This is a genomic window from Polyangium sp. 15x6, from assembly GCF_029960785.1.
Classification (GTDB): Bacteria; Myxococcota_A; Polyangia; order Polyangiales; family Polyangiaceae; genus Polyangium.
Window position 1 is genome coordinate 1 of sequence record NZ_JASBQE010000087.1, and the last position, 52,927, is coordinate 52,927.

At 69.1% G+C, this 52,927-nt stretch carries 52 protein-coding genes and 1 other RNA gene; 23 read left to right on the forward strand and 30 right to left on the reverse strand.

Annotated features, from left to right (window positions below; all coding sequences use genetic code 11):
* The first annotated feature begins 177 nt into the window (after positions 1-177).
* Positions 178-1,281, forward strand: coding sequence for a site-specific integrase (locus tag QHF83_RS40310; protein ID WP_282423406.1), 1,104 nt, complete (start codon positions 178-180; stop codon positions 1,279-1,281).
* A 12-nt stretch (positions 1,282-1,293) separates the two neighbouring features.
* On the opposite strand, the gene ssrA is transcribed toward QHF83_RS40310, so the two are convergent.
* Positions 1,294-1,641: a transfer-messenger RNA gene (gene ssrA, locus QHF83_RS40315) on the reverse strand.
* 302 nt (positions 1,642-1,943) lie between these two features.
* Between ssrA and QHF83_RS40320 the strand changes: the two genes are divergently transcribed.
* A complete protein-coding gene (locus QHF83_RS40320; protein WP_282423407.1) occupies positions 1,944-2,219 on the forward strand; it encodes an oxidative damage protection protein in 276 nt (91 codons plus the stop codon).
* Between the two features lie 22 nt (positions 2,220-2,241).
* On the opposite strand, the gene QHF83_RS40325 is transcribed toward QHF83_RS40320, so the two are convergent.
* From QHF83_RS40325 to QHF83_RS40335, 3 genes are all read right to left on the reverse strand, one after another.
* Positions 2,242-5,466, reverse strand: coding sequence for a DUF4215 domain-containing protein (locus QHF83_RS40325; RefSeq protein WP_282423408.1), 3,225 nt, complete (start codon positions 5,464-5,466; stop codon positions 2,242-2,244).
* Positions 5,467-5,561: 95 nt separating this feature from the next.
* Entirely contained in the window at positions 5,562-6,029 is a 468-nt protein-coding gene (locus tag QHF83_RS40330) for a hypothetical protein (RefSeq protein ID WP_282423409.1), read from the reverse strand.
* A 19-nt stretch (positions 6,030-6,048) separates the two neighbouring features.
* Positions 6,049-6,828, reverse strand: coding sequence for a hypothetical protein (locus QHF83_RS40335; RefSeq protein ID WP_282423410.1), 780 nt, complete (start codon positions 6,826-6,828; stop codon positions 6,049-6,051).
* Between the two features lie 163 nt (positions 6,829-6,991).
* Here QHF83_RS40335 and QHF83_RS40340 point away from each other — a divergent pair, with 163 nt between their 5' ends.
* From QHF83_RS40340 to QHF83_RS40365, 6 genes are all read left to right on the forward strand, one after another.
* Positions 6,992-8,113: an alpha/beta fold hydrolase gene (locus QHF83_RS40340; protein WP_282423411.1), complete on the forward strand. Its 1,122-nt coding sequence runs from the start codon at positions 6,992-6,994 to the stop codon at positions 8,111-8,113.
* 316 nt (positions 8,114-8,429) lie between these two features.
* Positions 8,430-9,437 carry an STAS domain-containing protein gene (locus tag QHF83_RS40345; RefSeq protein ID WP_282423412.1) on the forward strand — a complete coding sequence of 336 codons (1,008 nt, stop codon included), beginning with the start codon at positions 8,430-8,432 and terminating at the stop codon, positions 9,435-9,437.
* Positions 9,434-9,856 carry an STAS domain-containing protein gene (locus QHF83_RS40350; protein WP_282423413.1) on the forward strand — a complete coding sequence of 141 codons (423 nt, stop codon included), beginning with the start codon at positions 9,434-9,436 and terminating at the stop codon, positions 9,854-9,856. Before QHF83_RS40345 ends, QHF83_RS40350 begins: the two co-directional genes overlap by 4 nt.
* 43 nt (positions 9,857-9,899) lie before the next feature.
* Positions 9,900-10,580 carry an anti-sigma regulatory factor gene (locus QHF83_RS40355; RefSeq protein ID WP_272420717.1) on the forward strand — a complete coding sequence of 227 codons (681 nt, stop codon included), beginning with the start codon at positions 9,900-9,902 and terminating at the stop codon, positions 10,578-10,580.
* Between the two features lie 3 nt (positions 10,581-10,583).
* Positions 10,584-11,153 carry a SpoIIE family protein phosphatase gene (locus tag QHF83_RS40360; RefSeq protein ID WP_272420719.1) on the forward strand — a complete coding sequence of 190 codons (570 nt, stop codon included), beginning with the start codon at positions 10,584-10,586 and terminating at the stop codon, positions 11,151-11,153.
* The gene (locus QHF83_RS40365) at positions 11,153-11,662 is read left to right on the forward strand and encodes an ATP-binding protein (RefSeq protein WP_282423414.1); all 510 of its coding nucleotides are present in this window, start codon (positions 11,153-11,155) and stop codon (positions 11,660-11,662) included. Before QHF83_RS40360 ends, QHF83_RS40365 begins: the two co-directional genes overlap by 1 nt.
* A gap of 5 nt (positions 11,663-11,667) precedes the next feature.
* On the opposite strand, the gene QHF83_RS40370 is transcribed toward QHF83_RS40365, so the two are convergent.
* A complete protein-coding gene (locus QHF83_RS40370; protein WP_282423415.1) occupies positions 11,668-13,365 on the reverse strand; it encodes a hypothetical protein in 1,698 nt (565 codons plus the stop codon).
* Positions 13,366-13,375: 10 nt separating this feature from the next.
* The gene (locus QHF83_RS40375; protein WP_282423416.1) at positions 13,376-14,887 is read right to left on the reverse strand and encodes an FHA domain-containing protein; all 1,512 of its coding nucleotides are present in this window, start codon (positions 14,885-14,887) and stop codon (positions 13,376-13,378) included.
* 48 nt (positions 14,888-14,935) lie between these two features.
* On the opposite strand from QHF83_RS40375, the gene QHF83_RS40380 reads away from it, so the two are divergent.
* The gene (locus QHF83_RS40380; RefSeq protein ID WP_282423417.1) at positions 14,936-15,064 is read left to right on the forward strand and encodes a hypothetical protein; all 129 of its coding nucleotides are present in this window, start codon (positions 14,936-14,938) and stop codon (positions 15,062-15,064) included.
* Here the strand turns inward: QHF83_RS40380 and QHF83_RS40385 are convergent.
* From QHF83_RS40385 to QHF83_RS40395, 3 genes are read right to left on the reverse strand one after another with little or no spacing between them, the layout of a single operon-like run.
* The gene (locus QHF83_RS40385; RefSeq protein ID WP_271926507.1) at positions 15,042-15,734 is read right to left on the reverse strand and encodes a TIGR00266 family protein; all 693 of its coding nucleotides are present in this window, start codon (positions 15,732-15,734) and stop codon (positions 15,042-15,044) included. The genes QHF83_RS40380 and QHF83_RS40385 overlap by 23 nt on opposite strands.
* A 13-nt stretch (positions 15,735-15,747) precedes the next feature.
* The gene (locus QHF83_RS40390; RefSeq protein WP_282423418.1) at positions 15,748-16,416 is read right to left on the reverse strand and encodes a TIGR00266 family protein; all 669 of its coding nucleotides are present in this window, start codon (positions 16,414-16,416) and stop codon (positions 15,748-15,750) included.
* Between the two features lie 34 nt (positions 16,417-16,450).
* Positions 16,451-17,146 (reverse strand): TIGR00266 family protein, encoded by a 696-nt coding sequence (locus QHF83_RS40395; RefSeq protein WP_282423419.1) that lies wholly within the window; start codon positions 17,144-17,146, stop codon positions 16,451-16,453.
* A gap of 177 nt (positions 17,147-17,323) precedes the next feature.
* Between QHF83_RS40395 and QHF83_RS40400 the strand changes: the two genes are divergently transcribed.
* Complete coding sequence (locus QHF83_RS40400) at positions 17,324-18,064, forward strand: M48 family metallopeptidase (RefSeq protein ID WP_282423420.1); 741 nt, start codon at positions 17,324-17,326, stop codon at positions 18,062-18,064.
* A gap of 3 nt (positions 18,065-18,067) precedes the next feature.
* Here the strand turns inward: QHF83_RS40400 and QHF83_RS40405 are convergent, their stop codons facing one another.
* From QHF83_RS40405 to QHF83_RS40415, 3 genes are read right to left on the reverse strand one after another with little or no spacing between them, the layout of a single operon-like run.
* A complete protein-coding gene (locus QHF83_RS40405; RefSeq protein WP_282423421.1) occupies positions 18,068-18,592 on the reverse strand; it encodes a hypothetical protein in 525 nt (174 codons plus the stop codon).
* A gap of 57 nt (positions 18,593-18,649) precedes the next feature.
* Entirely contained in the window at positions 18,650-20,416 is a 1,767-nt protein-coding gene (locus tag QHF83_RS40410; RefSeq protein ID WP_282423422.1) for an AarF/UbiB family protein, read from the reverse strand.
* Between the two features lie 9 nt (positions 20,417-20,425).
* The gene (locus QHF83_RS40415) at positions 20,426-21,568 is read right to left on the reverse strand and encodes a serine hydrolase domain-containing protein (RefSeq protein ID WP_282423423.1); all 1,143 of its coding nucleotides are present in this window, start codon (positions 21,566-21,568) and stop codon (positions 20,426-20,428) included.
* A gap of 147 nt (positions 21,569-21,715) precedes the next feature.
* Between QHF83_RS40415 and QHF83_RS40420 the strand changes: the two genes are divergently transcribed.
* Both QHF83_RS40420 and QHF83_RS40425 read left to right on the forward strand, forming a co-directional pair.
* A complete protein-coding gene (locus tag QHF83_RS40420) occupies positions 21,716-22,936 on the forward strand; it encodes a type II secretion system F family protein (RefSeq protein WP_282423424.1) in 1,221 nt (406 codons plus the stop codon).
* Entirely contained in the window at positions 22,936-24,243 is a 1,308-nt protein-coding gene (locus tag QHF83_RS40425) for an ATP-binding protein (protein ID WP_282423425.1), read from the forward strand. The genes QHF83_RS40420 and QHF83_RS40425 overlap by 1 nt, the downstream gene beginning before the upstream one ends.
* Positions 24,244-24,247: 4 nt before the next feature.
* On the opposite strand, the gene QHF83_RS40430 is transcribed toward QHF83_RS40425, so the two are convergent.
* Positions 24,248-24,499, reverse strand: coding sequence for a hypothetical protein (locus QHF83_RS40430; protein ID WP_282423426.1), 252 nt, complete (start codon positions 24,497-24,499; stop codon positions 24,248-24,250).
* 197 nt (positions 24,500-24,696) lie between these two features.
* On the opposite strand from QHF83_RS40430, the gene QHF83_RS40435 reads away from it, so the two are divergent.
* The 3 genes from QHF83_RS40435 to QHF83_RS40445 all read left to right on the forward strand — a co-directional run bounded on the left by QHF83_RS40435 (position 24,697) and on the right by QHF83_RS40445 (position 29,083).
* A complete protein-coding gene (locus tag QHF83_RS40435) occupies positions 24,697-25,293 on the forward strand; it encodes an ABC transporter substrate-binding protein (protein WP_282423427.1) in 597 nt (198 codons plus the stop codon).
* 123 nt (positions 25,294-25,416) lie between these two features.
* Positions 25,417-27,759 (forward strand): hypothetical protein, encoded by a 2,343-nt coding sequence (locus tag QHF83_RS40440; protein WP_282423428.1) that lies wholly within the window; start codon positions 25,417-25,419, stop codon positions 27,757-27,759.
* 88 nt (positions 27,760-27,847) lie between these two features.
* On the forward strand, positions 27,848-29,083 hold the full coding sequence (locus QHF83_RS40445) for an aspartate kinase (RefSeq protein WP_282423429.1): 1,236 nt from the start codon (positions 27,848-27,850) through the stop codon (positions 29,081-29,083).
* 10 nt (positions 29,084-29,093) lie between these two features.
* Here QHF83_RS40445 and QHF83_RS40450 read toward each other — a convergent pair whose 3' ends face one another.
* Positions 29,094-30,635 (reverse strand): hypothetical protein, encoded by a 1,542-nt coding sequence (locus QHF83_RS40450; RefSeq protein ID WP_282423430.1) that lies wholly within the window; start codon positions 30,633-30,635, stop codon positions 29,094-29,096.
* Positions 30,636-30,925: 290 nt separating this feature from the next.
* Here QHF83_RS40450 and QHF83_RS40455 point away from each other — a divergent pair, with 290 nt between their 5' ends.
* The 3 genes from QHF83_RS40455 to QHF83_RS40465 are packed head-to-tail and all read left to right on the forward strand — an operon-like array spanning position 30,926 to position 32,326.
* On the forward strand, positions 30,926-31,150 hold the full coding sequence (locus tag QHF83_RS40455; RefSeq protein WP_282423431.1) for a DUF4911 domain-containing protein: 225 nt from the start codon (positions 30,926-30,928) through the stop codon (positions 31,148-31,150).
* A complete protein-coding gene (locus tag QHF83_RS40460) occupies positions 31,147-31,791 on the forward strand; it encodes a hypothetical protein (protein ID WP_282423432.1) in 645 nt (214 codons plus the stop codon). Before QHF83_RS40455 ends, QHF83_RS40460 begins: the two co-directional genes overlap by 4 nt.
* A complete protein-coding gene (locus QHF83_RS40465) occupies positions 31,778-32,326 on the forward strand; it encodes a TlpA family protein disulfide reductase (protein WP_282423433.1) in 549 nt (182 codons plus the stop codon). The genes QHF83_RS40460 and QHF83_RS40465 overlap by 14 nt, the downstream gene beginning before the upstream one ends.
* Here QHF83_RS40465 and QHF83_RS40470 read toward each other — a convergent pair.
* From QHF83_RS40470 to QHF83_RS40480, 3 genes are read right to left on the reverse strand one after another with little or no spacing between them, the layout of a single operon-like run.
* Positions 32,323-33,147 (reverse strand): PhnD/SsuA/transferrin family substrate-binding protein, encoded by an 825-nt coding sequence (locus QHF83_RS40470; RefSeq protein WP_282423434.1) that lies wholly within the window; start codon positions 33,145-33,147, stop codon positions 32,323-32,325. The genes QHF83_RS40465 and QHF83_RS40470 overlap by 4 nt on opposite strands.
* A 57-nt stretch (positions 33,148-33,204) precedes the next feature.
* Positions 33,205-35,127 carry a 2-hydroxyglutaryl-CoA dehydratase gene (locus QHF83_RS40475; RefSeq protein ID WP_282423435.1) on the reverse strand — a complete coding sequence of 641 codons (1,923 nt, stop codon included), beginning with the start codon at positions 35,125-35,127 and terminating at the stop codon, positions 33,205-33,207.
* A gap of 25 nt (positions 35,128-35,152) precedes the next feature.
* On the reverse strand, positions 35,153-38,749 hold the full coding sequence (locus tag QHF83_RS40480) for a BadF/BadG/BcrA/BcrD ATPase family protein (protein ID WP_282423436.1): 3,597 nt from the start codon (positions 38,747-38,749) through the stop codon (positions 35,153-35,155).
* Between the two features lie 152 nt (positions 38,750-38,901).
* Between QHF83_RS40480 and QHF83_RS40485 the strand changes: the two genes are divergently transcribed.
* Positions 38,902-39,543 (forward strand): TetR/AcrR family transcriptional regulator, encoded by a 642-nt coding sequence (locus QHF83_RS40485; RefSeq protein ID WP_282423437.1) that lies wholly within the window; start codon positions 38,902-38,904, stop codon positions 39,541-39,543.
* A 112-nt stretch (positions 39,544-39,655) separates the two neighbouring features.
* Here the strand turns inward: QHF83_RS40485 and QHF83_RS40490 are convergent, their stop codons facing one another.
* Positions 39,656-40,399 (reverse strand): glutamine amidotransferase, encoded by a 744-nt coding sequence (locus tag QHF83_RS40490; protein ID WP_282423438.1) that lies wholly within the window; start codon positions 40,397-40,399, stop codon positions 39,656-39,658.
* A 67-nt stretch (positions 40,400-40,466) separates the two neighbouring features.
* Here QHF83_RS40490 and QHF83_RS40495 point away from each other — a divergent pair, with 67 nt between their 5' ends.
* Positions 40,467-41,156 carry a YkgJ family cysteine cluster protein gene (locus tag QHF83_RS40495; RefSeq protein ID WP_282423439.1) on the forward strand — a complete coding sequence of 230 codons (690 nt, stop codon included), beginning with the start codon at positions 40,467-40,469 and terminating at the stop codon, positions 41,154-41,156.
* A gap of 1 nt (position 41,157) precedes the next feature.
* Here the strand turns inward: QHF83_RS40495 and QHF83_RS40500 are convergent, their stop codons facing one another.
* From QHF83_RS40500 to QHF83_RS40535, 8 genes are all read right to left on the reverse strand, one after another.
* Positions 41,158-41,454: a hypothetical protein gene (locus tag QHF83_RS40500; RefSeq protein WP_282423440.1), complete on the reverse strand. Its 297-nt coding sequence runs from the start codon at positions 41,452-41,454 to the stop codon at positions 41,158-41,160.
* Between the two features lie 14 nt (positions 41,455-41,468).
* Positions 41,469-41,738: a hypothetical protein gene (locus tag QHF83_RS40505; protein ID WP_282423441.1), complete on the reverse strand. Its 270-nt coding sequence runs from the start codon at positions 41,736-41,738 to the stop codon at positions 41,469-41,471.
* Between the two features lie 15 nt (positions 41,739-41,753).
* Complete coding sequence (locus tag QHF83_RS40510) at positions 41,754-42,044, reverse strand: hypothetical protein (protein ID WP_282423442.1); 291 nt, start codon at positions 42,042-42,044, stop codon at positions 41,754-41,756.
* A gap of 11 nt (positions 42,045-42,055) precedes the next feature.
* Positions 42,056-42,277, reverse strand: coding sequence for a hypothetical protein (locus QHF83_RS40515; RefSeq protein WP_282423443.1), 222 nt, complete (start codon positions 42,275-42,277; stop codon positions 42,056-42,058).
* 183 nt (positions 42,278-42,460) lie between these two features.
* Positions 42,461-44,848 carry an SUMF1/EgtB/PvdO family nonheme iron enzyme gene (locus QHF83_RS40520; RefSeq protein WP_282423444.1) on the reverse strand — a complete coding sequence of 796 codons (2,388 nt, stop codon included), beginning with the start codon at positions 44,846-44,848 and terminating at the stop codon, positions 42,461-42,463.
* 35 nt (positions 44,849-44,883) lie between these two features.
* Entirely contained in the window at positions 44,884-45,564 is a 681-nt protein-coding gene (locus QHF83_RS40525) for a TlpA family protein disulfide reductase (protein ID WP_282423445.1), read from the reverse strand.
* Positions 45,543-46,241, reverse strand: a complete 699-nt coding sequence (locus QHF83_RS40530) for a hypothetical protein (RefSeq protein ID WP_272420772.1) — start codon at positions 46,239-46,241, stop codon at positions 45,543-45,545. The genes QHF83_RS40525 and QHF83_RS40530 overlap by 22 nt, the downstream gene beginning before the upstream one ends.
* On the reverse strand, positions 46,238-47,500 hold the full coding sequence (locus tag QHF83_RS40535) for a vitamin K epoxide reductase family protein (protein ID WP_282423446.1): 1,263 nt from the start codon (positions 47,498-47,500) through the stop codon (positions 46,238-46,240). The genes QHF83_RS40530 and QHF83_RS40535 overlap by 4 nt, the downstream gene beginning before the upstream one ends.
* Before the next feature lie 265 nt (positions 47,501-47,765).
* On the opposite strand from QHF83_RS40535, the gene QHF83_RS40540 reads away from it, so the two are divergent.
* On the forward strand, positions 47,766-48,140 hold the full coding sequence (locus QHF83_RS40540) for a hypothetical protein (RefSeq protein WP_282423447.1): 375 nt from the start codon (positions 47,766-47,768) through the stop codon (positions 48,138-48,140).
* Between the two features lie 149 nt (positions 48,141-48,289).
* On the opposite strand, the gene QHF83_RS40545 is transcribed toward QHF83_RS40540, so the two are convergent.
* Entirely contained in the window at positions 48,290-48,469 is a 180-nt protein-coding gene (locus QHF83_RS40545) for a hypothetical protein (RefSeq protein WP_282423448.1), read from the reverse strand.
* Positions 48,470-48,631: 162 nt separating this feature from the next.
* On the opposite strand from QHF83_RS40545, the gene QHF83_RS40550 reads away from it, so the two are divergent.
* Both QHF83_RS40550 and QHF83_RS40555 read left to right on the forward strand, forming a co-directional pair.
* The gene (locus QHF83_RS40550; protein ID WP_282423449.1) at positions 48,632-49,423 is read left to right on the forward strand and encodes an EF-hand domain-containing protein; all 792 of its coding nucleotides are present in this window, start codon (positions 48,632-48,634) and stop codon (positions 49,421-49,423) included.
* A gap of 34 nt (positions 49,424-49,457) precedes the next feature.
* A complete protein-coding gene (locus QHF83_RS40555) occupies positions 49,458-49,976 on the forward strand; it encodes a hotdog fold domain-containing protein (protein WP_282423450.1) in 519 nt (172 codons plus the stop codon).
* Between the two features lie 458 nt (positions 49,977-50,434).
* Here the strand turns inward: QHF83_RS40555 and QHF83_RS40560 are convergent, their stop codons facing one another.
* The 3 genes from QHF83_RS40560 to QHF83_RS40570 are packed head-to-tail and all read right to left on the reverse strand — an operon-like array spanning position 50,435 to position 52,791.
* Entirely contained in the window at positions 50,435-51,364 is a 930-nt protein-coding gene (locus QHF83_RS40560; RefSeq protein ID WP_282423451.1) for an RNA polymerase sigma factor, read from the reverse strand.
* A 44-nt stretch (positions 51,365-51,408) separates the two neighbouring features.
* Complete coding sequence (locus tag QHF83_RS40565; protein ID WP_282423452.1) at positions 51,409-52,536, reverse strand: hypothetical protein; 1,128 nt, start codon at positions 52,534-52,536, stop codon at positions 51,409-51,411.
* 6 nt (positions 52,537-52,542) lie between these two features.
* A complete protein-coding gene (locus QHF83_RS40570; RefSeq protein WP_282423453.1) occupies positions 52,543-52,791 on the reverse strand; it encodes a hypothetical protein in 249 nt (82 codons plus the stop codon).
* Positions 52,792-52,927: the final 136 nt, after the last annotated feature.

Consider the following 52,927-nt stretch of genomic DNA (forward strand, 5'->3'; position numbering starts at 1 on the left):
GGCTCTGGTACGGGGTATGCCGAGCCGGCTGGCACGGTTTTCCCGGACCACGTGGCGCGGGATGTATCCGTATGAAATGCACGGTGTTGGGGTCGCGATCGGGGGCTCGTAGATCCACGGGCTGCTAACTTGGCTCGCAGGTCAGCACCAGCAGGCGCGCCCATCGAGGAGAACACGATGAGCGTGCGAAAACGGAAAGACGGACGATGGCAGGTAAGTTTCTATTACATGCGCGGCGGCGAGCGCATGCGACACCGCGAGGCCGCAACGGGCGCGAAGAATCGCTCCGAGGCCCTCGCCTACGAACGCCGCAGGCGAGCGGAACTCGAGGCGGGAGCAGCGCTCCAGGCTCAGGCGAGCGCGCCTCTCTTCAGTGACTTCGCGCAGGAGTTTCTGGACGTGTACGCCGCAGCGAACAACAAGCCTAGCGAGATCGAATCGAAACGGATGATCCTCGACCGGCATCTCAAGCCGTTCTTTGGTCACCTCCGTCTCGATCGCGTCGATACGCAGCACATCGATGCATTCAAGGCAAAGCAGCGCAAGGCCGAGCTCGCTCACAAGACGATCAACAATCAGCTCACGGTGCTGGGCAAGCTGTTCAATGTGGCGAAGGAATGGCGCAGAGTCGCGTCCGTTCCACGCATTGGCTTTCTCCCCACGGCGGAGCCGGAATTCGATTTCCTCGATTTCGAGGAGGCCACGCGCCTCGCCGAAGCCGCGGAGCCGAATATCCACCCGATGATTCTGCTCGGCCTCCGGACCGGGCTGCGTCAGGGAGAGCTGCTCGAGCTCCGGTGGACCGACGTGGATCTCGTGAAGGGCCTGCTCCGGGTTCGGCGATCGATCTGGAAAGCAAAGATCTCGACCCCGAAGGGCGGCAAGGGCCGCGACGTGCCGCTCTCCGACGAGGCGCGCACGGCGCTCCGGTCGCTTCCTTCACGTTTCGCCGGAGGGCTCGTCTTTCCCGGGAAGGGCGGGCGCCACCTGACCAAGGGAGAGTGCAAGCACCCCCTCTGGCGGGCCTGCAAGCGCGCAGGGCTCCGGCTGATCGGCTGGCACGTGCTCAGGCACACGTTCGCCAGCCACCTCGTCATGCGGGGCGTGCCGCTCAAGGCCATCCAGGAGCTGCTCGGTCACACGACGATGGACATGACCATGCGCTACGCCCACCTCTCGCCGGAGGTCGGACGGGGCGCCGTGCTCCTGCTCGACGGCCCGGTCCGAGATGATCGGTCTGGGCACGATTTGGGCACGATCGGGGTAAGAACAGCGAAGTAACGCGGCAAATTTGAGTGGAGGCGCCGGGAATCGAACCCGGGTCCGCAAGGCCTACAGTTCACCTTCGTTCACGTGCGTAGTCGCCGTATCCCCTGCGACTGGGTCCGCGGATTCGGCCGCGACCTATCCCTCGCTAATCTCGACCGCGCTATCGAGGGCGTCCTCGCTTGGTCCAGCCCTTGTAGTTGACACCCTTCGGATACCAGGACGATCTCTCCGTCGGACGGCTATCGTCGGTTCTTAGGCCGCGAGAGCGTATGCGTTGTCGTTCGCACGTATGACGTCCCGCTTGGTAGGCGGTGCAGGAGCCGCCAGCACGCAGATGAACCTTCGGTCCCCACGTCGAAGCCGATCGCCCCCTCGTGGTGACCTCGGACCTTCGAGAGGTCCGAGCCACGAAAGCATAGGACACCCTACTTTGACGTCAACCCCTCCGTCGGGCGCCCCGGGCGTTTGCGCTCGGGCGAGCTCGGCTCGCGCCCCGGCCCCTTCTGCGAGGCTTCCGTCGTGACTGGGGCTCGCGACGGGGGCCGTCAACGTCTTCGTCGGTTCGGCGCGCCCCTCGACGACCTTTCGGGGCTCGACTAGACGGAGAGGGGCCCCCAGGGCGGCGCCGGATGGGCGCACCTGTCCGGGTCTGGGCTCTTCCTAGCGAGGTCGACATGTCGAGGATGGTGCAGTGCGTGAAGCTCGGTCAGGAGGCGGAAGGGATGGAGAAGCCGCCCTTCAAGGGGCCCCTCGGCCAGCGCGTGTTCGAGAACGTCTCCAAGCAGGCGTGGCGGATGTGGCTCGAGCACTCGAAGATGCTCATCAACGAGTTTCGTCTCGACCTCATGAGCGAGCACGGTCAGCGCATCTGGATGACCGAGTGCGAGAAGTACTTCTTCGGCGAGGGCGCCGCGCTCCCGCCCGACTTCAAGCCCGAAGAGAACAAGTAGCCGGGCGGGAGCGAGGCGCGGATCACTGGAGCTTCCAGACCGCGCCGTTCGTGACCGTCACCGTCTCCACGAAGTAGAGCGTCTTCGTCGCTCGGTCGAACGTCATCGCGAAGTCCGTCGTGTCGCCGAGCGTCGAGATGCTCGGGATGTGCGTGAACGAAGGGCCCGCCGGATCCACGACCGCGTGGATGAACCCGCCGTTCGAACGCACGTAGAGGTGCTGCGGCGAGACGAGGTCGTCGATCTCCACGTTCGTGCAAAGCGTGCTCGTGTCGATCGTCGCGAGCCTCGTCGCCGCGCTCGTGATGGATGCGCGCGGGATGCGGTAGACGCCTTCGCTCGACGTGCCCACGGTTCTCCCGGCGACGTAGACGAACTGCGTGTCGGCCGCGAGGCCCACCACGTAGTCGACGCTCGTGTTCGTCCCGAGGTGCACGGGCGCGCTCGGCGCCGTCGGCGAGAGCGAGTAGAAGTCGGTTTTCCCCGACGTGTTGCGCGTCGCGAGCAGCAGGTTCGTCCCGTCGAAGGTGACCGCGTAGGAGCCCGAGCTCGCGGGGTACGAGGGCGTGAGATCCCAGGTCGTGGGACCCCACGTCGTGCCGTTCAGGATGCGGAAGAGGCGGCTCGCGCTGGCCGTCGTCGTGCTGTCGACGCTGAAGAGCTGGCCGTTCGCGAACGTGAGATCGTAGCCGAGGTGCGTCGTCGTGAGGCCGTCGGCCGTGCCTCGCTCGACGGCTTGCGCGCCGCCTGCGATGGGGAACTGGAAGACCTTGCTCAGGCCGCCGACGAAGAGCTCCGTGCCGCTCACCGCCATGCCGTACGCCGACGACGCCGACGACGGGAACGTGACGCCGAGCGGAACCGGCGTCTTCACGCCGCTGTAGACGATGTCCGTGATCGCGAGCGACGTGACGGTGCCGCCGACGGGCACCGCGACGTAGAACTTCGTGCCCGGCGGGTAGACGCCGCCGAGGCTCGCGAGGGGGCTCGACGGGCCGCAGAAGATCTGCTGGTTGCTCGCGTCGAAGAGCGCGATCGTGCCCACGGGATCCCCTTGCAGGGCCAGGCCGCCGTTCTGCACCGTGTAGACGTACCAGTGCACGTTCACGCCGGCGGGGAAGCAGCTCGGCGGGTCGAGCCGCATCGTCGAGGTCGGGTTGATGGGGACCGTGCCTGCCGTGAGGGGCTCCGCCGTCCCCCAGCTCTCGCCGGGGCCGGGGTTGATCTCGCGGATCTTCACGGTCGCGCCGTTGAAGTCCTGGCTCGTCGCCTCGGTACTCACCCAGACGTAGAGCGGGCCCTGGGGCGCGGGCATCGTGATGTTGTGCGTGTCGGCGTTCGCGCGGCAGTTGTACGAGACCTTCGTCGGTGACTCGGGATCACACTCGTTCAAGACCTCGACGTTGAGCGCGCTCTGCGTGAGGACCGGGTCGAGGTTCTCGACCTCGACCTGCAGGATGCTCGTGGGCGAGGATTTGTCGTACTCGATGACTGCGTCGACGCCGTGGATGTCGCCGTAGGTGGTGTGGTTGTCGCACGAGATCGAGCCAGGCTCGCCCCAGGTCGCGGCCATGTCGAAGGCGTTCACGCTGTCCGGGAGCGCCCAGACGTGCGGGTCTTCGGGCTGCGCGGGGGGCGTGTAGTTCGCGCTCGCCGTCGTGTACGGCGCGAAGCAGCCCTCGCCTTCCGCGGCCGCGGGATCGATCTCCTCGATCGTCACCGTGACGGGCGGGAAGGGGGTGCCGGGGGCATTCTTTGCGATCCAAACGAAATACGTGCCGGGCGGGCCGTCGACGTTGGCGCCCCACATCTGCTTGTTCCAGAGGCATTTTTCCGACACGGCGAGCGTGGGGTCGCACGTGCCGCTCATGATCTCGACGTCGAGCAGCGCGGCCGCGGCGGTCTGCGGGGTGCGCGCCTCGACGTGCAGGAGCTTGCCGCCGTTCGCGAGGTCCGGGGACGTCTTCACGTACTTGATGACCGCGTCCGGACCGATGTCGGTCGGGTCGCAGGCGAACGCGCCGTCGGCCGTCGTGACGCTGGCCTCGGCGAGGGTCCATCGGTGCAGGTTGCCGATGACGAGCGCGTTGGTTTGCGTGAGGGGCTCGGCGCAGGAGTCACCCGAGGGCGCCTGGCAGGAGGGCAGGCAGCCGTCGTCGGTCACGGTGTTGCCGTCGTCGCAGGCCTCGTTCCCCGCGGGGATGCCGTCGCCGCACGTCGTCGCGCACGCGCTCGGCGTGCCCGTGCAGGTCCAGCCGGGCTCGAGGACGCAGGTGTCGCTGCAGCCGTCGTTCGCCGCGGTATTGCCGTCGTCGCAGCTCTCCGCGCCGACCTTCTGCCCGTCGCCGCAGACGCCGGCGCATGCGCTCGGCGCGCTGCCCGTGCAGGTCCATCCGGCCTCGACGACGCAGGCGTCGCTGCAGCCGTCGTTCGCCGCGGTGTTGCCGTCGTCGCAGGCCTCGCTCCCCGCGGAGATGCCGTCGCCGCAGCTCGTCGCGCACGCGCTCGGCGCGTCCGTGCAGGTCCAGCCGGGGACCACGGCGCATGCGTCGCAGCCGTCGTTCGGCGCGGCATTGCCGTCGTCGCAGGCCTCAGCGCCGGCGGGGATGCCGTCGCCGCAGCTCGTCGCGCAGGCGCTCGGCATACCGTTGCAGGTCCAACCAACTTCGACGGCGCACGTGCTGTCGCAACCGTCGTTCGGGGCCATGTTGCCGTCGTCGCAGGCTTCGAGACCCGCGGGGACGCCGTCGCCGCAGAGTGTGTTGCACGTGCTCGGCGCGCCGGCGCAGATGAAGCCGGGCTCGACGATGCACTGCTCGTCGCACCCGTCGGACGCCGTCGTGTTTCCGTCGTCGCAGCCCTCCGCCCCCTCGACGGCGCCATCTCCGCAGACCGCGCTCGCGCCGCCCGAACCGCCTCCGCCGCCGGCTCCCCCAGCGCCGCCTGCGCCACCCGACCCACCACTGCCGCCGACGCCCCCTGTGCCGCCCGCGCCGCCGCTTCCCCCAGCGCCGCCTTCGCCGCCCGAACCTCCGATCCCGCCCGATCCACCGGCCCCGCCGACGCCGCCGGCTCCGCCCGATCCGCCTGATCCACCCGCGCCGCCGATGCCGCCGGCTCCGCCCGATCCTGCGCCGCTGCTGCTCGAGCTCGTCGTGCCCGATCCTTCGGGCCCCTCGTCTCCGCACGCGACGAGCAAGGCCGCCGTCGCGAGCGTCACCATCGACATCCAGCGTGTTCGTTTCATGGGACAAACCCCGAACCTATGGCCGGTCCGTCCGGCGTCCCACTATCGGACAAACCGCTACGTGTTCGGAACAAATTCGTGCGGCGCGCCGCGGGTCACGGCGGGAAGTCGAACGCGCGCACCATGTCCGCGCCGACGGCGTGGCAATCGGTGCAGATCGACGGCGCGCCCGAGTAGAGCGACTCCCCCTCGGGGCTCCACTCCACGAAGAACCACGCGCCCCCGCGCTTCTCCATTGCGGCCACGATGTGCGGGCTGCCGTCGTCGTCGAAGCCGTCCTTCACGAGGAGCGAACCGTCTGGCCAGGCCGTGATCTGCGGTCCTTCGAGCACCTCCGCGACCACGTCGTTCATGAATATTTCGACCGACGTCCCGTGCCGCGCGCTCGAACTTTTCCGCGTCGCGTAGCCCGGCGCGCGCTCCCACGTGCGGTACTTCGCGTCCTGGATCCGCGCCCAGAGCTCGCTGGCGCCGTCCGGATCGTCGTCCTGTCGGCAGCCGATCGACAGAGCGGCGAGGAGCGTCATCGCCGCGATCCCGAACTCTTTCACGAGCCTCGACATGCAAGCCCCCCATCTCCATTCACGGCAACTTCGGCGGCGGAGGAAGCGCGCCCCCGCGACGCACGAACGCCACGATCGCCTTCCCCAGCGCCTTCTGCGCCTTGTCGCACTTCGGGTTCGTCTGGCCCGCCGACACGCCTTTGCACTCCTTCTTGTGCTCGGCGGCGCGGGTCGCGATCTTCTCGTCCTCGAGCAACGCCTTCTGCACGTCGTCATCGAGCTTGCGCCACGGGATCTCGGCGTGCAGCGGCTCGGGCGGCACGCGCATCCGGATCTCCTCGGCCTGGAGCGAGGCGCAGTTCCCGTTCCAGCGCAGCACGTCGTAGCTGCCGCCGCTCGCGCCGCTGACGACCATGCCGCCGGTGTTCGGCGCTCGCTTCACGAGGATGATCACCTCCTCCTCGAACTCGAGCTTGTTGCTCGAAGACGGCCCGCCGGAGGCGTCCCACGCCTCGGTCGCGCGGGCCAGATAGCCGCGCACCCACGGCGTCCCCTTCGCGAACAGGGCGAGCGCCATCTCCGGCATCCCCGCGGCGCAGAGGCGTTGCACGAACGCGCTCGGAGGCACGCAGAGGTCCGAGCCCTCGTTCGCGCACGCCGTGGGGAACGCGACGGACTCCTCCTTCGGCGCATCGAGGCCATCGCTCGGTTCGACCTTGGGCGCGGGCTTCTCTTGCGACGCGTCTTTCGCGGGCTCGGTCGATCCGCCGCAGCCGGAGAGGGCGATCGCGAGCGCGGCGGCGCCGAGGACGGAACACCACGCGCTGCGGCGCGAGGGGTCGAGGATGGCCACGTACATGCGCTCCAAGCTATCCGAACGTCCGGCGCGTCGGGGCGCAAAGTCGGCGCGTCGCCGGGGTGGAAGCGCGTCTTCCCAGGGGCGCGCATCCTTGACGCGACCCGAGCGTCGTTCGACGCTCGTCGTGGCGCCTTCTCACGCCTTCGGAGGGATGGATATGCGCTTGCTCGATCGGAAGCTCGCCGCGCGCGCGTGGCCAGCGCTCGCGCTCGTTTTGATGGGCCTCGCCGCCGCGTGTGGTTCGAGCGGAGAAACCACGTCGAGCGGGCTTCTGTCCGGCGGCCACGGGGGCGGCGGCGGCGTGCTCACGGGCGTGGGCGTGGGCGGCTCGGGCGGCGCGTCGTCCGTGTCGTCGTCGAGCTCCAGCGGGGAAGGCGGCTCGGGCGGGAGCGAGGTGAAGCTCGGGCCGCCGTATCCGATCGTGCTCTCGCACGGATTCTTTGGGTTCGAAGATTTCGCCGGGGCCGGGTTCGCGACCTATTTTTACGAGATCAAAGACCACCTCGCGTCGCAGGGCGAGGTCCTCGTGTTCACGCCGGCGGTCGATCCGTTCAACACCTCGGACTTTCGCGGCGCGCAGCTCGTCGAGCACATCGAGCAGATCCTCGCGATCACGGGGCACGAGAAGGTCAACGTCATCGGCCACTCGCAGGGCGGGCTCGACGCGCGCGTCGCGGCGAATCTCCGGCCCGACCTCGTGGCCAGCGTGGTCACGGTGGCCACGCCGCACGGCGGATCGCGCATCGCGGACATCGCGCTCGATCTCGTGAGTGATCCGGCCGCGCAGGACGTCGTGAGTGAGCTGCTCGAGCTCATCGGCGCGCCGCTTTACGACGAGTTCGGCGAGCAGACGAACGTGTGGAAGCCCCTCGAGCTCTTCAGCCAGCCCGGGATCACCGCCTTCAACAAGGCGCACCCGGACGAGCCCGGCGTGTTTTACGCCTCGATCGCGGGCCGCACGGACCTGCACCTCGGCGGCGACATCTGCGACGCCGACGTCTCGCTGCCGTTCATCGCCGAGTGGCAAGGCAAGCTCGACACGGTGGATCCGCTGCTCTCGCTCTTCGAGACGATCCTCGACGGAGGCTTCGGCGATCCGTATCCGAACGACGGGCTCGTGCGCGTCGTCGATTCGAAGCGCGGCGAGTTTTGGGGCTGCTTGCCCGTCGATCACCTCGACGAGGTCGGCCAGCTCTTCGGCGACGCGGCTGGCATCGGCAACGGCTGGAAGCACAAAGTCTTCTACGCCGACGTGGTGGCCGAGCTGCGCAAGCGCGGGTTTTAGCCGCAACGCGCAGAGCACGATCGGAACAGCGTAGCAGTTTTCCGGCGGCCCGAGCGCGTCCGCGCGCGCTATCGAAGAGGACGATGTGGACGAAAGCGGCGAGCGGTTGACGCTTCTTCGTCTTCTTCCGCAGCTCGTTTCCCGAATTCGTTCCCTCGTTTGGGGCGAACTTGTGTTCGGGTGCGGTTTCCCACAGCTCGCCGCTGCGGCGAAGATCCTTTTCGCGCGCCCGTGCCGGCAGCAGTCGTCTTCCGATTGCGGTTCGTGTATATCCTGAGCGTCTGCGCGTGCGTCGTCGGCTCCGTCGGAGGCGAGTTTGGAAGAGGGTAACCAAGGTTCGGAGATCGAGCGGCTGAAGGCCGAATTGGCGGCCCTTCAGCAGAAGCTCGAGGAGCGTGAGCGCTCCGAAGCCGCCCTGCGCGCGGAGAACGAGTCTCTGCGCGCGCTCTTCCGGCAGCTCCCGGTCGCAGTGTGGGTGACGGACCGTGACGGCAACGTGACCATGGGCAACCCCGAGGCCGATCGGCTCCTCGGGGTCCCCGAGACGGCGCCCACGGCCCCGCCCGTGGAGGAGTGGGGCGAAGGCGCCATCTACCTGCACGCCGACAAGAACACGCCTTATTCGGTGGAGGAGCTGCCGCACGCTCGCGCGCTCCGCGGCGAGTCCGTCCGGACGGCCGAGCTCTTCTTCCGCAACGGCAACGTGCCCGACGGCGTGTGGCTCGAGGTACATGCAGCGCCGCTGCGCGACGCCTCGGGGACGCAGACGGGCGCGGTTTCGGTGTTCCTCGACAGCGAGGCGCGCAAGAACTTCGAGGAAGAGGTCGCGCTGCGCAACAAGGAGCTCGTCGCCAGCGAGTCGGAGAAGTCGGAGCTCATCACGCGGCTCAGGATGGCCGTGCAGGAGCTCTCGACCCCGATCCTGACGCTCTGGGAGGACGTGCTCGCGCTCCCCGTGATCGGCGTGGTCGATTCACGGCGCAGCGCGGAGATGATGGAGCGACTGCTCGACGAGATCGTGCGCAGTCAGTCGCGGTTCGTCATCATCGATCTCACGGGCGTCGAGGTGATCGACACCTCGACCGCCGATCACTTCATGAAGCTGGTCAAGGCCGTCGGGCTGATCGGCGCGCGCTGCGTGCTGACTGGTATCCGGCCCGCGGTCGCGCAAACGTTGGTCGATCTCGACGTCAACTTTGGCCAGCTCGAGACGTTGCGAAACTTGAAGCACGGGCTTCGCTACTGTCTGCGGTGGCTCGATGCCGAGGATACCGGGCAACACGCGGTGAGCGAGGGCGAGGCCAGGAGGGCCCGATGGTCATGATGATGGAAACGCAGCGGATCCCGATCGTACGCCTGTCTGGAAAGTTGATCGTATCGATCCAGACCGCGCTTTCGGACACCGTGGTGGATCGGCTGCAGCAAGACGTCGCGGCCGCCTGCGAGAAGGGAGACGCGCGCGGGCTCGTGGTGGACGTCTCCGGCGTCGACGTGCTCGACAGCTACATCACGCGCAGCCTGCGCGACCTCGCGGTCATGGCGAGGCTCATGGGCGTGGAGACCGTGGTCTGCGGCCTCCGGCCCGCCGTCGCGATGACGCTCGTCGAGATGGGCATGGAGCTGCCCGGCGTGCGCACGGCGCTGAACCTCGATCGCGCGCTCGCGCTGCTCGATTCACTCCAGCCCGAGGGGCTGCCGCACGACCTCGCCGGCGAAGGGGACGAGTGGGAGGGCGAGGCGTGACCATCGTCTCTCGGACGACGCGGTGGAGGAGGAGGCGCGATCGATGAACGAGGTCGCGGGGGAAATCCTCGCCATCTTGCGGCGGTACCTCTCGGAGCCGACGAGCCGGTCGCTCCTCACGTCCGCCGCCAGACGAGCGAACGTGAGGCTCGAGGTGCTCGTGCGCTCCGAGATCCCGCAGCTCGTCCAGCAGCTCGGTCCGGGCTTGAACATCTTCTTGCAGGAGCCGGAGAAGCTCCAGAACTGCAAGAGCCTGCTCGCGCTCGTGGCCGTGGAGAACGCTCCATCGATCCCCATGGAGTCCCAGCCGCAGCAGGCCGAGTCGCGCCCCGATGGCATCAGCGTTCCGATCCGCGCCGAGCACGACGTCGTTCGTGCACGCACGCTCGGCAAGGACATGGCCAAGCAGCTCGGGTTCTCCGAGGTCGTCCAGACGAAGGTCGCGACGGCCGTTTCCGAGCTCGCGCGCAACATCTTCCAGTACGCAGGGACCGGTGAAATCCGGATCCGGCGGATCGAAGGCAAGAAGCGCGGCATCGAGGTCGTGGCCCGCGATCAAGGGCCTGGCATCTCCGATCCGGCGCTGATCCTGAGCGGCGCCTATCGCTCGAAATGGGGTATGGGCGCGGGTCTCCGCGGCACCAAGCGGCTCGTCGACGAGTTCGAGCTCGACACGCACCCCGGCCTCGGCACCACCGTCCGCATCCGAAAGTACGCCGAGTAGCCCGTGGACATCGGCACGGCAGAGCGCCCCGCAGACGGGGAGACCGTCTGCGGCGACGCACACCTCATCCTGGAGCGAAAGCCCCGCACGCTCATCCTCGTCGCCGACGGCCTCGGCCACGGCCCCCACGCGGCGCTCGCCGCCTCGACGCTCTGCAAGTACATCGAAGAGCACGCCGAAGAGCCGCTCGAGATGCTCCTGCGCGGCGCCGACAGGGCCGTGGCCAGCACGCGCGGCGCCGCCGTGATGCTCGCTCGTGTCGACATGCAGACGGCGACGCTCGACGTCGCAGGCGTCGGCAACGTCGCGCTCCGCTCGTGGAGCAAAGAGAAGATCCAGCCGCTGCCCGCGCGCGGCGTGCTCGGCCGCGGCATCCGCCACGTGCGGATCTTCCGCTACGGCCTGGTGCACGGCGACATGTTCGCGCTCTACACGGACGGCATTTCCGGCAGCTTCGACATCGATCAGGTCAAACACCAGAGCGCCACGGCGATCGCCCGCTCGGTCCTCGAGGGCTACCGGAAATCCCACGACGACGCGACGTGCGTGGTCGTGCGCTATCTGGATCGCTGATGTCGAAGCTGCCCGCGATCGTGCCCGAGCCGCTCTCGTTCGACATCGGCAACGAGCACGATCGCTTCTGGTGCGCCGCGGAGGGCCGCCGGTACGCCGCCGTGATCGGCTTCGACGCGAAGGCCCAGGGCGAGGTCGCGATCTGCATCGCCGAGCTCGTCTCGAACGTCGCCAAGTTCGCCGGTCAAGGCACGCTCACGCTCTCGACCGTGACCGAGCCGCGCCTCGGCATCCGCATCGTCGTCGAGGACGCGGGCCCTGGCATCGACAACCCCGCGAGCGTGTTCCAGGACGGCTTTTCCGAGGGGAAATGGATCGAGCCGGGGTCGCAGCGGCGCATCGGTCAGGGGCTCGGCGTCGGGCTCGGCGCCGTGGCGCGCATGATGAGCCACGTCGAGATGGAGAACGTGCCGAGCCGCGGCTTGCGCGTGGTCTGCATCAAGTGGCTCGAGGTGCCGCGCGGCGGAGCTGGCTCGTTCCCGGCGTCGGGGCCCGGCAGCGCGCGGTAGCTCGATCAGCGAGGCGCCGCGCGTCCGCTGCCCCGCGCGAGGAAGGCCTCGTAGCCCTCCATCAACGCGAGGTAGATCCAGCCGCCGAGCACCTCGGCGCCGGCGCTCGACGGGTGCGCGAGATCGGCCCCGCCGAGGCCGCGCTGCACCCACACGCCCATCGAGCCGAGTCCGCCCATCGCGCTCAGCGTGTCCCAGTATCCGCAGCCGACCTCGGCCGCGACCTTGCGCTGGATCGCCGCGAGCTTCGGCACGACGGGGCGGCTCGAGTAACCCGAGCCTTTCTTGTCGGCGCGATCCATCGGCCCGACGAGCAAGCACGAGCCCTGCGGCAGCGCCGCGCGCACCTGCACGAGCACGGCCTTCATCGTGGACTCGTACTGATCGAGCGGGAAGAGCTCGCCGTCCTCGCTCTCGTTCATGCCGTACTGGAAGACGGTGAGCGCAGGATCGCGCGTCTTCAATTGCTCGGCGAAATGCGCGTCGTCGCTCTTGTCGAGGAAGCGGATGCGGCAGCCCTGGATGCCGATCGCGTCGAGCACGGCGCCGGGAACGTCGCGCTCCATGGTCACGCCGAACGCGCGCACGCCGGGCCCCTCGGCGCGCACTTCGAGCTCGTGCGGGCCGTCGGGGACCTCGTAGACGCGATGCCGCGAAGCCGAGACCTCCGCGCGCGTGTCGATGGTCTCGCGCGGCGCGCCGTCGATGCTCACGGTCATCGGCGCGCCGCCTTCATGCTCGAGGTAACTCACGGCGAAGCGCGAGACGGCGCGGCCGAAGGTGCCCGTCTTCGTGGTCGAGAAGCGCGAGAAGGCGCCCTTGCCTTGCGCGCGGAACGACACGCCGCCGAGGCCGTAGAAGCCGTCCTTCGCGTAGGGGCCGACGACGCGGCTGACCTGCCAGCCCGGCGCCGCGAAGCGCACGACGTCGTTGTGGAAGTAGCCGGGCCAGGCGTTCGCCATGAGCATGAAGCCATGGCCCGCGTCGCCGAAGCGGCGCTGGAGCTTGCGGCGCAGCGTCGCCGTGACGAAGTCGCTCGCGACGATCGAGTCGCCGAAGTAGGTGACGCGCGCGATCGCCTTCGGCTCCTTGCGCTCGACGGCGGCGAGGCGGCCATAAAACGCGTCGAGCGCGTGGCCCGAGGGATCCTCGATCGATCGCGGGGGTTTTCCCGTCTCGGTGGTGCTCGTCGCGGGCACGATCTCGGCTGCGGAGGGCGGGAGCGCGACCTCCTCGGGCTGGCGCAGCTCGGCCTGCTCCGTCGTCTCCATCGCGAGTGCTGTCTCGCCGACGGAGGCCACGGGCTCGGGCGCGGGCGACACCGCGACGAGGCCTGCGCCCTCGGGCAGCGGCGTGAGCAGGCGCAGGCGCGCGAGCGACGGGAAGAAGTAGGGGATGGCCACGAGCGCGGCGAGCGTCATGAGCGCGATCGCGGCCTGCGAGTGCAGCCCGTTGATCCGCGGCGCCTCGGGTTCGTCGGCCGTCGCGGCGGGCCGCGCTGCCGCTTCCGGGGGCGAAGGCGCGACGCGGGGCGTTTCCTTGGCCTGCGGCGCGTCCTTGGCTTGCGGCGCCTTCTGCGGCGCTTCCTGCGGCGCAGGGGCCGCCTTCGGCGTCGGCTCGAGCGCTCGTGCGTTCGGAGGGGACTTCTTGGCTTGTGCGCGCGGCGAAGCTTGCGCCGCGCGGCGCCGACGACGACCGGTCATCGGCGCGCGCTCAGCCGCCCTGCTTTTGCTTGAGCATCGCGACTGCGCGGTCCTTGCAGGCCGTGTCGCGCTGGTGCCTGCAGATCGCGATGAGCATCTTGATGTCCGCTTCGCTCGCCTTGCCGGACCAGACCTTCGGCTCGAGGCCCTTGCGGATCGCGGCCTCGTCGAACTGTCCGGGCGGAGGCGGCGCAGTCTGCGTCGGCGCCGCCGGCTCCGTCGACTTCGCGGGCGCGGCGCCCGTGGTGCTGCCCGTCGTGCCGCCGCCGTTGAAGCTCCCGCCGCCGTTGTTTGGCGGGACGTACGTGCCGCCGCCGTTGTTCGGCGGGGGCGCCGTCGGCTCGGGGCCGGCGAGGGCGTGGAGCTGATCGGCGGCCTTCTTGCGCTGATCCGCGCTCACGCTCGGCGTGGAGGCGATCTGCTGCAGGATGCGCTTCTTCTCGGTGACGTCCTCGAGCTGATCAGCCTTGCTGAACATCCAGTCGGCCCACTTCGACTCGAGGTCCTTGAACGGCTGGCTCTCGCGGACGGGGGAGTTGTCGTTGATGGCCTGGAGCTTCGTGTGCGCGCGATCGAAATCCTTCGCGTCGACGAGCTCCTTGGCTTCCTTCAGGACCTGCGCCTCGAACGCGCTCATCTCCGGCGTCTCGACCGTGTTCGTCGTGGTCGTGGTCGTGGTCCGCGTCATCCCGACGATCACGCCGATCACCACGAGGCCCACGACCGCGCCGATGCCGATGAGCTTGCCGAGGCTCGGGCCGCGCGGCGGAGGCGCGGGCGTGCCCACGCTCGTCGCGACGTTGTCGAACGAGCCCATCGGTCGCATGGCCTGGCCGTCGACGCCGAGGCCCATGCCGGCGCGGAAGATCTTGCCCGCGCCGACGAAGCGCAGGCGCACGTCGCCGAGCTCGAGCGCGTCGCCCGCTTCGAGGATGCCGCGCTTCAGCTCCACGCCGTTGATGCGGATGCCGTTCGCGCTGCCCTTGTCGATGATCTCGTAGCGACCGTTGCCGAGCGCGATGAGCTCGGCGTGCAGGCGGCTGACGGAGCTGTGGTTGATCGAGATCGTCGCCTCTTCGGCGCGGCCGATCGTGAAGTGCTCGCGATCGAGCGGGTACTCGGCGCCGGGGTTTGGCCCGACGACCACGACGAGGCGGTTCGGCCTCTGATGGACCGGCACCTGTGCGAGCGCGCCTTGTTGCGCCGTCGCGTCCGGTGCAGGCACCACCTTCGACTCGTCGACCAGCTCGATCCGGTAGTCCCCGAGCTGGATGACGTCGCCGCCGTTGATCGCCTGTTCCCCGACGACACGGACGCCGTTGACGAAGGTCCCGTTGTAGCTCGACGGATCGGAGATCGACCATCCCTGGCCGTTCCGCTTGAGCTGCGCGTGTTTACGCGAGACGTTGCGGTCGGTCAGGCGAATCGAGTTACCTTCGCCGCGTCCGAGCCCGTACTCGTCGTGGGCGAGAGGGAGTACGGTCTGTTTCCCCTCGTCGTCCTCGATCGTTAGCTTCCACATAGACGGGTTGCCGCGAGGCGTGGCTCGACGGATATAGGTACTTTACCGATGGATCCCCGCCGAACGCAATGCTCGTTTGTGGACGGGGGAAAGGGGTTCTCAGGCGAGGTGCGCGACGAGACCGTCGTGTTCTCGGGCCTCGTCGCGCGCACGTTCAACCCGAAGATTTGGCTTTGACCGGGCGGAACGGGTGCAGGAAGGACGCGAGCGAGCTCGGGTTGCGCGTCTGGAGCCAGAGGCGGCCCTGACCCTGGAAGTTGCACACGAGGCCTTCACCGCCGAGGAAGAGGCTCTTCAAGCCGCCGACCTTGCTGATGTTGTACTGGAGGCCCTGCGTGAACGCGACCATGTGCGTGTTGTCGCAGATGTAGCCGTAATACTGCTGGCCGATGTCGAGCACGTGCGCGCCGCCGTAGCAGTTGAACCAGAGGTAGCCCTGGCCGTACGCGCGGATGAGGAAGAGGCCGCCCGAGAAGAAGCCCTTCGCGCCCTGCCACTTCGTGTCGAGCGTGACGCCCGGCGTGGAGGCGAGGTAGGCGCCGGATTGCAGGAAGAGCTCCATCCCAGGCTGCATCGTGATGCACACGATCGCGCCCTCGGGCGCGGGCGCGAACCACATGCTCTGCCCCGGCGCCGTCGCCGTGAACGTGTTCTGGAAGAGGCTCTCGCCGCCGAGGAGCTTGCGCTTGAGGGCACCGCCGATGCCGCCCTGCAAGCTCGTCTTCATCTCGATGCCCGTGTCGCGCGCGACCATCGCGCCGCTCTCGGTGATGATCTGCTCGCCGGGTTGGTCGAAGTAGACCTGGACCAGGCCGAAGTCGGGGTTGTGACGGATCTCGTGTCGCACGGTTAGGACCTCTTCACTGCTCGCGCGGTGGCAAGAGAGCGCCGATCGTCGAGCCGTACTCGGCGGCGTTGCGGGACTGCAGGTACACGGTGCCCTGCCCCTCGAAGTGGCAAACGAGGCCCTCGCCCGAGAGGAACGAGGCGATCCAGCCGGATCCGCTCTTGCCGACCTTGTACTGGAGCGTCGACTCCCACGCGGCGAGGTGCCCCGTGTCGATCACCATGCTGCCGTCGACCTGCACCTGCTCGAGCGCGCCGAACGTGCCGATGATGACCTGGCCCATGCCCGACGTTTCGAGCGTGAAAAGGCCCGCGCCCGAGAACATGCCCTTGAAGCCGCCGCTCTTCGTCTTCACGTCGACCGAGGGGCTCGACGCGACGTAGGCGCTGTTCTGGATGCACCACTGCTTGTGGCCGGCTTCGAGCACCGCCATGTCGCCGCAGAGCGGCGTGGCGAAGAGGACCTCGCCCTGGCCGCCTTGCGCGGTGAACGTGTTGCGGAAGAACGACTCGCCGCCGAAGAGCCGCTTCAGGCCCTTCATGAAGCCGCCGGACTGCGTCTGCATCTGGACGTTGGTCGACATGCCGACCATCGCCCCGCTCTCGGCGACCACGGACTCGCCGGACTGCAGCCAGCACTGCGCGAGCGACTGGGACGGGCGGTAAAGAAGATTCACTTGCATCGCTGTTCGTCCTTATCTCCGTTTGCCCTTCGCCTCACGGCGGCAGCATCGGCGTGAGCCAGTCGACGAGCGCGCTCGTGTTGCGCGACTGGATGAGGATCTTTCCCTGGCCCTGGAACTCGCAAACGATGCCCTCGCCCGAGGCCATGAAGCCGAGGAGGCCGCCGCCGCCGCTCCTGATCTTGAAGTTCAGCGACGAGTCGAAGCCCACGATGTGGCCGTTGTCGACGATGTAGCTGCCGTTGCAGTAGATCTCCTCGATCGCGCCGTAGCTCGTCACGAAGATCTGCCCATTGCCGGAGGCCTCGACGAAGAACGCGCCCTCCTTCGCGAGCAGCGCGCGCAGGCCGCCCCAGCGCATCTTCAGGTCGATGTCGCCCGCGCTCGCGAGGAACGCGCCGGCGCTGAAGATCATGGAGTTGCCGGCGAGCTGGATCGGCTTGATCCCGCCCGAGAGCGAGGGCGCGAGCCACACCCAGCCGCCTTGCGGACCGGAGAAGTGGTTCACGAAGAAGGTTTCACCACCAACGATCTTGCGGATGATCGCGATGAAGAACGCCTTCATTTTGCCGAAGAAACCGGCGTTTTTCCCCGCATTGAGCTTGACCTCCATCGTGAGGCTGCTCGAGCGGGCCACCATGGACCCAGCCTCCGCGATGATCGTCTCGCCCGGAGCGAGGCTCACCTGGAGCATCGAGAACGTCGGCTCGTACTTGACGATGTGTTGCATCCGAATCCTTCCCCTTCGTTCGGGAGGAGTTCTTTCGGCCGGGACGGCGGGCGTTTCGACGCGCTCCCCCCACGGGCGGCCGAGAGGCGGCCAGGGTATAACGGAGACATGTCGGGAGCGGAAGCGAGAAGTGGGCAAGGTGCGTCCGGTACGGGATTCGGACACAGCCCCAAGCGCATGGTTGCCGAGCTCGGGATCCTGCTTCTCGCGATCGTCGGGCTGATCTTCGCCGCGCGTGGATGCGCGGGATGCGCGTCCACGGCCATCGTCACCGCGATCCCGCCCGACGCCGACGCGGCGATCGGAAAGACCGCCGGCGAAGTGATGCGCGCGCAGCACGGGCTCTCCGGCGCGCCGACCGAGGAGCAGAAGGCGCGCGTCGATCGGATCTTCGAGGAGCTGCGATCGAGCCTCACGGACGAGGAAAAGCGGATCCTCGTGGCGCCGCGCATCACGGTCTTGAAGGACGATCAGGTGAACGCATTCGCGCTCCCCGGCGGCGAGGTCTTCGTGCTGACGGGGCTGCTCGATCGGTCGAAGGACGACGACGAGGAGCTGCGCGGCGTGCTCGCGCACGAGATCGGGCACGCCGTGAAGCGACATGGGGTGCGATCGCTCGTGCGAAACGCGCTGTTCGGGCTGACGATCGCGTTCGTCGTGGGCGACCTGAACGACATCACGGCCACGGTGATCGCGGGCGCCTCGCAGCTCGACACGCTGAGATACAGCCGCTCGATGGAGGAAGAGGCCGACGCGTTCGGCGTGGATCTGCTCGCGCGGGCGAACAAGAGCCCCGAGGGGCTCGCGCGGTTCCTCGAGAGCCTCGAATCCGCGCCCGTGCCGGAGTTGCTCTCGACGCACCCGGACAGCGTCGAACGCGCGAAGGCGATCCGCGAGCGGATGCGCGCCGGAAAGTGACCGTCAGCTCCGGATGTTGCGCGAGGCGCTGCTGACCGCGGGCACGAGCGTGTCGCCCTCGACGCGGCCGAAGACGTCGAGCACGGTGCGGCCCTCGGCGTCGCGGCCAGGGCGCTCGCGCGTGTACCGCGAAGGCGCGGCCGCGAGGATCACGCCGAGCTCGGTGGCGACGTCGTTGAGCGGTCCCGCGAGCTCGTCGTCGACGGCGCGGCCGCGCGCCTCGTGCGAGGTGCCCGGCGGGACGCGGACGGCGACCGAGCCGAAGACACGCGTCCCCTCCGCGACGATCGCGTGCTCCTTGCCGGTCTTTTCGAACAGGCGGAGCGCGGCCTCGGCGTCCTTCAAAGCCTCGCGCGCGTCGACGACCATGGCCTTGCGGCGACGGAGCTCGGTTTTGCGATCGGGCGAGTCGTCGCCGAGCTTCGCGATCTTCTCGGCGAGTTTGTCGTGTTCCGCCTTCAAACGCTCGACCTCGGCCTCCGCTGCCTTCCGGGCGGCCTCGAGCCTGCCTTGCACGTCGCTGCTCATGAGCGGAACGTTGACGTTCGTCCCGGGCCACCGTCAACCGGGGAAAGCGCGAAGTCTCTACTTCGCCCGCGCGAACAGGATGCTGCCGAGGAGGAGCACGCCCGCGCCCGCGGCGCCGTAGAGGCAGTAGCGGGCGAGGTGCGCCTGGCCAGCGAGGTGGAGCTGCAACGCGGCGAAGCCCGAGGCGATGCCGATCGCCGTGTAAATGAGCTGGCGGATCCCGGTGTAGACGAGCTGGGCCGCGCTCGGCAGGCCTTTTACGCGAAGCTCGAACTCGCCGCGGTTCGCGCGGTTCAGGTACTTGCGAAGGTCCTCGGGGATCGTGATGGCCTTGAGGGCCATGTCCTTCGCCGCCTCGACCGCGATCTGCGCCCAGTCGCGATTGCCGAGCACGAAGTCCTGCAGGTACGGCCGGATGACCTCCATCGGCGAGAGCTCGGGATCGAGCTGCGTGCAGAGCCCCGTGAGCAGGAGGATCGTGCGCTCGAGCAGGACCCAGTCGCGCGGGATGTGGAAGGCGCCCGAGAGCTCCTTCAGGCCGATGTTCATCTTGCGCAGATCGACCAGGCTCTCGATGCCCTTCTGCGGATCGAGCTTGATGTCCTTGAGGTTGAAGCTGTCGATCTTCACCTCGTCCTGGAAGCGCTGGTGGAAGAACTCGATGACCTTCTCGCTCACGTCGGGCGAGTCCGTGCGCGAGAGGAAGCCCATCTTGCGCATGGCCTTGATGAGCTGCTCGGTGTCCCTCCGGATCACGCCCTCCAGGAACTCGGGGATGCCCTCGCGCATCTGCGGCGAGAGCTCCGCGACGGCGCCGAAATCGAGCAGGATGAGCGCGCCGTCGTCACCGACCAGCATGTTCCCGGGATGCGGATCGGCGTGGTAGACGCCGTCGATGAAGATCTGCTGGCAGAAGACCTGGACGACCTTGCGGGCGAGGGCCTTGCGGTCGATGCCGCGCGCGTCGAGCGCGGCGATGTCGCCGATCTTCACGCCGGGCACGAAGTCCGTGGTCATCACGCGGCTCGTGCAGTAGCCCTCGATCGGGCGCGGGAAGCGCACCGTGGGATCGCGGAGGAAGTTGTCGGCGATGCGCGTGATGTTCCGCGCCTCGCTCTGGAAATCGAGCTCCTCCAGGATCATCGAGCGGACCTGGTGGTAGTAGGCGTCCAGGCCCTGCACGGGGACGAAGATGCTGACGATCTGCATGATGCGGCGGATCGTGGTGAGATCGAGCCGCACGATCTCGTCGATGTCGCGGTGCTGCACCTTCACCGCGACGTGCGCGCCGTTCTTGAGCCACGCCTCGTGCACCTGGCCGAGCGAGGCGCTCGCGAGCGGCTCCTCGCAGAAGCGATCGAAGAGGTCTTCGACGGGCTTGCCGAGCTCGCGCTCGATGCGATCGGCGATCTCGCGGTACGGCCGCGGCGGGACCTGATCCTGCAGCGCTTCCAGGCCCGAGCGGAACTGCGCGGGCAGGAAGTTCGCCATGATGCTGAGGAGCTGCCCGACCTTGATGAACAGGCCCTGGAGGTCGACGATCGTGGAGAGCACGCGGCGCGCGTTGCGCCCGTGCACGTCGGCCATGCGCGCGTCGAGCCACGTCTGGCCGAACCAGCGCCCGAGGAAGAAGAACCAGAGGTAGCTGCCGAGGACGACGAAGGTCGTGTAGTAGGCGCGGATGAAGCGGTAGCTCTGCCGTCCCTTCGGCCTCATGCCGCGCGGCCCTGCGCCACGCTTCGCGGGTTTCGAAGGCGCCTTCGCCGCGGGCGCGATGATGCTCGCGCGCGGTTGTTCCTGGAGCGACGGGGCGCCTTGCGACACGGGGCGAGCTTATCCCGCGGCTCGCGAGGCCTCCACCATCGCGTCGAACATGGCGTCGTAGGCGGCCGGCCGGGCGCGCCGGATCGAGAGCGCGGTGCGCGTCGGGTGGACCCGGTTCGTGAGCAAAACGCCGACGAAACCCGCGTCCGGATCGATCCACAGGCTCGTGCCCGTGAAGCCGAGGTGGCCGAAGGTCCGCGGCCCGAGCCGCGCGCCGGAGCTCGGATCGTCGCCGCTGCGCTGATCGAAGCCCGCGAGAAGCGAACCGCCCGGGCGAGGCCGGACGAGCGGCTCGAGATCGTCGGGCTCGAGAAAGTCCCGGCGGTCGCCGGAGAGCGCTTCGAACACGGCGATCCCGAGCTGCGCGACCGATCGCGCATCCCCGAAGAGCCCCGCGTGCCCCGCGGACGCATGCCCCACGAGCGCCCAGGCGTTCTCGTCGTGCACCACGCCCCGCACGAGGCCGTGGCGGAACGGGACGATTTCCGTCGGCGCGACGCGCGCATCGAACGAAGGGTTTTTCGCGCGAAGAATGCGCGCGGACCCGATGTCGAGATCGAGCGGCCCCGTGACCTCGCGCGTCACGAGCGCGTCGAGAGCGAGTCCGCTCCGCCCCGCGAGCGCCGCGCCGAGCAGCACGTATCCGAGGTCGCTGTAAACCGGCGGAAATCCATCGGGCGGCGGATCCCCGGTGCAGTCTTCACGCCTCGCGTCGGCGGCCATGACGAGCGCGGCTTCGACGTCGACTGGCTCGCCGCGCACGAGCGGCCCGTAGAGCGATCCGTGCGCGTCGAGGCCCGCGCGATGCGCCGAGAGGAGGTCGAGCGAGACATGCGCGGAGCGCGTCGTTGCAAGCGCCGGCACGAGATCGGCGAGCGGCTCCGAGCGAGCGAGCGAAGAACGGCGAGCGAGCCGGGCCATCACGAGCGCGGTGATCGGCTTCGTCACCGAGGCCAGGTCGAAGGGCGTATCGAGATCGGCGCGAGGCGCGCCCTCCTCGAACGAGAGCATGCCTGCCGCGCCGGCGCCGTGGATCCAGCCCGAGCTCGTTCGCTTCGCGGCGGCGACCACGGCGCACGGCGCGGCGCGGTGATCTTCGACGACGAGGCGCGCGGCGGCCGTGAGGTCGATGGCGGGAGCGGGGTTCTTCACGGCGGTGAGGAGCGCCGAGCGTAACCCCCAAGCGTCGGGAGCGGGAGGGGTGTCAACGATGTCGCGGTTCGATCAAACGTGCCGCGGCTTTGACCCCGAGCGCGCTCGCCCCTTATCCTGGTAGGCCGGGGAGTCGAGCAAGAAACCATGGCCGTGTTTGCATGGGAGGCCCGTGCCAGGACCGGAGAGGTCCGCAAGGGCGTGATGGATGCGGAGAACGAGGCCGCCGTGCAGACCCGCCTGCGCGGCTTGCAGCTCAACCCGACGAAGATCACGCAGAAGCGAAAAGGCCTCGATCTCAAGAACGTCACGTTCGGCTCCGGCGTCAGCTCGCAGGACCTCGTCAAGTTCACGCGCCAGTTCGCGACGATGATCGACGCGGGCCTGCCGCTCGTGCAGTGCCTCGACATCCTCGCGAACCAGGAGCCGAACCCCAGGTTCCAGATCGCGCTGCGCGACATCAAGAACAGCGTCGAGCAGGGCGCGACGTTCAGTGACTCGCTGCGCCGGCACCCGAGGATCTTCGACGAGCTCTTCGTGAACCTCGTCCAGGCCGGCGAGGTGGGCGGCATCCTCGACACGATCATGAACCGCCTCGCGGGCTACATCGAGAAGCGCGCGAAGCTCGCGCGACAAGTGCGCGGCGCGATGGCGTACCCGGTGGCCGTCATCATCATCATGATCGTGGTCATCGTCGTGCTGATGACCTTCGTGATCCCGGCCTTCGAGGGCATGTTCGCCGAGTTCGGCGCGAAGGACGCGCTGCCGGGCCTCACGAAGGCGGTCATCGCGACCTCGCGCGCGTTCGTCAGCGCGTTGCCCTTCACGATCGTCGGCTCCATCGGCCTCGTGTTCGGCGGGATCCAGTTTTACAAGAACCCGAAGGGCAAACGCATGGTGCACAGGCTCCTGCTGAAGCTGCCGATCTTCGGGCCGGTGATGCAGAAGATCGCGGTCGCGCGGTTCACGCGGACGCTCGGCACCTTGCTCGGCTCGGGCGTGCCGATCCTCGACGCGCTCGACATCGTGGCGAAGACCGCGGGCAACGTGATCATCGAGGAGGGCCTCGTCTACGCGCGGGCCAAGATCTCCGAGGGCAGGAACATGGCCGAGCCGCTCGAGGAGATCAAAGTCTTCCCCGGCATGGTCGTGCAGATGGTGGCCGTCGGCGAGCAGACCGGCGCGCTCGACACGATGCTGAACAAGATCGCCGATTTTTACGAGGAAGAGGTCGACGTCGCGGTCTCGGCGTTGACCTCGCTGCTCGAGCCTCTGCTCATGGTCATCGTCGGCGTGGTCGTCGGGGTGGTGCTCATCTCGATGTACCTCCCGATCTTCAGCCTGGCAGGCAACATCAAGGGCGAGTGATGAAGCTCGGCCTCCGCGACGGCGCCGAGAACTCGTTCGCGGTCCGCTTCGCGTGGCTCACGGGTCTGCGCCTGATCGTCCTCACGATCGTGCTGATCGTGATGACCACGATCTACCTCGGCGGCATCGGCACGCGCGCGGATTCGAGCCGGATCGCGATGCTCACGTTCGCCGTCGCGTTCGCGCTCACGGGCGTCTACGCCGCGGTGCTGCGGATCGGCAAAGGTTTGCCGCTGCTCGCGTACGGGCAGATGCTCGTCGATCAGGTCGCGTGGTCGATGATCGTCTACGTCTCCGGCGGCGCGACGAGCGGCGCGACCTCGCTCTACGGCTTCACGTGCCTCTGCGGCGCGATCCTGCTCGGCCTCCGCGGCGCGCTCATCGGCCTGATCGCGGGGGCCTCGTCGTACGCGCTGATCTGCATGCTTCTGGTGCAGGGCTACCTGAAGCCGCCGCCGGATCAGCCGCTCGAAGCGTACGCGACGGACTGGTCGGAGGTCGCGTTCCCGCTCGTCTTGAACCTGCTCGCGATGTGCGTGGTCGCGCTGCTCGGGAGTTACCTCGCCGAGCGCCTGCGCGAAACGGGCGGCCGTCTCGTCGTGGCGACGGCGCGCGCCGAGCAGGCGGAGCGGCTCGCGGCGCTCGGTCGGCTCGCGGCGGGGCTCGCGCACGAGATCCGCAATCCGCTCGGATCGATCGTGGCCTCCATCGAGCTCTTGCGAACGGGCGGATCGCTCGATCCCGAGGATGAAGCGCTCTGCGCGATCATCGAGCGGGAGACGACGCGCCTGAACGAGCTCGTGACCGACATGCTCGACGTCTCGCGCCCGCGCGCGCCCTCGAAGGCGCCGATGGATCTCGCCGCGACGGCGCGCGACGTGGTGGTGCTGGCCGGGAAATCGGGCCGCGGCCGCGACGTCCTCTTGCGCTTCGTGGGGCCGGATTCGCTGCCGATCGTGGCTGACACGGCGCAGATGCGGCAGGTCGTGTGGAACCTCCTGCGCAACGCGATCCAGGCGAGCTCCGCCGGCGCGGAGGTCGTCGTGCGTGTCGAGGCGGACGCGGGCGGCGCGGTCGTGCTCGCGGTGGAGGACCGGGGCGTGGGGATCCCGCCGGAGGCGCGCGAGCGGCTCTTCGACGCGTTCTTCACGACGCGATCGCAGGGCATGGGCATCGGCCTCGCGGTGGTGAAGCGGATCCTCGACGATCACGGTTTCGCGATCGAGGTCGAGAGCGAGCCGGGGAAGGGCACGACGTTCCGCGTGCGGATCCCGCTCGCGAAGGAGCTCGCGCTCGCGTCGAGCTAGGGGATCAGGGCATCTCGAAGGGCGCGGCCGGCGGCTCGATCCGGAGCGAAGCGTCCGGGAGCAGCACGATCGAGGACGCGTCGAGGAGCAGGATGGGCTCGTGCGGGCCGGCGTCGGGCGTTTCGGAGGCTCCCTGGCCGCGGGGCGCGGGCGGCGCCTCCGGGGGCGAGAACCCGCGCGACGCGAGCCAGCCGAGGCCGAAGAAGCCGATCGCGCCAGCGAGGGCCGCTGCGAGGAGGAGCGGGCGGCGCTTCATGGCCCGATGGTGCCCCGCGAGCGACAGAGGCGCCACGCGTGTCGTGGCCGCCCGTTCACAGGGCCTGCACAGGGGTTCGGAATCGGCTAGATCCGGAGCGTGGCACGGAAGGTGAATAAACGCGGGATATGGACGTCTGCCTGCAGTTCCGCGGCGCCCGGGCGGCGAGAGGCGGTAGAGGCAGGAGGAGCTGGAACGTGAAACGAACGAACTTTGTCGGCGCGTTGGTCTTGTCGTTCGCCGTGTCGCTCGCGGGCGCCGCGGGCCTCGCGCATGCCGGAGCGGCGACGGACGTGGTCAAGGCCAAGCAGACGGCCTTGTTCGATCTCCTCAAGAAGCCCTCGAACGACGCGAAGGTCAGCGCGATGTTCGACGAGCTGCTCGATTATCAGGCGCTCGCGGAGGCCTCGCTCGGATCGGAGTGGGCGGCCCGGACGGACGCCGAAAAGGCCGAGTTCAGCGAGCTCTTGAAGCAGCTCGTCCGCAAGTCGTACGAGCGAAACCTCAAGAAGACGCTCGATTTCAACATCGAGTACACGGCCGAAGAGAAGAAGGGCGACGCGATCGTGGTGAAGACGCGCGCCGTGTCGAAGAAGGACGCGCGCAGCGAGCCGGTCGAGATCGCCTACGTGATGGCCGAGAAAAACGGCGCCTGGCGCGTGAAGGACATCATCACGGACGACGTGAGCCTGGTGGGGAGCTACCGCTCCCAGTTCACCAAGATCGTCAAGAAAGACGGCTTCCCGGCGCTCATCAAGAAGATGAAGGACAAGCTCGCGAAGGGCGACGTCTGAAGCAGCTTCCGGCATGAACACGCGGCCCTCGGGCGAATGAGCCCGGGGGCCGTTTGCCTTTCGAACACCCTGTCGGCTCGGGAAATTCGCGGTACGGCGCGCCTCTTTGGTAGGCTAGGGCGCGTGGCTTTTGGTGTCGGGCCAGGAGGGCGAGCGCGCCCCTTCGGACGCGCTGAGCCGCTCCGCGTCCCGACGACGACGGGGAGCAGCGGCGCGGAGGCGAAGCCTCGCCCGACGGATCGGCCGATCCTGCTGCTCTCGGTGCAACGAGGGACGCTCTCGATCGAGCTCGATGCGCCGTTCGCCGTAGGGCCGCTCGTCGCGACCGAGCTCGCGATCGCGCTGCCGAGCGTGCGTTTTCCGGTGGATCTCACGGGCGGCGTGACGCGGTTCCGGCATCGACGTGGTGTGCTCGGGCGGCTCGCCGTGTCGGCGAGGACCGAAGATCTCGCGGCGTTCGCGGCGCCGCGCGCGCGGGGTGTGCTCGGGGAAGGGACGCCCGAGATCGGGATCGTCGCGACGGAGGTGGGGCTCCGCGTGGGGATGCGGCTCGGACGCGCGGCGCTCGCGTTCGATGTGGTGATCGCGCCGAACGAGCGCGACGTGCGGCTCGTGCCCGAGCGCGCGCGTGGCATGGGCCTCGGGGCGCCGCCGCATGTGCTCGCGCTGCGTGCGCTCGCCGAGGTTTGTCGGCCGTTCGGGCGCCTCGCAGGCAGCGCGGTGATCCTGCCCGATGCCGTGGCCTCGCTCGTGAGGCACGTGATGCCGGCGGCTGGAGCGCGCGCGCCGTCGGTGCATGGCGCGCGGTGGGAAGCGCCGGACGTGGAGGAGATGAGTTTGTCCCTGCGCGCCGATGCCACCGCGTCGCCGCCAGCGCTGCCGGCCGCGGCGATCCGCGCGATCGAGCAAGCCGAGCTCACGGCGGACGCGGACGCGATCGCGGCGTCCGGCGACCTCGAAGAGGCGCGCAGGCGGTACTTGCTCGCGCTGGAGCGCGCGCCGCGGCACCCCGAGATTTCTGCGCGGATCGCCTGGATCGACGTCGCGGAGGGCGAACGAGCCGAGGCCGCGCTCTCGACGCTGGTCGACGCGATTCCGGCGATCGACGCGGGTCTGCTCGGCGGTGCGCTGCTCGCGGCGATCGGCGATGAAGGCGGGGCGATCGCAGCGTACGCGCGCGCCGCGCACGCCGAGGCGTTCGGGCCGCTCGCGGCGCTCGTGTGGCTCGAGGTCGCGCGGATCTCGTCGGAGCTCGCGACGCGGCTCGACGCGCTGGATCAAGCCGTCGTGCGCTCGCCGAGCCTGGAGGACGCGCGCTGGGCGCGGCTCGAGGCCCGGCTCGACGTGGGAGACGCGCAAGGCGCGCAGGCCGACGCCGAGCACCTCGAAGCCGGGGCCCGCGGGCCCGAGGCGCGGCATCGCATCTGGAGCCGCGCGGCCGATGCGTTCCTGTCGCGCGGATACGTGGCGGAGGCGCGCGTGCTGTTCGAGCGGGCGCTCCGGTATGCGCCCGATAGCCCTGAAGCCGCGCTCGGGCTCGCGTTGTCGCTCCGCGCGGCAGGGGAGGGCCGGCGTGCTCTGGATCTGCTCGCGCGTGCCGCGTCGCTCGCCGCGCGCGCGGGGCGCACGTTGCCGTCGGTCGAGATCGAGCTCGCGCGTGCGCTCGTCGAGCATGCGTCCGATCGTCCCGCGGCGATCGCGCGGGTCCGCGCGATCCCGCCCGGGCTCGCGCAGACGGCGGAGGCGCGCGCGCTCGAAGGTCGCTGGCGCGCCGAGCTCGGGGATCTCGCGGGCGCCTCGCTCGCGCTCGCGCGGCTGCGCGACGCGGCGGAGGCGGTTTCTCCGGACGATCCGGATCGCGCCGCGGCCGTGGCCGCGATGCTCGTCGAAGCCGCCGACATCGAGGAGAACGCGCGTGGGGATCTGCGCGCCGCGCAGCGCCACCTCGGCGTCGCGATCCGCCTGCGCCCGCGTGATCGCCAGATCGGCGCCGCTTTCCGTCGGATCTCGACCGAGCTCGGCCGCGCTGCGCCCGCGCCTCCGCCCCAGGCCGCGCCTCCGCCTGTCCCTGCCGAGGAGATCGCGCCGTCCGATCGCGCGCCTTCCTTCACGCCTCCCGCGCCGTCGGTGGAGTCCGCTCGCTCGATCGACGAGGCTCCCACGAACGAGGAAGACGACGAGAACGACGAGATCCTCGTCGAGCGCCTCACCGACAAGCTCCGCGCGAACCCGCGCGATCACGAGGTCGCGCTCCGCCTCGCCGACGCGCTCGCGCGCCTCGGCCGTGATCTCGAGCTCTTCGCGCTGCTCTCGGCGCGCATCGAGGAGGGCGGCGAGGAGGTCCGGCGCGAGCTCTGGCCGCGCAGGCGCGCGGTGCTCGAGCGGCTCGCGGAGACGGCGCGGGCCGAGGGGCGGCCCTCGGAGGCGGAGCTCTACGAAATGATGGCGGCGAGCGAGGAGGACTAGCCTCGCCGCGTGTTTGCCCCTTCCGTTGCACCCGTGCTAGCGGTCGAGGAAGGCGCGCTCGCGTGCCCTCTTCTCTCCGAGGTACCTCGTGCAAGGCAGTGAGTCGAACGGAAGGCGGCGTCCGGTCATCGTCCAGAAGTACGGCGGCTCCTCGGTGGCCGACGTCGAGAAGCTCGGGCGGGTGGCCGATCGTGTCGTCGCCGCGAAGCGCGCGGGCAACGACGTCGTCGTCGTCGTGAGCGCGATGGGCAAGACGACCGACGGGCTGCTCTCGCTCGCGCGGCAGGTCGCGAGCCAGGCCGGAGGCGCCGCGGATCCGCCGCGCCGCGAGCTCGACATGCTCCTCTCCACCGGCGAGCGCGTCTCCATGGCCCTGCTCTCGATCGCGATCCAGGCGCGTGGCGAGGCCGCGATCTCCTTCACCGGCTCGCAGTCCGGCATCCTCACGAACGACCGCCACTTCGACGCGCGGATCATCGAGGTCCGGCCGCACCGCATCGAGGACGAGCTCGCGCGCGGGCAGATCGTGATCATCGCCGGCTACCAGGGCATGAGCTACCGGCGCGAGATCACGACCCTCGGCCGCGGCGGCTCCGACACCACGGCCGTCGCGCTCGCCGCCGCGCTCGAGGCCGAGCGGTGCGAGATCTACAGCGACGTCGACGGGGTCTACTCGGCCGATCCGCGCGTCGTGCCGGACGCGCAGCACCTGCCCGAGCTCGATCACGCCATGCTGCAGGAGATGGCCGAGTGCGGCGCGAAGGTCGTCTGCGCGCAGGCCGTCGAGTGGGCGCGCCGCGCGAACATCGCGATCTACGCGCGCTCGACCTTCGACGCGGACGACTTTGGCGCGCGCCAGACCGTGGTGCGCAAGTTCGGCCCGCGCGAGGATCTCCGCGCCCGCGCGGTCGTCGGCGAAGGCAACGTCGCCCTCGGGAGCTTGCCCGACGTGTCGAAGCTCGACGATCTGCTCCGTGTCGCCGGCGAGGCGAAGGTGCCCTTGAAGGACCTCGCGGTGAACGAGCGCGGCGCGAGCTTCGTGGTCTCGCTGCTCAACGTGCCCGACTGGCGCGGCGCCAAGCAGCGGCTCACGGGCGCGTTACCGTCGCTCGCGCTCGTGGAGGACGTCGCCGTCGTCAGCGTCGTCGGCGATGGCCTGGCCGCGACGACCGAGCCCCTCGCGCGGCTCCTCGCCGCGCTCCGCGGCGTCTCCGCGACTCCGAGCGCCCTCACCGCGACGCCGCTCCGGCTCAGCGCCGTCGTCCCCGCGAGCGCCCTCGCCGAGGCGCAGCGCGCCCTGCACCGCGCCTTCGTCGAGAGCTGATCCCCCGCTGTCAGTGCGGCCGCGCCGGACCGAGCGCGACGAGGCCGAGACGGCTCGCGATCCAGACGACCTCGCGCGAGCCGTCCCACGCGATCGACGCCTCGCCGAGGCCCGTCCCATCCTGCCCGCGTAGCTCCGCGACCCGCGACACGTCGCCGTCTTCGCCCACGCGCACCACGTACGACGTCGCGTCGCCCGGGGGCGCCATCAGCGCGTAGAGCGGCGCATCCTCCTCGTCGCCCGCGAAGCACGCCCCGATCACGTCGTGCAGATCGATCGACTCGAACGAATGCGCGCCGTCGTTCGACAAGAGCAGCCCACGCGGCGACACGATCGCCACGCGCCTCCCCGCCGCCGCGACGGCGAGGCCCGACCTCGGATCGCCCACGGCGAGCTCGGCCGCCGGGCCCTCGAGGGGCGCCTTTTGCCAGGCCTCGTCATCGCCGCGAAGCCTCTCGATCGCCGCGCCTTCGGGGCGCGTCGCCAGCACCACGAGCGTCCCACCCGCTGCTTTGATCGCTCGCACCCCGCCTTCCCGCGCGAGCACCGGCGTCCCTTCACGCTCCGTCATCGACCAGAGCGAGCCCTCGTGCAGGATCCAGATTCGCCCCGGCGTCGCCGCGAGCTCCACGGAGCTCTTGCCCGATCGGAACCCTGCGACCGGCGTCGCCGACGCGCATCCATCGCGGCTCACGAGCAGCCCCCCGCGGGCCGACGCCACCACCGTCACCTCGTCCGTCGCGACGACCGCCGTGCTCGGCGTATCGAGCCCCGTCTGCCGCGCCGCGTGCGCGCCCTCGTCCACCACGAGCACCACGTCCCCTGCGGCGAGCACGCGCCCTCCGCACACCGTCACCGCGGTGCACGGCACGGGCGCGCCGGCGCCCTCGAGCACCACGAACCGGCTCGGCGCCCACGGCGGCACTTTTCCGCGCGCCGCCTCTTCGAGCAGCTCGTCCGCGAGCGCCTCGTCGTCCGCCTCGTCGTTCGCGCTCTCGTCGAGCTCTGGCAGCGCCGACTCGTCGACGTCGTTCTCCGCGTTCTCGCCCGTCCCTTCCGCGCCGCCGTCGTCCTGCGTCGCGTCGAGCTCCACATCCGACGCGTCGTCGTCGCCGAACGTGTTCTCGTCCCGATCCTCGTCGAGCGCGCTCTCCTCTCCGTCGAGCGTCGCCAGATCCTCGTCGAGCGACCCGACGTCGACGCCCTCCTCGGCGTCGTCCCCGGAGGCCGCGTCCGCGTCGTCGCTCACGTCGAGCCCCACGTCGAGATCCTGGGCGTTTGCGTCGTCGAGCGGATCTCCGCCGTCGTCGCGCAGATCCGGAAGCGCGTCGTCGAAGCTGCCGTCGTCGACGTCGTCGTCCCCGGCGCCCGGGTCCGTGTCGAGCGGCGGCAGGTCCATGTCGTCGTCCTCTTCCTCGGTTTTCCGCGGCGCGCGGGCCGGCGCCCCGAATGCGAGCACGAGCCCGGGTTCGTCCTCCCTCCCGGGCGCCCCCTTCAGGCTCTGCGGAGCGCAAGCAACTTCGGCAACCCGATCGTCTTTCCCGTACGACATGGCGGCACGAATCTAGCGCCTTTGCCCCGACGAGCACGGCGCGAGCGTTGCTTCCTCGGCTGGAAAGGCCGTCCGGACATGGCACGCGTGGAGGGTCGTACCCGTGCTGGATCCCGGCGTCGCGCAGTGCTTACCTGTTTCGTCCCATGCCCCCGTCCGACACGGCGCATCACGCCGATGGCGCCTGCACGCCTCACGCCGACCGAGCGCCGTCCTCCGCGCGAAGCCCTGGCCACGGAGGCCCTGCACGGAGGCGACGCGCGCTCCCGATCCCCGAGGCCTCGGCGGGCATGCTCGTGCGTCGCGTCGACGTCCGCCCCGCGGATGTCGTTTTTCTCAAGGGCATCCTCGAAGCGAGCGAGGGCCTCGGCACCATTTTCGCCGAGCGAGGCGGCGAGCTCGTCGTCGCCGCGCCGCCCGACCGCGAAAAAGAGCTCCTCGAGCTGCTCGACGACCTCGCGCGGGAGATCGACGCCCGCGTCCATCCCGAGGCCTCTGCCGGGAGCGATCGATGAACGAGCCGCGGGAGCCCGGAAACCCCGAGCCTCGTATCCTCGCGGCCTGGCGCGAGTGGCTCGGCGCGCTCGCCAACGACGCCGACGCCGCCCTCGCCGCGGCCGACGTCTATGCTGACCTCGCGCCCGAAGCCCGCGACGCCTGGCTCGACGCGCTCGCCGAGGACGCGCCTGAGCTGTCCGTTCCCCTCGTCGCCCTCTACGCCCCGCTCCTCGCCGTCGAGGCGGATCCCGAGCGCCGCGCGCGCATGGAGGAGGCCATCGTCCTCGGCGACACCTCGGCGTGGCGCGGCCGGCCCATCCGCTCCCTCTCGGGCATGGCGCCCGGCGGCGCGCGCGTCGTCGCGCTCGTCCAGCCCGTCTACCTCCGCTTCGTCCGCGTCCTCTGGTGCCGCTACTTGCCCGACGAAGGCTTCTTCTGGGCCCGGCACGACTCCCTCCTCAGCGAGGGCGACGCCCCTCGCAACGGCGCCGTCGTCGACGGCGTCTTGCTCGAGACCACGCCGCTCACCCCGGTCGTCGAGGAACTCGCGCATGCGATCCTCGCCCATCGCCGTCGCGGCGGCGAGCTGCCCGCGTCCTTGCGCGAGTTCGCCGACCTCTTCGACGCCGACTTCGAGGCGATCGATGATCCGCGCTAGACACGCGTTGCTCCTCGCCTTGCTCGCGGCCCCGGTCGCGTGCTCGTCCACGCCTGCGCCCGACGCGCCCACGCAGCCGCTCGTGCGTGGCCCGCGCATCGCCTTCTCGTACGAGACGCTCGACGGCGGCGTGTTGTCGACGGACACCGTCGCGGGTCGCTTCACCGTGATCGGGTTCGTCGCGACGTACGACCCCTCGTCCCACGCGCAGGCCCGCTTCCTCTCGACCCTCGTCAAGCGGCACGTCCCGCGCATCAACGCCGGCCTCGTCGTCCTCGAACCGCCGCACCACAAGCTGCTCGTCGAGTCCTTCGCGAAGGTCGTCGAGCCGCCGTATCCGGTCGCCATGGCCGACGAGGCCACGATCGCGGGCACGGGGCCGTTCCAGGGCCTCCACCACGTCCCGAGCGTCGTCATCCTCGATCCCCAGGGCCGCGAAGTCTTCCGCAACTTCGGCCTCGCGACGGCGGACGCCCTCGACGAGGCCCTGCGCACGCTGGAGCAAGGCAAGATCCCGCAGACGAACGCGCGCTAGACCTCGGGCTCCTGCTTGGCGATGAGCTTCGCCAGCGGATCCAGGTGCTCGCTCAGCGCCACGACGAACCCCTCCGCGCCGAAGAGCGTTCGCGCGGCCCGACCGAGCTCGTTGTCTCCGCTGCCCACGAGCTCCCGCTGCACCTTGCGCATCGTCGACACCGGCACGCGCACGCTCGCGGCCATCACATCGGACGGGATCGGCCCCGCGCACGTGATCACGTGCACCTCCGCCGCGCCCCATCCGGCACGCACCACGCGCTCGCCGCGCGGATGGCTCGGATCCGGCTCCACGTGCACGAACGTCGCGCCCACGTCCGCGTCGCCCCGGAGCACCGCGCGCGCCACCTCGCCGTGCGAACCAAAGAAGAGATTCTCGCGGAAGGCGCGATCGAGGTCCACGCCGATCGAGCGCAGGTGCGCCCGCAGCACGATGTACCCGGCGGCGCTCTGCCGATCGACCCACGCCGCGCGCAGCCCCTGGAGATCGCTGATCTCGCGCAGCGGCGAGCTCATCGGCGAATACAGCGCCGTCCTGTACGACGACGCCCCGTTCCGCACGGGCAGCACGATCGGCACGACGCGCGCGCGGCTCGTCGCGCGCATCGCCACGAGCGGCGGCAGCCAGCCGAGATCGACCTCGCCCGTCTCCAGGGCTTCGAGCAGCGTGTTGTAGTTCCAGCCTCCGAGGCCGTGCACCTCGAAGCCCGTCGCCTCCGACAGTGCTTTGCAGAACGCGGTGAGCGACGCGCGTGACCCCTCTGGATCCGACGTGAGCACGACGCCCACGGAGAGGGCCGTCTTCTCTGCTTCCGGAGCCATGCCCCCACGGTCGCAGGGGGTCACGCGGTGGTCAAGACGGGAGGAACGAGCGGCCTGTCACTCCGCGGCGATCGGCTCGTATGTCGTGCGAATCTCGGGGTTGTTCTCGAACACGGCCTTGCCCATGAGCTGCTGCAAGAGCGGACGGAAGCGCTCCATGGCCTTGCCGCGCACGATGTCGCGGAGGACGAGCGCGTCCTCGCGGGCCTTCGCGATCGTCTCGGGATCCGTCGCCTTCCGGTAGACCTCGGCGATCGTCCCGGGCGCGTTCACGGCCGCGCCGCGCAGCACCTCGGCCGCGTGCTTGGCCTTGTCGAGCGCGCGCTCCGCGGCCGACTTCTTGATGAGCGGCGCCACCACGTAGACCAGGTTTGCCGCCGTCCCCGCGACGCGGTGGGGCGGGTAGTAGAGCGCGCTCTTGTACTTCGGGTTCGCGTCGAGGAACGCGCGCACCTCTTCGATCGTCACGCCTTCCTCGGCGAGCACGCGCTCGAGCTCCTGCTCGGCCGCGATCCGCGCCTTGAACATGTACATCTGGATGCGCGAGTAGAAGTTTGCCGCGCCGTCGCCGCTCGTCTCGACCGCGCAGAAGATCGTGCCCGGGTACTTCCCGGTGATCAGCGACTGCACGCCGTCCGAGACGCCGGACGAGGGCATGCATCCGAACGGCTTCACGCTCACCGTGATGTGCGCCTTCGCGCGCACCGTGTTCACGATCAGCTTGCCGACCTCCATGTGCCCTTCGCCGCCGCGGAGATCGTTCGAGTAGTAGTCCTCGGCCACCTTCGCGACGAGGTCCATGTCCGGCAGGTGATAGTCGTGCAGGCCGATCGGCTGCGCGAACGCCTGGAAGCCAACCTTCAGCGCCGCCTCCGCGAGCCGCATCGTGGCGATGCGCTTCGCCACGTCGAACTCGCCCTGGTGGTCCTTGAGGCCCATCGTCCCCTCGTCCACGCCGCGCAGCACCTGGCGATCCTGCGTGTCGTGCCGGACCTCCCACACGTTGTAGAGCAGCCACGCCGTCGTGAGCTGAATGTCGTTCTCGGCGCCCTCGCTCTCGAGGAACTTCTGGAGCTGGTAGTTGCCGTCGCCCTCCGTCGTCATCGCCCAGAACTCGCCGATGATCGACGCCTTCGCGCGCACCCGCAGCCGGTCGACCTCGATCGCCTCGAAGAGCTTGCGGCACTTGTAGAGCGCGACGAACACGTTCGTCTGGTCGTGCAGCGCCTTGTAGATGGTGCGCTTGGCCTCCTCGAGCGCCTTGTTCGTCGCGCCCGGCACGACCTCGTAGGGCCGGATGCGGTAGCCGAGCGCGTTCAGCACGTCGCCGCACACGATGCCCTTCACGATGCCTACGAAGAACGCGGGGTTCATGTCGATGCCCACGTCGTCGCCCGTCGCTTGCGACAGGCCCCCGGTCTGCTGGAACAGCATCACCCGGAAGCCGTCGAAGCCCGCGTCGCGCAGCGCCTTGCGGTACTCCGTCACGTACATCCCGAAGCGGCAGGGCCCGCACGCGCCGGCCGTCAGGAACACGTAGTTCTTGACGACCTCCTCGCTGGTCAAACCCTTCTCCTCGCGGAGCTTGATCAGGTAGTTCACCAGGTTGCCGACGGTGAAGTACGTCGGGTTGCACTGCCCGCGGTTGCCGAACTCCTTGCCGACCTGCAGGCCTTCCTGGTCCGGACAGCCGATGTTCTTGATCTTGTAGCCGAGGCCGCCGAGCGCGCCTTCCACGAGGAAGTCCTGCGCCGCCGTCAGGCCCGAGATCAGGAGCGTCACGTTCTCGCGCTCGGCCCGCTTCACCTGGGGGTTCAACATCGAGTCGACCCACTGCTTGCGCTCGGCCTTGATGCCGAGGCGCTCGCGCTCCGCCTCTTCGAATGCGCGGAGCTCGGCCTCGAGGGCCTCGTCGACCACGGACTGCTTCGCGCCGCCGTTCATGATCGGCAGCCGCGTCCTTTGCACTTCAGTTTCCATCGATTCCTCCCTGATTCCTTCGACGTCAAACCGACACGACGCTGCCGTCGGCACGCTTCTTCTTGAGTTGTACGAGGCCCTTCGGCGGCTCGGGCGGGGCCGGCGGGGGCGCCTCGTAGGCCCGCACCTTCGCCGAGAGCTCCATGATCTGCCTCTCGAGCTCCGGATCCGACGTCCGCCGCTCCGCTTGCTGCTTTTGTTTGAGCTGCAAGAGCTCGAGCCGCTTCTTGTCGATGTTGTGCGCGAGCTCCGCCTTCTTCTTCGCGAGGTCCTCCAAGGACTCCTGGTAGAGCTTCAGGCTGTGCGCGTACGTCTTCACGCGGATCTTGATCGAGCCGCCGGGCTTGTTCGCGTCGATGTCGTGCAGCGCCGCGTAGGGCGTCGCGCTCGACGACACGATCCCGTCCACGATGCCGTACGTCGGCGCGTCGTGGCCGCACTTGAAGCTCGATAGATCGAGCAGGACGACGTTCGGGTGCCGCGCGGCGAACTTCACGGCCCACACCTTCTGGGCGCTGTTCGCCGAGTAGTTCTCCGGCCACACGTCGTTGATGTCGAGCGGGTGTTGTCCGCGCGCGTACTCCTCCTTGAAGTAACGGCGCAGGTACTCGTCGTCGCGCGGGATCGAGCGCACGCTCAGGATCGGGTAGCCGAGCACCTGGAACTCCTCCGGGATGCCATGGTTCAGCCCCGGATCCGAGTGGTACGGCCGTCCGACCATCAGGATCGCCACGCGGTTCTCCGCCTCGACCGTCTCCAGGATCGCGCGCCCCTTCTCCTGCAGCTCCCGCTCGAACGCGCCGAGCGCCGCCATCGCCTCGCGATGCGCGTGATCGCTCTCGTCCTCGGTGATCCCGAGCCGCGGGCCCCAGCACTCGTACATGCGCCGCGCCGTGAGCAGCGGCTCGGCGAACGTGAGCGGCGGATCCAGGTACTCGATCCCGCGCGTCGCGAAGAAGTCGACCTCCTTCGTGAACGCCGCCTTCATCACGTCGGGCACGCCTGCGACGATCGGGCAGCTCGCGTTGTCCATCACGTTCTTCCCGAAGCTCGGCACGTGCGTGAGGATCGGGAAGAAGATGTACTTGAGCGGTTTGTCCGCGGAGTGGTGGTGGAACAAGAGGTTGTGGACGTGCGCCTGCGTCACCTTCGACGGGAAGCACGGATCGACGGACCCGTACTTGCCGCCCTCGACCCACATCTCCTCGGTCGTCTCGTCGCTGAAGATCACGTTCTGCTTCGGGATCCCGAGCGCCTCGAAGTAGGCCCGGAAGTACGGACCCGTCGAGTAGAGGTTCAAGACACGCGGGATGCCGATGCGCGTCCGGCGCAGCCGCTCCTGCACCTCGAGCCCGCTCCGCCGGAAGGGCCGCGTCGTCTCCACGCGCCGCACGCTGAAGAGACCCTTCTTGACGACGGTGTCCTTGATCGGCGCACCGTCGGCCGGCATCGGGTTGCCCTTGTAAAAACTTCGGAACGCGAGCTTCGACTCGTAGTCGACGCAGTTCGGGAACTGCTTCGCGATCTTCTTCCGATCGGCCACGAGCGCGAGCATCGCGTCCTCGCTCTCGACCGTGCCCTTCTCGCAGGAGAAGCCCGAGATGTACCGCGCCGTCGATCCGTCGGGCCGCTCGGCGTCGATGAACGTCCGCTTGCACTCGTTCGGGCAGAAGTGGCAGACGGTCTCCTCGTCGTTCTTCGTGTGGTACTTGAGGTCGATCGCGGCTTCGAGCCCGATGAACGTGCTCGTCCCGCGCCGCTTGATCACGCGCAGCGTCTCGAACGCCGCGCCGATCGCCCCGGCCTCGCCCGTGTGCGGGTGGACGAACACCTCCGCGTCCGGCACGCGCTCCTTGATGTAATCGACCTGCGCCTTGACCGCGGCGAGGTTGTACTGCGTGCCGCCTTGCAGGACGAACCTGCGCCCGAGCGACGCGAGCCGCGGGATCTGCACGACGTACTGCCAGACGTTCTTCGGAAGGACCTGGGCCAGGCCGGCCAGGAGCTCCTCCTTCGAAAAACCTTCCTTCTGGAAGTTCACGCGGTCCGTGTCGAGGAAGACCGCGCAGCCGTAGCTGAACTTCGGCGCGAGCTCGGCCTGGAACGCCGTGTCCGCGTACTCCGTCACTTTGAGGCCAAACTGATCGGCCATGGCCTGCAAGAGCATCCCGTTGCCGGCCGAGCACGAGTTCGAGAGGCGGAAGTTCGCGATGTCGCCGTTCTTCATGAACAGGACCTTGATGTCCTGCCCGCCGATGTCGCAGATGACGTCGACGTCGCCGAAGTACCGCACCGCGCTCATCATGTGCGCCACGGTCTCGACGATGTTCACGTCCGCGCGCATCGTCTCCTGAAGCACGTCCGCCGCGTAGCCCGTGGCCCCGAAGCCGAGCACCTCGAGCGTCGCGCCTCGGCCCTGCACGTAGTCACGAAGCTGCGCGAGAAGCTCCTTCGTGTCCTGGATCGGATTGCCCTTCGAGAGCTGGTAGGCCTTGCAGACGATCTCGCCGTCCTCGTCGACGAGCACCGCCTTCGACGACGTCGACCCGCCGTCCACGCCGATCACGCCGCGCACGACCTGCCCGGCTTCGAGCTGCATCGGCTTGAACCGCGGGATCGAGTAGAGCTTGCGGAAGTCGTCGATCTCGTCGCTCGTCCGGACGAGCGGCGGCCCTGCGCTCTCGCCGAGCCGCGCCTTGCGCCCGTTCTTCATGTAGTCGACGAGCCCGTCCGTCCCCGCGTACAGGCCCACCTCGGGCGCCTCGCGCAGGCCGTACACGCACGAGCCGTACGCCGCGTAGTACTGCGCGTTCTCCGGGACGAAGATCGTCTCCTCGATCGGCCGATCCTTCGGCCACGCGTAGCCGCGCTCGTCCCACGTCTCGGGGATGCGCTTGCGCCAGCACTCCTGCAGGAACGGCAGGTACGTGTTCGGCCCGCCGAGCAGGATCACCCGGTGTTTCAAGGTTGACCCGCGCGTCAGTACGGACAGGTTCTGCAGGACGATCGCGTCCGCGAGCGAGCAGAGGATCTCCGTCGACGGGATCCCGCTCTTCACGAGGTTCACGATGTCCGTCTCGGCGAACACGCCGCATTTCGCCGCGACGTGGTGCAGCTTCGAGTCGTCGAAGTGGATCTCGCGCACGACCTCGGGGGGCAAACCCACCTTGATCATGCACTTGTCGATCGTCGCGCCCGTGCCCGAGGCGCACTTGTCGTTCATCGACGGCGCCGCGGTCTTGTCGCCGGTCTTCTCGTCCTTCTTGAAGATGATGATCTTCGCGTCCTGCCCGCCGAGCTCGATCACGCTCCCCACGTCGGGGTGGAGTTTTTCCACCGCGAGCGTCACGGCGTTGACCTCCTGGACGAACTTCGCGCCGAGCGAGGGGCAGAGCGGAGCTGCGCCCGAGCCCGTCATGAACACGCGCCACTCGGCGCGCGGCGAGTGCGGGAACGCCTCCTCGATCTGCTGGAGCATCTCCAGCACCTTCTCGGGCTGCTTGGTCTGGTGGCGCTGGTAGTCGCTCCAGAGGATTTCGAGCGTCCCTGGATCGAGCACGACGGCCTTCACCGTCGTCGAGCCCACGTCGATCCCGACCACCAACGGGTCACGTCTCTCCATGCGGTCCCTCTCCCGTGCCGTTTGCCGCCGACTGACTGTCCAGTCAGTCAGATTTGGGTATCATGCTGCCCCGAGCGAGGCAAGGAAGAGCCCGCTCGCCTGGTGTGCATCCGTTGTGCGCATCACGCGGGTGAGGTGGTACAAGGCCCTTCATGGACAAGGCCGAGCGTCGTCTCGAGCTCCTCCGCGCGGCTCGCGACGTCTTCGCGACGAAGGGCTATCACGCGGCGAAGGTCGACGACATCGTGGCCCGGGCGAGCGTCGCCAAGGGCACGTTCTATCTCTACTTCCCCGACAAGCGTTCGGTCTTCGTGGAGCTCGTCGACGGGCTCTTCTCGCGCCTCGGCGGCGCGATCCTCACCGTCGACACGCAGGGCGACATCGAGGCGCAGATCAAGCACAACATCCGCGGCATCGTCGCCGTCCTGCTCGACGACCCGGCGCTCACGCAGCTCTTGCTCTCCTTCGCGCCGGGCCTCGATCCGGCCTTCGCCGCGAAGATCCGCTCCTTCTACGACGGCGTGAAGACGCTGCTCCGCGTGAGCCTCGACGAGGGCCAGCGCCTCGGCATCGTGGCCGATGGCGACACCTCGATGTACGCGACGTTCACCGTCGGCGCGCTCAAGGAAATCTTCACCGAGAGCACCGATCGAGGCCAGGCCTGGCCCCGCGAGCAGCTCGTCGAGCAGCTCTTCCGCCTCCTGCAGCGCGGCTACCTGCGCATCGACCGCGCCCCCGAGGCGCCCGTCTCCGTGCCCCCGAAGCCGCGCAAAATCCGCAAAAAGACGGCTTAACGCAGCGCAGACCAGCCGGTCATTCAGAACCCCGAGAGGGGTTCGTCCCGACCTGACCCACGAGTCAGTTTTTTACGATGGTGACGTAACGTGACGAGGGAGCCGCGTGACGTCAGCGCGCGCGGCGCGGGAGGATGTAGCGGATGAAGTTCAAGAGCGTGCGCCGCCCGAACTCGCCTTCCTCGATGTCGGCGTGCAGCGTCTCCACGGCGAATCCCTCGCCGGCGAGGATCTCCCAGCGGTGCTCGATGTAGCCGCGCATCACGTCGGCATCGAGCTCGGGGTGGAACTGCACGCCGTAGCAGGTCTCGGTGAAGCGGATCGCGTGGTGGTCCTCGAGGTCGTTCTTCGCGAGCGCCGTCGCCCCGCGCGGCAGCCGCACGACCGTGTCCACGTGCGTCACGTTCGCCCGGAAGACCTCGGGCAAGCCGTCGAAGATCGGGTCGTCCGTGAGCTTGTGGATCGGCCGCGTGCCGATCTCGCGGCCGCGCGGGTTTCTCTGCACCTCGCCCCCGAGCGCCTGGGCGAGAATTTGGTGGCCAAAACAAATCCCGAACGTGGGCACGCCGAGGCCCACGACCTCGCGCAAAAAGCCCTCCGTGGCGAGCATCCAGGGCTCGCGGTCGGGCACGTTCGCCGCCGAGCCGGTGATCACGAGGGCGGCGGCGTCGCGCATGTCCGGCGGCCCGCTCTCGCGGGCGTCGAAGGTCTCGTAGCCGCCGCTCCAGGCGTCGCCGATGACGCCCGTGATGAGATCGGCGAACTCGCCGCGGCGCTCGCGCACCTTGGGCACGGGCTCGCCCGTCTTCATGATGTAGATTTTCCGGTTCGAAACGTCCGAGCGCTCGGCTGCCATCACGCCGATCATAATCACGTTGCGGGAAAAGGTCCCCTCCCGCGCTCCCGCACGTTATAGGGGCGACATGTCCGCGCCGCCCGTGGAGCGCCCCGTCTGGCGCAGGTTTCGACCGCCCTGGCTCTCGCGCGCGGCGGCCCACGTGCGCGCGGGCGGGCTCGCGGCGATCGTGGACGACCGGGATTCGGTGCAGATCCTGCTCGGGCTGACCGAAGCGGGAAAGCTCACCGAGCTCGGCCTCTGCGCGCTGCTCACCCTGGAGCAGCGGCGATTTCAGCGCGTGAAGACCGGGCCGGCGGCGGGGCTCGCCTTCGTGCGGATCCGGCCACGCTTCCGGCCCGTCGTGCTCGACTGGTGCGCGCGCGACGCGCTCTTCGAGGGACCGACGCGGGCGATGCCGCTCGATTGCACGACCTGCGCTGCCTGCTGCCACGACGCGGACGTGCGGCTCGACGAGCACGACCTCGCGCGCTTCCGCGCCGGCGGCCGACGTGACCTCGCGGGCCGGGCCTACGTAAAACGGTCGCGGGACGGGCGGGTCACGCTTCGTCTGGCGGAGGATGGCCGGTGCCGATTGCTCGGCTCCGACAAACGGTGCACGATTTACGAGATTCGCCCCGGCGACTGCCGGGCATTCGCGGCGGGCAGCGAGGCGTGTCTTTCGGCGAGGCGGGAGACGCTCGGGCTCCGGGACGGAGCCGCGTGGGACGAGATCCTCGAGGCATTCGATCGGGGCCCTCTCGTGCGAGGGCCCTGAATCAACGCTCGGGGATGTCCTTGTTGAGCATCGCGTTCGCGGTGGTGTCGTCCACGCAGAGGAGCGTGTTGTCGGGGTTCAGCGTGCAGCGCTTGAGCTTCGAGTTCGTGTCCGAGCAGCCCTTGCCGAAGCCGGCGAAGCCGCTCGAGCACGTGCCCTCGAGGTACGTCTGGTAAAGGACGGGCTTGCCGTCCGCCGTCGACATCCAGTGACCCGCCGTGCGGTAACGAACCTGGTTCGAGCACCCGACGCCGGTCAGCAGGCAGAGCGCCGCGCAGGCCCAAAGAAGTTTCTTCATGGCGATCGCTCCTGTCAGTAAATGCTCTCGGGAAGGACGTTGTCGAGAACCTTGGTCTCCTTGCAATTCGCGGAGCCGGTCTCGGTGACGTCACAGACGGTGACGGAGAAGTTGAAGAGCTGCTTCTTCGTCGCGGGATCGACCTGGCCCGTGTTCTGGATGCGCTCCTGGTACACCTTCTCGGGGCCGAGGAACGTCTGCGAGGTCAGGATCTTCGGCGGAGGCCCACACGCGACGCCGGCGAGCGCGAGCAGCGCGACGAGCGCGATACGAATCGATTTCATCGTGCTTCTCCTTTCTCAGCGGACGTTCGTCGTCGCGCCACCATAACCGCCGCCCGCCTGCGGGCAGACGACGTCGTTCGTGCCGTCACACGACAGCTTGCAGATCAGTTTGTCCCCCGTGTCCTGGCACAGGTAGAACTGGTGCGTCTTCTTCGCGAAGAAGAGGTAGTTCTCGAACTTGTTGACCTCGAGCGCGGTCACGGGGCTCTTCTGGTTGTCCTCGAAGCGGGTGATCGTGCGCGTGACACAGCCCGTCGAGAGAGCCGCGAGGGCGAGGGCGAAGAACGCCATCGAGATGCGGGACATGGTCATTCCTCTCAATCCTCGTCCTGCAGGACGAGCTGCATCGGTTTGCAATCGGAGAGCGCGCCGTCGGCAGCCACCTGGCACTTGACGACCTGCTGCGAGTTGCCCTGGACGACCAGGAATTTCATCTGGTCACGAGCGCTCGTGATCTGCGTGACGACCTTCGGGGGCGTACATCCGAAGGCGCCCGACAGCACCACAAAGGCGCCCGCGCTGAGTAGCCATTTGCTCATCTGCACCAAGCTCCTGTGATCGCGCGGAGCCTGCGTGAGGCCCCCCGCCGCGTGTAGACCCTCGCCAACTTTTACGTCCATGTCAACGTTTTACCCCGTGCGCGTGAAGACAAAGGGCACGCGGACGCGTCCGGGCAAACGAGGCTACACAGATAGGACGAAATGCACTCTGTCGAGGGCGGCTCAGGGCGCCGGCGTGGGCTCCTCGGGCGCGTCGATCGCGCAGCGGAAGCCGATCGTGACGTGCGCCGCGCTCGGGACGACGCCGAGGCGGGAACTCGCGCGGATGCGGCTCGCCGGGTCGAGGAAGCTGCCGCCGCGAATGACACGCTGGGGCACGCTGGTCGGGCCCTTGGGATCGGTGCCCGCGGGCGGCGGCGAGGCATAGCCGTCCGCGACCCACTCGGCCACGTTGCCGCCGAGATCGTAGAGCGCGTCGGGCGTGCGATCGAGCGGCCTTCCGCCCGCCGGGCACGTCGCCACGCCCTCGCTGCCCTCGACGCACTTGCCGTTGCGATCGAAGCAGGCGCGGTTGCACGTGGGCGCGTTGTCACCCCAGGGGAAGGCGCGGCCGGCGGCGCCACGCGCGGCGAACTCCCACTCGGCCTCCGTGGGCAAACGGCGGCCGCGGAAGGCGCAGTAGGCCTCGGCCGCCGCGTGCGTGACGCAGTTGATCGGGTGCTCCATGGCGTCGCGCGTGTCGTTGCACTTCGACGTCCATGCCTGGGCGAACTCCTCGGGCGAGGCCTTTGCTTCGGGATCTTCCTCCGCGTCGGCCGAGGCCATGAGCTGCGCCGCGCTCTCGGCCGGCAGGACGACCTGCTTGGCCGCCGGGCACTTTCCGGCCGCGACGCAGGCGCGGTACTGCCCCGTCGTGACCTCCATCGCGTCGAGGTAAAACCCCTTCGTGAGCGTCACCTGCCGCTGATCCGGGCCCTCGCCGAGCTTGGCCGAGCCCGGCGCGACGAGGACCATGTCCCGCGGAGGCACGAACGGCGCGGCCGCGGACGCCGAGGGCATCGCCGACGCGCTGGCGCTCGTGCTCGCGCTCGCGAGGGCCGTCGGCAGCGTGGTGTTCGGGCCGCCGGAGGGCGAGCCCTTCACGGACGCCGTCGCGCTCGCCACGGGCTTCTGCGTGGGTTTGCCCTTGGGCGAGCCCATCGTGAGCAGCGTGTAGCCGAGCGCCCCGCCGCCCACGAGCAGCGCGCCGAGGAGCCACGGCCAGACCGGCTTGCCTTTCCCCTCGGCCGTCGACGTCGATTCGAGCCCGGTCTTCTCGATGCTGTCCTTCGCCGGCGGCAGCGGCGTCGCGCTCGCGGGCGGCTGCTTCGGGCCCGTCTGCGAGGGCTGCGGCAGGCGCTCGCCGAGCGGCGTCTCCGCCATCGGATCCCGGTCGCGCGTGGTCATGGGGCCGGCCGGCCTCGCGCCCGGCTGCGCCACGGTGGGCGCAGCCTGGGTGGGGCCGAACGCGTCGCTGCTTCGGCTGTTGCCCGTCGCGCGGTTCTGCTCCGTCACCACGCCGAGCTGCTTCTTCTCGGCGAACTCGGCCGTCGAGAGCAGGCTGTCGCCGGCGGACTCCTGGATCGTGGGCGGGATCGACCCAGCGAGTTTGTCCGAGGAGATCCGCGCCCCGCCCTCGGCCGCGGCGGCCGCGACGAGCGCGTCCCAGAACGCGCCCGCGTCGGGGAAGCGGTGCTTCGGCTCCACGCTGAGCGCCCGCTCGATCACGCGCTCGACGGCCTCGCTCACGTTCGCGCCGCGCGCGCGTGGCGTCGGCCGCATGCTCGGATCCGCCGCGATGATGTAGAGCTCCGTCGGATCGTCGCCTTCGAGCGCTTTGCGCGCGCTCACGAGCTCCACGAAGATCAGCGCGAGCGCGAACACGTCGGTCCATGGGCCCGTGGCGCCGCGTTGCTTGTTGAACTGCTCGGGCGCGCCGTAGCGCGGCGTGAACGCGGTCGGGCCCTGCCTCGTCGCGGCGAGCGCCTCGGTGAAGCTCGCGTGCTCGGTGAGCACCTTCGCGATGCCGAAGTCGAGCACCTTCACGGTGCGCTTGCCGCCGACGTCCGTGACGAAGAGGTTCGCGGGCTTGACGTCGCGGTGCGCGATCTTCTGCGCGTGCGCCACGGCGAGCGCGCGCGCCGCGGGTTCGAGCAGCGCGATCGCGTCGGCCGTGCTCATGCCGCCGCGGCTGCTCTGGCTCTTGATGAGCTCGCCGAGCGTCTCGCCTTCGAGCCACTCGAGCACGAGGTACGGCACCCACGTGCCGTTCTGCGTGACGAACGCGCCGACGTCGAGCGCCTGCACGATCCCCGAGGTCACGCGCGAGAGCCGATGGAGCAGCCGCCCCTCCTCGCGGAGCTGCTCGAGGAACTGGGCGCGTTGCTTCTCGCCGAGCTCCGCGGGCAGCTTCAAGCACTTGATCGCGATGCTCTCGCCGAAACCGATGTGCTCGCCGCGGTAGACGACGCCGAAGCCGCCGTCGCCGATCACCTGGGTGACGCGGTACTTGCCCTCGATCGTGGTGCCGCAGAGCTGGAAGGGATCGCGATTCTTTTCGGGCTCCGACATGGGCGGCTAGCTTCTACCGCTTCCGGCGCCGCGCGTCATCGCTTCGCGCCTACGATGTCGGCGATCGCCTGGTAGTCGGTCTCCTCGACGGCCCCCTGGATGAGGCAGGCGAGCTGCCCGCTCGGGGCGACCAAGGCGTGGACGGGGAGGTTGCCCGCGTCCTTGACCCCGAGGGCCCCGATCCACGTGTCCCGCCCGCCGCCCTCGGGCAGCCAGTAGGACGCGCGCACGCCCCCCTGGCCTTGCGCCTCGAGGAACCGCGAGAGCTGCCGCTCGTCGTCGTCGAGCGAGACGAACGCGAGGTCGATCATCACCCCGGCGTTGCGCAGGCGGCTCTGGAAGTTCTGGAGCCGGGGCATTTCTTCTTTGCACGGCCCACACCAGGCCGCCCAGAGGTTCACCCAGACCCATTTTCCGACGCCGAACGAAATGCTGCCGGGCAGCGCCGTCGCGCCCGGGGCCGCGGCCGTCTTCAGCGCGCCCTTCGGCGCCGGCCGCGCCGTCGTATCGGCGCAGAGCTTGCGAGGCGCGGCGGGCGCGGCGCTCGGCTTGGCGGACGCCGTGGCCGAGGCCGGGGTCGTCCCGGCGGACCCATTCGGGGCCGTGACCGCATTGCTGCGGCCCGTCACCGGCGGCTCCGGTTTTACCGTCCCGCCGTTTTCGCAAGCAAGGGCGGCAAACGCGAGCGGGAGAATCAAAGCTGACAATCGACCCATGACACGAACGCGCTCCGGTTGATCGCCTCCGCGGCGCAGGGCTTGCCTTTCCGCGAGACATTCCATTCGCAGTATTCCTTGCCGAGCTGGGCGAACTCGTTGCCGAGCCAGAGCAAGCCCACCTGCTTGTCGAGATCGGGCTCCTTGAACTTGTCGCCGACGTGGAAAAACGCGCTGTTCGCGCGCTTGTGCGAGAGCGACCGGTTGAAGTCCGGCGTGCCCGTCTTCGAGGCGCGGGCCACGATGAAGAAATACCGGGCGCCCTTTCGCTCGACCCAGAGCTCCTCCAGCATCTTCTTGCCGTCGTCGTCGAGCTTCTCCGAGCCGTCGTCGAACATCACGACGCCCCCGCGCTCCTTCAGCGGCGTGAAGAGCGCGTTGAAATCGTCGTCGCTGATCGAGGCCAGCGTCTTCACGTCGGCCGGCTGGCAGCCGCGCCGCGCCGCCCCGCCTTCGAGGCCGCACGCGTGAATCACGCGCGCCAGCACTTCCTTGAACTTCGGCGTGCAATAGGGGGCCTCCGCGTCGTTCGCGATCGCCACCGCCGGCTTCACCGACTCCGCGATCCCCGTCTTCAGCCGCTCCGCCGAGGATTTTACCTCCGCGTGCACCGCGAAGGCCGATCCGGCGAGCAGCGTGCACCCGGCCACGATTCCGATGATTCCTGCGTATTTCATGGCAACCTCAAGTCCGGCGCGAGCTTGCGGATGCTGTACGCGAGGCCGATGTCGCTGTCCTCGTCACAGAGCCGCGTGTCGCCGAGGAAGAGCTGCGGCGTGCTGACCTGCAGCTGGTTGTTCACGATGTGGCGGAGCATTCGATCGAGGCGGAGCTTCGTTTCTTTCGAATCGATGCACGCGTCGAGGTTCGCCCATTTCTCCCGGATCGCCGCGCGCACGGTCGGCAGGCCCGCCGGCGACTTCGCGCCTTCGAGCAGCCGGTCCTGGTTGTCGTAAGCCCATTCGAGCACGTCGACCGCGCGGTTCTCCCCGCAGAGCACGGCCTTCGAGACCAGGCAGGCGCCCGGGTGCAGCGGGCGGTCGAGCATCCAGTTGCACTCGTTGTCGAGCGGGAAGAGCACGAGCGTCGTGTCGAGGCGCTCGAAGATCCCGTCGGCTTCCAGGCGCTTGTGGAAGGCCTTGCACGTCGGGCAGAGCGGATCGACGAAGAGCGTCGCCGGCTGCTTGGCCCCGGCCGGCGTGTGCCGGAGGAGCGCGTTGTTCGGCTCCGTGGGCTTCGCGAGCTTGCCGCAGCCCGTGATGTACGAGGCGTAGCTCGGCAGCGCGCTCAGGTAGATCAACGTCGGCGTGATCGTGAAGATCCCGAGCGCGACGAGCCAGGCGGGCACGAGCCAGATCGACCCCACGGGCCGCCCGCCCGAGCCCGCGCCTTCCGCGCCGCCCTCCGGCTTGTCCGCCGCGGGGGCCGGCCCGCCCTTGCGGGCGTCGAGCAGGATCACGATCCCGGCAATCGCGAGCAGGACGGACGAGATGTAGATCCCGACGCAGGTCTTGCAGTACTGCCCGAGCTTGAGCGCCGAGATCGCGAACATCAGCGCCGAGACGACGAGGGGCGTGACGCTCACGGCGCCGTAGAACTGGGCGGCGCGGCGCGGGGCCGTGGACCCGGCGAGCAGGAGATAGAGCGCGTAGGCCGCGAAGAACGCGAAGGCGCCGACCGCGAAGAGCGAGATCGGGATGCCGCCCCAGTACCGATCGCGGAAGAGCGCGGAGTACGGGCTGTACATGGCCGCGCGGCAAGCGCTCTCACCCGCCCCGTCGGAGGCGAGCCCCGGGACGAACGAGCAGTGGATGTCGTGGACCTGGCGGTCGAGGTGCTTCGAATAATCGAGCGTCGAGAGGCCGCCGAAGACGAGCCCGATCAGCGATGCGACGAGCGCGAGGGCCGAGGGCCAGCGACGAGGTGCGCCGGACATGGAAAGGGCTTACGCCGGAGACCTCGGGCCGTCAAACGGTCTCTGGAGTGCAGAGGGGCCGGCGCGGGCTCTCGGGCGAGCGTTCCGGGTCTGCGCAGACGGGCATACCGGAGAAGAAGCGGGCGTCCGCGATCCGTCTCGGTTCTGGACGGCACCACCGTTGCGAGGCGGTGAGGGCGGAGGCCCACCGGGACCTCGGGGGGGAACCTGGCTCGTCATGGCCCGGCTTCCCGAGCGTCGAATGGGTTGGAGGAGACGAAAAGCCATGAAGAAACTCTTTGGTCTGATGGCCGCGGCCGCGCTCGCCACCACGGCGGGGCTCGCGATGGCCGAGGAAGGCACGCAGCAGCAGCCGCAGCAAGGCGCCCAGCAGCAGCACAAGCAGCAGCGCGCCCAGAAGATGGCGCAGGCCGGGATCGGGCGCCATCAGGTGACCGGCCGCATCGTCGACATCGACAAGGAGAAGGGCGATCTCAAGGTGGAGACCGAGCGCGGCCAGATGGAGTTCAACTTCCCGCCCGCGTCCCTCCAGAATTACAACGAGGGTGATCAGGTGCGGCTCGAGGTCCTGATCCGCCCGGCCCAGCAGCAACAGCCGGCGCCGCAGCCGAAGCAGCAGCAGCCGCAGCAACAGAAGTAGCGCTAGCTCCGCTGTCGTTCCGGCCTTACCCGGGGAGCGGCGCGTCTCGCGCTGGCTCCCCTTTCGTTTGTCCGGGATAGCCATTGCAGGAAAGACACGAGGGATCGGCGATCACGCGCCGATCCCTCGTGTCCTCCGTCAGGCTTTGCTCAGCGGTTGCTCTTCCCGCCGCTCCTCTGCTCCTCTTCTTCGCCGCCGCGGCCTTCCTCGGCCTCGTGCCCTTTTTGCACGAGCTCGCGCTCGCGTTGCCCACCCTTCTCACCCCCGAGCCGACCGGCCTCTTGCACCGTCATCGAGCCCTTCTCCTGGTCCTTCTTCTGCTCGGCCATGACAACCTCCTCACCGGCCGCGCGCTGCAAAGTCGGGGCCTCCGCGCGCACGAGCGCGCCCGCGTGAAGAGCTTGCCGGGCACCACAATTGCCCCGGAACATCCCGCGCGGCGCGCCCTCAGGGGGCGTGTGCCGCGACGAACCGACCAGAGAGAGGGAGCCATGGCAGCACGGAGGTTCACGCAAGGGCTCGTCGCGCTCGCGACGATCGCGGCGGCAAGCGCGGCAGGAGCCCAGGATCGAGGCGAGGAGGGGAGCATCCTCCTCGATCGCGCCTTCATCGGGCTCGACGCGGACCAGGACGGGAGGATCGAGCGGTCGGAGGCGACGACGCAGCTCAACATGCTCGTCGGCGCCGTGTTCTTCCGGGCCGACGCGGACGGCGACGGCGTGGTGTCGGCCGACGAGGCGCGGGAAGCGTCGGCGTCGATGCCGGCGCTGTCGCGGGTGCTCGGCGCGCTGACAGGGCAGATGAGCGGCGAGTCGCTCGACGCGCTGGAGGCGCGGATCGGGGTGACCTGGGGCGATTCGATCTCGGCCGCGCAGGCGCGCGAGGCGACCGAGCGCGCGGTCGACGCGCTCTTCGGCGCGGTGGACGGGGACGGCGACGGGACGATCTCGCGGCGCGAGCTGCACGAGGGCGCCGCCGCGTTCGCCGAGCGGATGGCGACGAGCGCATTCGAGAAGGCCGACGCGAACGGGAGCGGGACGCTCGACGCGAGCGAGTTCGAGGCGGCCATGCTGGTGCCGGCGCGCGCGGCGTTCGCGGCGGCGGACGAGAACGAGGACGGAGAGCTCTCGCCGGAGGAGGCGCAGGCCGCGACGGCGCTGCTCGGGAGCTGGGTCTCGCTCTTGCCGGCGGCGGCAGGGCAGTCGCAGGGGACGAGCCCGGAGCTCGAGCGGCGGATGCGGGAGCGGATGCGGCCGGAGGGCAGGGGGCGAGAGCCGCGTTGACGCGCGGGGAGGGGCCTTGCTACCACGCGGGGCCATGTCCCTTCAGCCGTTCGACGAAGCATTCCTCGGAGACCTCCCCTACGACCCGGAGGTGCTGCTCTTCGACGCGATCGTCGAGCTCGACCCCGCCGGAAAACGCGTCGTCTGCCGGATGCCCACGGACAAACCGCTGCCGTTCACGACGTCGCAACGCGTACACCCGGTGCGCCACCCGCGGCACGTGGCGGGCGCGACGATGGTGCACGCGTCGGGGATGCTGGGGTTCATCCATTCGTATTACCTGCACGGAATGCGTCACGCGGCGGGCTGGATCGGATACGGGACGCACCTCTATCAGGTGGTGTTCCGCAAGCTGGTGCCGCCGGGCGAGCCGATCATCGCGACCTGCCGCGAGGTGCGGGCACGGCGCGGGGAGACGAAACAATTCGTGCGATACGCGTTCGAATTCCGGCACGAAGGCGACGTGTGTTACGAGGGGGAGCAGAGCGCGGTCTGGATGAAGGTGGGGGAGGGGGGCGCGGCCTCGGGGCTGACGGAGGAGGCTTCAGGCTGACCGAAGCCCCGCCGTCGAGGCTTCGCCCTGACCCGGGTCATCCCGGAAGCCTCGCGGCCGAGCCTTGGGGCTCCCTCGGGTCAGCTCGAAGCCTCGACGGCGTGCATGCGACCTCCAAGGAGTCACCGACCCGAGGCGACGGCGAATCGCGAGCGTGCGCGTGAAAGGGGTGCCACGATTCGCAGCCGCCTCGGATCGGTGACGAACGGCCGGCAGGAGAGGACGATGGAGGCGAGAGGTGCTTGCCCAAACGCGCGCCGCCTCCATCGCCCGCTTCTGCGGGTCGTTCATTGGAAAAGTCCTGCCCGAGTCCGAACACGGCGACGTTCCATTCATCAGGCCAGGAGCACAGCGTTCGGCTCGGGCAGGAGGGCGGCGCATATCGTCGCCTCATCCCCTGATAGTTCCGGCCGGGCCGCGAACCCTCCCGGGTTCGATCGTTTTTGTTCGAGCGTGTCCTACGGCTGGAGCAGGTGCCCGAAAAGCGCGCGCGCATGCAGGGGGTCACGCGGGTACATCCGGAGGTAGCGCGCGAGGGCGGCACGAGCGGCGTCCTCGTCGCCGTGGGCGGCAGCGCGCTCGATTTCAGCGACGAGCGCGCGGGGCCGGCTCGTGTCCAGGGCATCCACGCACAAGCAGGGCGGCGCGGACGCGGGCGGCAGGTCTTGCGCGACGGCTCCGGCGTTCACGTTCACCTGCACGGCGGGCGAGGAAGTCTGGGCAGTCCGTAGGATTTCGGGCGGCTTCATGAGGCCGTAGGCGACGCCGGCAAGGCCGGCGGTACAGACGAGCACCTCCGCTGCGCGGCGTCCCCACCCCACGGGACGCGCCTCGGAGCCCACCAGGATCGCCGCCATGAACGGGCGCAGCTCGCTCTCGTACCCGCGGAGGAGCTCTCGCGCCTGGGTACAGGCCCGAAAGAGGCGCGAGCGCGCGGTGCCTTCGGGGATGCCGAGAGCTTCGGCGATCTCCACTTCCGAGAGCCCGTCGAAGACATGCGCGTACAGCACATCGCGCAAACGCGGGTCCATGCTCCGCAACCGCCGGTCGACGAGCCGAAACATCTCCTTTCGGGCGAGGAGCGCGGCGGGCGAGGGCGCGTCGGACGCCACGCTCCGCGCGTCATCGGGGTCGCCCCAATACGTGTTGCACTCCTCGACGGCGCCCTTCTTGTGTCGAAAGGATTCGTTTTTCGCGATTCGATAGAGCCAGGTCGACAGCTTCCCCCGCTCGGGGTCGTAGCCGTCGGCATGCGCGAGGCCGATGTCGAGGACCCTGTGCGCCAGATCGTCGGCGTCCGCCGGTTGATGTTCCCACCGGAGAAACCAGCGGACCAGGCGAGGACGGAGCGCGAGAATGGCGGCGCGCACGTCGTTCGGGTGGCTCATGCCACTGGTAGGATCCGCGTCGAGCAGATCCCTCCCGGGAATCGTCAAGGGGCGCAACAAAAGGTGACGGGCCCCGTCGGCGCGGCCGTCCCCTCCGGGCCGCCCCCGCTCGGAGCGCAGGCGCCGGCGTGGTACGTGAGGTCCGCGACGCGCTTACTCGCGAGGGCTTGGCCTTTGGGGCTCATGTCGACGCATGCACCTTCTTCCGACGAAACCGACGTGCCGAGCAGAAACGAGCTGCACGCGTCGTCCTTGAACACGGTCGCCGTGGCCGTGCACGCGCTGCCCTCGACGGGCCCACACGAGCACGCCGCGCATGCCCTCGTATCCACCTTGTCACGATAGAAGAGGTGGCGCTCCGAGTAGCCTGTGGTCGGGCAGACGACGTCCCCCTCGACGACGACGCAATACCGGAAGCCGGGCGCGGCCTTCGGGACGCACATCTCCTCCATCTCACACCCGGCCCACGCCGTGCCGGTGAGCCCTTCGCACGCGACGGCGACCTCCTCCCAGGGCGTGGCGGGGAGCGGCGACGTCGACGGGAGCGTCGGCGCGCAGCTCTCGGCGAGCTTCTGGACGGGCCCGATCGTGAGGGACTGGACGCACGGGACGCCTCCGCAATCGAGGTCCGCCGGGACGGCGTTCTCCGCAGTGCAGGCGCCGTCCCACGCGTCGGGCGGGGCGAAGGGGGTCTCGACAGAACCCGACGCGAGATCGCAGACGGCCGCCTGCGCGACGAACGTGCTCGGCGGGGCGCAGGTGCCGGTCGAGGCTCCGCACGTGCATTCGGGGCATGCCAGGTCGGGGACGACGAGGCCCGCGTAGCGCACGAATTGCGGGAGGAGGCCGCTCGGGCAAGCAGCGGGGTTGTCCGCGGGGCCAAACCACACGTGGTGCGGGTCGGTGAACGGGTGATCCGTCGGGCGGAGCGGGACGCAATCGCCGTCGCATGATGGGCCGGCGTCGTCCGCGCTGGCCTCCTCTTCTTCTCCGCCGTCGGGTTGGGCCTCGCCTCCAGCGTCGGAGGCGTCGGAGCCGGCGTCCCGATAACAAGGCGCCATGCCTTCCTCCGGCGTCCAGCAGTCCGGCGGCTTGACGACGTAATCATCCACATAACAGGCGACCCCCGCGGCACAAAAAATAATGAGACTGATGAGCGACCAGCGATTCATAAACCCTCACATCAAGTCGAACACCCCACCCAATCCGATATTGAACAGCACGCCTCTCGTCGGTTCCAAGAAAAGCGGAGCGCCAGGGCGGTCGATCCTCAACCGGTTGGCGCCTATCGGCACCATGCCCTCGACGAAGCCACGGAGGCCAAAGCCGTCCGCGACGCGCCATGTACCTCCGGCGCGGGCCCCGAGCATGGCGTTGAACACGACAGGATCTAGGACCTCGAACTCATCGCCGGTCGAATAGAACAACCGGCCCAGGCTAGCAGCCCGTGGATCTACGAGCCCCCGATCGCGACCCCAACACCGTGCATTTCATACGGATACATCCCGCGCCACGTGGTCCGGGAAAACCGTGCCAGCCGGCTCGGCATACCCCGTACCAGAG

What these genes read in the sequence shown, in the direction of transcription:
- QHF83_RS40310 (WP_282423406.1), top strand. Translation starts at nt 178, where the DNA reads ATGAGCGTGCGAAAACGGAAAGACGGACGATGGCAGGTAAGTTTCTAT.
- QHF83_RS40320 (WP_282423407.1), top strand. Translation starts at nt 1,944, where the DNA reads ATGTCGAGGATGGTGCAGTGCGTGAAGCTCGGTCAGGAGGCGGAAGGG.
- QHF83_RS40325 (WP_282423408.1), bottom strand. Translation starts at nt 5,466, where the DNA reads ATGAAACGAACACGCTGGATGTCGATGGTGACGCTCGCGACGGCGGCC.
- QHF83_RS40330 (WP_282423409.1), bottom strand. Translation starts at nt 6,029, where the DNA reads ATGTCGAGGCTCGTGAAAGAGTTCGGGATCGCGGCGATGACGCTCCTC.
- QHF83_RS40335 (WP_282423410.1), bottom strand. Translation starts at nt 6,828, where the DNA reads ATGTACGTGGCCATCCTCGACCCCTCGCGCCGCAGCGCGTGGTGTTCC.
- QHF83_RS40350 (WP_282423413.1), top strand. Translation starts at nt 9,434, where the DNA reads ATGATGATGGAAACGCAGCGGATCCCGATCGTACGCCTGTCTGGAAAG.
- QHF83_RS40355 (WP_272420717.1), top strand. Translation starts at nt 9,900, where the DNA reads ATGAACGAGGTCGCGGGGGAAATCCTCGCCATCTTGCGGCGGTACCTC.
- QHF83_RS40365 (WP_282423414.1), top strand. Translation starts at nt 11,153, where the DNA reads ATGTCGAAGCTGCCCGCGATCGTGCCCGAGCCGCTCTCGTTCGACATC.
- QHF83_RS40370 (WP_282423415.1), bottom strand. Translation starts at nt 13,365, where the DNA reads ATGACCGGTCGTCGTCGGCGCCGCGCGGCGCAAGCTTCGCCGCGCGCA.
- QHF83_RS40375 (WP_282423416.1), bottom strand. Translation starts at nt 14,887, where the DNA reads ATGTGGAAGCTAACGATCGAGGACGACGAGGGGAAACAGACCGTACTC.
- QHF83_RS40380 (WP_282423417.1), top strand. Translation starts at nt 14,936, where the DNA reads ATGGATCCCCGCCGAACGCAATGCTCGTTTGTGGACGGGGGAAAGGGG.
- QHF83_RS40390 (WP_282423418.1), bottom strand. Translation starts at nt 16,416, where the DNA reads ATGCAAGTGAATCTTCTTTACCGCCCGTCCCAGTCGCTCGCGCAGTGC.
- QHF83_RS40395 (WP_282423419.1), bottom strand. Translation starts at nt 17,146, where the DNA reads ATGCAACACATCGTCAAGTACGAGCCGACGTTCTCGATGCTCCAGGTG.
- QHF83_RS40400 (WP_282423420.1), top strand. Translation starts at nt 17,324, where the DNA reads ATGGTTGCCGAGCTCGGGATCCTGCTTCTCGCGATCGTCGGGCTGATC.
- QHF83_RS40405 (WP_282423421.1), bottom strand. Translation starts at nt 18,592, where the DNA reads ATGAGCAGCGACGTGCAAGGCAGGCTCGAGGCCGCCCGGAAGGCAGCG.
- QHF83_RS40420 (WP_282423424.1), top strand. Translation starts at nt 21,716, where the DNA reads ATGGCCGTGTTTGCATGGGAGGCCCGTGCCAGGACCGGAGAGGTCCGC.
- QHF83_RS40425 (WP_282423425.1), top strand. Translation starts at nt 22,936, where the DNA reads ATGAAGCTCGGCCTCCGCGACGGCGCCGAGAACTCGTTCGCGGTCCGC.
- QHF83_RS40430 (WP_282423426.1), bottom strand. Translation starts at nt 24,499, where the DNA reads ATGAAGCGCCGCCCGCTCCTCCTCGCAGCGGCCCTCGCTGGCGCGATC.
- QHF83_RS40450 (WP_282423430.1), bottom strand. Translation starts at nt 30,635, where the DNA reads ATGTCGTACGGGAAAGACGATCGGGTTGCCGAAGTTGCTTGCGCTCCG.
- QHF83_RS40455 (WP_282423431.1), top strand. Translation starts at nt 30,926, where the DNA reads ATGCTCGTGCGTCGCGTCGACGTCCGCCCCGCGGATGTCGTTTTTCTC.
- QHF83_RS40460 (WP_282423432.1), top strand. Translation starts at nt 31,147, where the DNA reads ATGAACGAGCCGCGGGAGCCCGGAAACCCCGAGCCTCGTATCCTCGCG.
- QHF83_RS40465 (WP_282423433.1), top strand. Translation starts at nt 31,778, where the DNA reads ATGATCCGCGCTAGACACGCGTTGCTCCTCGCCTTGCTCGCGGCCCCG.
- QHF83_RS40470 (WP_282423434.1), bottom strand. Translation starts at nt 33,147, where the DNA reads ATGGCTCCGGAAGCAGAGAAGACGGCCCTCTCCGTGGGCGTCGTGCTC.
- QHF83_RS40475 (WP_282423435.1), bottom strand. Translation starts at nt 35,127, where the DNA reads ATGGAAACTGAAGTGCAAAGGACGCGGCTGCCGATCATGAACGGCGGC.
- QHF83_RS40480 (WP_282423436.1), bottom strand. Translation starts at nt 38,749, where the DNA reads ATGGAGAGACGTGACCCGTTGGTGGTCGGGATCGACGTGGGCTCGACG.
- QHF83_RS40485 (WP_282423437.1), top strand. Translation starts at nt 38,902, where the DNA reads ATGGACAAGGCCGAGCGTCGTCTCGAGCTCCTCCGCGCGGCTCGCGAC.
- QHF83_RS40490 (WP_282423438.1), bottom strand. Translation starts at nt 40,399, where the DNA reads ATGGCAGCCGAGCGCTCGGACGTTTCGAACCGGAAAATCTACATCATG.
- QHF83_RS40495 (WP_282423439.1), top strand. Translation starts at nt 40,467, where the DNA reads ATGTCCGCGCCGCCCGTGGAGCGCCCCGTCTGGCGCAGGTTTCGACCG.
- QHF83_RS40500 (WP_282423440.1), bottom strand. Translation starts at nt 41,454, where the DNA reads ATGAAGAAACTTCTTTGGGCCTGCGCGGCGCTCTGCCTGCTGACCGGC.
- QHF83_RS40505 (WP_282423441.1), bottom strand. Translation starts at nt 41,738, where the DNA reads ATGAAATCGATTCGTATCGCGCTCGTCGCGCTGCTCGCGCTCGCCGGC.
- QHF83_RS40510 (WP_282423442.1), bottom strand. Translation starts at nt 42,044, where the DNA reads ATGTCCCGCATCTCGATGGCGTTCTTCGCCCTCGCCCTCGCGGCTCTC.
- QHF83_RS40515 (WP_282423443.1), bottom strand. Translation starts at nt 42,277, where the DNA reads ATGAGCAAATGGCTACTCAGCGCGGGCGCCTTTGTGGTGCTGTCGGGC.
- QHF83_RS40520 (WP_282423444.1), bottom strand. Translation starts at nt 44,848, where the DNA reads ATGTCGGAGCCCGAAAAGAATCGCGATCCCTTCCAGCTCTGCGGCACC.
- QHF83_RS40525 (WP_282423445.1), bottom strand. Translation starts at nt 45,564, where the DNA reads ATGGGTCGATTGTCAGCTTTGATTCTCCCGCTCGCGTTTGCCGCCCTT.
- QHF83_RS40530 (WP_272420772.1), bottom strand. Translation starts at nt 46,241, where the DNA reads ATGAAATACGCAGGAATCATCGGAATCGTGGCCGGGTGCACGCTGCTC.
- QHF83_RS40535 (WP_282423446.1), bottom strand. Translation starts at nt 47,500, where the DNA reads ATGTCCGGCGCACCTCGTCGCTGGCCCTCGGCCCTCGCGCTCGTCGCA.
- QHF83_RS40540 (WP_282423447.1), top strand. Translation starts at nt 47,766, where the DNA reads ATGAAGAAACTCTTTGGTCTGATGGCCGCGGCCGCGCTCGCCACCACG.
- QHF83_RS40545 (WP_282423448.1), bottom strand. Translation starts at nt 48,469, where the DNA reads ATGGCCGAGCAGAAGAAGGACCAGGAGAAGGGCTCGATGACGGTGCAA.
- QHF83_RS40550 (WP_282423449.1), top strand. Translation starts at nt 48,632, where the DNA reads ATGGCAGCACGGAGGTTCACGCAAGGGCTCGTCGCGCTCGCGACGATC.
- QHF83_RS40555 (WP_282423450.1), top strand. Translation starts at nt 49,458, where the DNA reads ATGTCCCTTCAGCCGTTCGACGAAGCATTCCTCGGAGACCTCCCCTAC.
- QHF83_RS40560 (WP_282423451.1), bottom strand. Translation starts at nt 51,364, where the DNA reads ATGAGCCACCCGAACGACGTGCGCGCCGCCATTCTCGCGCTCCGTCCT.
- QHF83_RS40565 (WP_282423452.1), bottom strand. Translation starts at nt 52,536, where the DNA reads ATGAATCGCTGGTCGCTCATCAGTCTCATTATTTTTTGTGCCGCGGGG.